A 57,671-nucleotide genomic window follows, 5' to 3' on the forward strand; every position below is an offset into this window, starting at 1 on the left:
TATGATGGCCGGCCTGAACCGGGAAACGTTTGGCGGCGTACTTTTCACCGGCTATCATGCCTGGAGCTCCTGCGGCGGTAATCCATTATCCCATACCATGACCACCGACTGCGCTCAGGTTCTGCTCAATGGAACTCCGGCCAGCGAGTTTCTCATCAATGCCTATATTGCAGGTTACTTCGGCGTACCCGTCTGTTTTCTGTCCGGGGACAAGGACCTGTGCGACAGCGCCCGGCAGCTCATCCCCGCCATTGTCACCGTCCCGGTGAATGAGGGTGTGGGGGGCGGTGTGCTGTCCATGCACCCCAGCGCCGCAGTGGAGGCCATTCGGAAAGGGGCGGAGGAGGCCGTGGGCCGGGCGGCGGACTGTACGGTGCCTATGCCGAAACACTTTGAGACTGCCGTTACCTTCCACGACCACAAACTGGCCTACCGCCGCAGCTTCTATCCCGGCGCTTGCCTGAAAGACAGCCGTACCGTCTCCTTTGCGGCAAAGGACTGGTACGAGATGCTGCGCTTTTACCACTTCGTACTGGCTTAAGGAGGACCGCCATGTCAGAACAGACCGACCTGCGTTTGGCGGTGCTCATTGACGCGGACAACGCCCCCCGCTCGGCCCTTGGGGACATTATGGCGGAGGTGGCAGTATACGGCACTCCCACCATCAAGCGAATCTACGGAGACTGGACCACCCCCAACCTGGCCTCCTGGAAGGGCCCTCTGCTGGAGAACGCCATCACCCCCATCCAGCAGTACAGCTATACCACCGGCAAGAATGCCACCGACTCGGCTATGATCATCGATGCCATGGACATCCTCTACACCGGCCAGGTGGACGGCTTCGTGCTGGTGAGCAGCGACAGCGATTTCACCCGTCTGGCCGTCCGGCTGCGGGAGGCTGGCAAAAAGGTCTACGGTATGGGAGAGCGGAAAACCCCCAACCCCTTTATTGTGGCCTGCGATAAATTTGTTTACATTGAGGTCATCCGGGCGGCAGCGGAACAGGCCAGGGCGGAGGAAGAAAAACCCAAGGCCCAGAAGCCCCAGAAAAAGAAGGAGGCTCCCGCACAGCCTCCGGAAGCAGAGCACAAGGTTCCCCAGGCGGTGGTCAAGCTCATTGCCGAGTCGGTGGATACCATTGCCGATGAGGACGGCTATGCCGCTCTGGGCGAGCTGGGCAATCTGCTGGTGAAAAAGCAGCCCGACTTCGACCCCCGGAACTTCGGTTTTTCCAAGCTGTCCAAGCTGGTCAAATCCCTCTCCCGCTTTGAGGTGGATGTGCGTCCCACCAGCCAGCCCAACGTGACCCACATCCTGGTACGGGATAAACAGAGCAAATAAAGAATGTCATCCATATTCTTCCACGGGAGGCTGCGAAATTCACTGCTTCCCGTGGCTTTTTTTGTGCATTTTTCAGAAAGACAGAAGCAGTCCCATAGGGTATAATATTCCGGACCCAATGCGCCGGGCAGTACGGATCTTTTTTCCGAATTCTGCGTCCGTTTTGTCTGACTCATTGGGATATTTCCCGCATAGCAGGGTAAATTATGATCAAAACATCCCTGTCACAGAGGCATTAAAGAAATGTCTTTGATTTTATGGCAGGTTATGTTATAATGTATACGTATTGGAGCGCTCTGCCGCAGGCAGGCGTTTGCAGATGCTTTATGGTGCCGGTCTGATCCGGCCTTGGATGCCGCCGGCGTGGGTGTGTTCCCCGGCGGAAGGAATAGAGGGTTGCATTTTGACAAAGTATGTGATTCACGGCGGGAAACCGCTTTTTGGAGAGATCGACATCAGCGGCGCAAAAAACGCCGCTGTTGCCATCATCCCCGCCGCCCTGCTGGTGGACGGGGTATGCCGCATTGAAAATCTGCCTCAGATCAGCGATGTGACGCTGCTGCTCAATATTTTGCAGGAACTGGGCGCCGACGTGCGTACGGTCAACCGCACCACCGTGGATGTGGACTGCTCCCACATCCGCAACGCCCGGGTACCTGAGGAACTGGCCCGCAAGATCCGGGCCTCCTACTACCTGATCGGCGCTCTGCTGGGCCGCTTTGGCTCCGCGGAGGTTCCCCCGCCCGGCGGCTGTGATTTCGGCGGTCGGCCCATCGACCAGCACATCAAGGGTTTTGTGGCCATGGGGGCCAACGTGGACGTCCGGGGCGGCTATATCCATGCCAAGGCCTCCAATGGCCGGATGAACGGCACCCAGATCTATCTGGATATCGTCTCCGTGGGCGCCACCATGAATATCATGCTGGCCGCCGTGCTGGCCGACGGCATGACCATCATTGAAAATGCCGCCAAGGAGCCCCACATTGTGGACCTGGCCAACTTCCTCAACTCCATGGGCGCCGAGATCATGGGCGCCGGCACCGACGTCATCAAGATCCGGGGCGTGGAGCGGCTGACCGGCGGCACCTACTCCATCATTCCCGATCAGATCGAGGCGGGCACCTATATGACCGCCGTGGCTGCCACCGGCGGCGAAGTGCTCATCAGGAACGTGATCCCCAAGCACCTGGAGTGCATCACCGCCAAGCTGCTGGAGATGGGCGTGGACGTGGAGGAGCGGGACGACGCCGTGCTGGTGCGCCGCACCGGCAAGCTGACCCGTACCAACATCAAGACCCTGCCTTACCCCGGCTTCCCCACCGATATGCAGCCCCAGATCGCCGCTGTCCTCTGTCTGGCTGAGGGCACCAGCGTCATCACCGAGGGCGTGTGGGACAACCGGTTCCGTTATGTGGACGAGTTCCGCCGCATGGGAGCTCAGATCCAGGTGGACGGCAAGATTGCCGTCATTGAGGGCGTGGAGAAGTTCACCGGCGCCCGCATCCAGGCCTGTGACCTGCGGGCAGGCGCGGCCATGGTCATTGCCGGACTGGCTGCCCAGGGCACCACGGAGATCGGCCACATCCACCACATTGAGCGCGGCTATGAAGACATTGTCCGCAAGCTGTCCGGCGTGGGCGCCGACATCCGTGTGGTGGTCACCCCCGACGAGGACAAACAGGCCCAGGTTGGATAATCAACATAAATCTTATGCAGGCGGGGGAACTCCCCCGCCTGTTTTTTCTGGAAAGGAGCGATTTTGTGCTTCAACTGTGTACCCTGGCCAGCGGCTCCAGCGGCAACAGCCTGCTGGTCAGTGACGGCGCCACCCATATCCTGGTGGACGCCGGCATCTCCTGCCGCCGGATCACCACCGCCCTGAAGGGGCTGGGCGTCGACCCCGCCAGCCTGTCCGCCGTGCTCATCACCCATGAGCACACCGACCATATCTCCGGTCTCACCACCCTGACCAAGCAGCGGAAAGTGCCGGTGTACGCCAGCCGGGGCACCGGGCGGCAGCTGTGCTACCGCATCGCCTTTCTGGAAGAGGTGCTTCACCCCTTCACGCCGGGGGAGTGCTTCTCCATCGGCTCCATTGACATTGAGACCTTCCCCACCCCTCACGACGCCGCCGAGAGCACCGGCTACGCCCTCTCCGCCGGCGGGCGGAAGGCGGCAGTGGTCACCGACCTGGGCCATGTGACAGAGGCGGTGGAGGCAGGCATCCGAGGCGCCAATCTGCTGGTAGCCGAGGCCAACCACGACGTGGAGTGGCTCCGCTCCGGCCCCTACCCCTACTTTCTCAAGGACCGCATCCTGGGCGACCGGGGCCACCTGTCCAACGAGGCTGGGGCTGCCCTGGTGTGCTCCGCTGTATCGGCAGGCGCCTCCGCCGTAGTGCTGGCCCACCTGTCCCACGAGAACAACACCCCGGAGCGGGCCCGGCAGGTGGTGGGGGATTCCCTCACACGCATGGGAGCCGTTCCCGGCCAGGACGTACTGCTGGATGTGGCTCCCCGCAGTGAGCCGGGACGGAGGTACACCGTATGAAAGGAAGTTCCATCCATATCATCTGCGTGGGCAAGCTAAAGGAAAAGTTCTACATAGACGGGGCGGCGGAATACGTCAAGCGGCTGGGGGGCTACTGCAAGCTCCAGCTCACCGAACTGCCCGAGGAGCGGCTGCCCCAGAACCCCTCCCGGGCCCAGATCGACGCCGCCCTGGAAAAGGAAGCGGCGGCGGTGACCGCCAAGCTGCCCAAGAGCGGGGCGGTGGTGGCCCTGTGCGTGGAGGGCCAGCTTCTCTCCAGCGAGAAACTGGCCGCCCGTCTGGAGGGGTGGACGGGCCAGGGCAAAAACACCCTGACCTTCCTCATCGGCTCCTCCTACGGGATGCACCCCTCCCTGAAAGAAAAGGCCGATCTGCGGCTGTCCATGTCCCCCATGACCTTCCCCCACCACCTGGCCCGGGTCATGCTGCTGGAGCAGATCTACCGCTGCTTCAAGATCGTGGAGGGCTCCGGGTACCACAAGTAAAGAGCAGGAAATTTTTTGCAGCTTACGGCGTAAACTCCCAAAAAACAGGGTAGATATACCGGTCAGTTTGTGCTATAATCACAAGCGCAGAGATGTGCTTTTGCTGAAATTGAGGTATTGGAGGTAATTCCCATGGCTTATCGTGATGTATATGAAAAGTGGCTGAACAGTCCCGCTCTCAGCGAGGCGGAGAAGGAGGAACTGCGTTCCATCTCCGGCGACGAGAAGGAGATCGAGAGCCGCTTTTTTGCTCCTCTGGAGTTTGGTACCGCCGGTCTGCGCGGCACTATGTGCGTGGGCCTGCATCAGATGAATATCCACGTCATCCGTCACGCCACCCAGGCTTTCGCCGAGGTCATCAAGGCTGAGGGCCCCGAGGCGGTGGAGCGGGGCGTAGCCGTGTGCTACGACTGCCGCAACAACTCCGAGACGTTCGCCCGTGAGACCGCCTGTGTTATGGCGGGCAACGGCATCAAGGTCCGTCTGTTCGACGCCATGCGTCCCACCCCCGAGGTGTCCTTTGCCGTCCGGGAGTACCACTGCATCGCCGGCGTCAACGTGACCGCCAGCCACAACCCCAAGGAATACAACGGCTACAAGGTCTACTGGCAGGACGGCGCTCAGCTGCCCCCCCACCACGCCTCCGCCATTGCCGCCAAGATGGAGGAGCTGGATCTGTTTGACTCCATCCAGCGTATGGACTATGACGAGGCTATGAAGGCCGGCCTCATCACCCTGATGGGCGAGGAGACCGACGAGAAGTTCCTGGCCAACGTGATGGGTCAGGTCAATGACAAGGCCGCTGTGGAGAAGGTGGCCGACACCTTCAAGATGGTATATACCCCCTTCCACGGCACCGGCTACAAGCTGATCCCCGAGGCTCTGAAGCGTCTGGGCATGAAGCACGTCATCTGTGTCCCTGAGCAAATGGTCATTGACGGCAACTTCCCCACCGTGGTCTCCCCCAACCCGGAGAATCCCGAGGGCTTCTATCTGGCTGTGGACCTGGCCAAGAAGGAAGGGGCCGACTTCATCCTGGGCTCCGACCCCGACGCCGACCGTGTGGGTATCATGGTCCGCAACGACCAGGGCGAGTACATCACCATCTCCGGCAACCAGACCGGCGTGCTCCTGCTGGACTACCTGATCGGCGCCAAGCAGCGCACCGGCAAGATGCCGGACAAGCCGGTGGCCCTCAAGACCATCGTCACCACCGAGATGGCCCGCAAGGTGGCCGAGACCAACGGTCTGGCCTGCTACGACACCTTCACCGGCTTCAAGTTCCTGGCCGAGAAGAAGGACAAGCTGGAGAACGCCGGCGAGGGCAAGGTGATCTTCGCCTACGAGGAGAGCTACGGCTATATGCTGGGCGACTACGTCCGGGACAAGGACGCCGTCACCGCCGCTCTGGCCCTCACCGAGATGGCCGCCTGGTACGCCGGTCAGGGCATGACCCTGTACGACGCCCTCCAGAAGTGCTATGAGAAGTACGGCTTCTACGGCGAAAAGACCCTGAACCTGGTGATGCCCGGTCTGGACGGTCTGAAGAAGATGGCCGACCTGATGGCCGGTCTGCGGGAGCACCCCCCGGTGGAGATCGCCGGCGTGGCGGTGACCCAGCAGAAGGACTACAAGGACGGCTCCGTGGTCACCGTGGCCGACGGCAGCAAGACCACCATGGAGCTCTCCGGCTCCAACGTGCTGCGCTACGAGATGGCCGACGGCACCAGCCTCATCGTCCGGCCCTCCGGCACCGAGCCCAAGGTCAAGGTGTATATCCTGGCCAACGGCGCCACCAAGGCGGAGGCCGACGAGAAGGTAGCCAAGTATGCTGCCTGGGCCGAGAGCCTGAAGGGCTGATTTGAAATGCAAAAAGCCGCCCCCGCTTCACGCGGGGGCGGCTTTTTCATGTTTACTGTACCACTACCATACGGACCTTGCCGCCCTCCTCCGGCGTGCGGTCGTAGTAGATGGTGATGTTGTCGGAGAAGGCCCGGGCCTGATTGAGGGCATCCATGGGGTCCTCCGCCGTAAACCACTGCTTGGTTGTCTTGTTGTAGCACACCACACTGTCCGAAATGGGCAGCACCATGTCGGTGGTGGTCACCGTCTTGGCCTTCATGTCAAAGGCGCTGCGGTGCACGCCGTCCAGCTCCTTCAGGAACACATAACCGGCAATTTTGTTTTTATCCTGAAGGGTATTCAGAGAGGCGACCACACCGCCTACCGCGTTGCGGGGCACTTCCACTCCGCCCACCAGTTCCAGCTTGGTCTCTCCATTCTTGTCCGAGGTGGTCACAATTACGGTAGAGTTCACAATCTCTCCCATGCTGGAGGGGGTAGTCATGGTACCCTTGCTCATGAAGCCATAGGTGTACAGATCGCCGGTCACATCGTTCAGTACCAGCACATTGTACCGGCCGGCATAATCCTTGCTGGCATACAGGATCTTGGAGGAAGGCACGCTGACGGCGGTGATCTGGCTGTACTTGACAGGCTGGAGCTTACTGCTGCCCACCTTCTCGTATACCGCCACGTTGTCGGCCAGGGCCACGCCGCCCAGAGTACGGGCAGCCACATCCAGCTTGCCGGTAACTCCACTGGAGGAGCCGCCGGTGAGCCGGGTCAAAGTGAGTTGGCCCTGCTTATTGGAGGAAACGGTGACCAGCTCACCCATCATCTTGGTGGCGCTGTCCTTCCGGTAGGAGGTTTTTCCCTTCACCTCGCCCAGCACGTTATCCAGCAGCTGTACAGTTGCTTCGCCGTCCTCGGTGTTAATTTCCTTCACATAGCCCACTGCGTTACCCTTGGCCGCAGCAGTGGTAACCACACCGGCTACCTTGCCGTCATTAGTAAGCAGTAGAGTCATCATATCTCCAATCTTGAAATTCTGGAGATCATTGGTGGCCTCAGGCAACACATCAAAGGCCCGACCCAGCACGGTAATGGAGACTGGTGCCTTAGGGCTGGGGGAGACATTTTCATAGATGCCCGTCAGCTTCAGGTCGGAGATATACAGGATCTTGGAAGCACTGTCATAAGTGGCTACGTCATACTGGCGGATATCTCCCACGGTGGCAGGCATCCCGTTTTTATAGATCTTATAGTTGCTGTCCCCGTTGGTCAGCTCCGTAAAGGGGTTACCGGAAGGCTGATTTCGGGCAACCATAGCCTTTCCAGTAAAGGAAGTGGAAGGCAGGAAGAGATAATCAATCTTTCCGTTGATATCATAATAGATAGTCATGGAATCGCCCGGATGACCGTCCTGGTATACATCCTTGTAGGTTTTCTCCTCACCACTCTGAAAGGTTCTGGTATCTGGCTGTATCTGAATCTGTTCACCGTCCAGCAGTCTGATCCAAGTAGCCTCCCACTCAGCCACGTTGACCGCCCGGCTGGTGATGTTCTCCTTGGGCTGGAAGGCCAGCAGCTTGTCGTTCTTGTCCAGAACCACGTCGCCCTGCATTCCTTCCAGGTTCTCGTCCAGCCCTGCCCGGTCTGTCTTGTAGGTGCCGGTGGTGGTCTTGACCGCAGTGTTGGAGCCAGCCAGGGTGGCATTCACATCCAGCAGGATGCCGCCGTCCTCCACCTTGCAGCCCAGGCCGGTGAGGTAGAGGCTGTCGCTGCCCTTGGTCTTGGCAAAGAGCAGGTTGTAGAACAGGACGGCAGCTTGGCCACGGGAGATGGTGGATGCTCCGGTCAGGTTCAGTTTATCCAGCAGTCCGGCGGAGCCGGCCAGCCCCATATAGCCGTCGTACCAGTTGAGGCCGCCGGCCACATCGCCGTCGCCGTACCCCAGCACCCGCATGAGGATGGTGACCGCCTCGCCGCAGGTAATGACCCGGTCAGGCTGGAAGGAACCGTCTCCCACGCCCATGATGAGGCGGGTACCCGCCGTGGAGCTCTCTCCATCGCCGCCGGAGGAGCCGCCCACGGTGATGGAGGCGGCCAGGTTGATATAGCCTCTGGCCCAGTGGGTAGAACTGACGTCGGTAAAGATGGTGCGGCTGCGCTGGGCAGGCTCCTCATCGCCCCGGCCCATGATCTCCACCGTCATCTTGCAGAATTCACCCCGGGTCAGGGTACCCTGGGGCCGGAAGGCACCGCCGCCGGTACCGTTCACCACGCCCAGCAGACGCAGCATCTCAGCGGCGTTGGCCTGGTCGGGGTCTGTAATATCTGTGAACGCTGTATTGCCGGCTGCGGAGGCGGAAGGCACCACCAGCATACTCACCAGCAGCGCCACCGCCAGCAGGGCGGAAAGCCAAGTTCTCTTTTTCATGATCTCACTCCTTTAGTCTGCCCGCAGAGCCTCCACCGGCTGGAGGCCGGAGGCCTTGATGGCAGGATAGAGGCCAAAGGCCACGCCCAGGGCAACGGAGATAAAGAAGGCGCCCACCGTTATCCCGGCGTTGGGTATCAATATGGTATGGAAGGATATTTTCCCCACGATCAATGTGCCGATATAACCCACGATGATGCCAAAGATGCCGCCGATGCCGCAGATCATACAGGCCTCAATGAGGAACTGGGCAATGATGCTCTTGCGCTCGGCGCCAATGGCCTTGCGGATGCCGATCTCCCGGGTACGCTCGGTGACAGTGACCAGCATGATGTTCATGATGCCGATACCGCCTACCGCCAGAGAAATGGCGGCGATACCGCCCAGGAAGCGCTGCTGCATCTGATCCTGCTCCTTACCCTCCTCCTGCATCTGGTTGGGGGTGGTGACGCTGTAATAACCGCTGTTAGGGTCGATGAGGCCCTGAAGGAAGCCCTTGAGCAGCGTGATGGCCCGGGTGGTGGACTCGGAGTCCTTGGCTTTGGCCACAAAGGTATCCATGCTGGTCTGGCCGTTAAGCACCCGGTTCATGGAGTAGGGCAGCACGATGTAGCGGTCCATACCGGTCATGTTGTTGGGGTCTTTTTCCTGATAGACTCCAATGACCTCAAAGGGGATGTTGTTGATGGTGATGGTCTGGCCCACCGGGTCCATGTAGTTGAAGATGGCATCCGCCATCTTGGAGCCCAGCACGCACACCTGGTTGTAGTTCTTCACATCCAGGTAGGCAATGTCTCTGCCCTTGGCCAATGTAAAATTGTTGCACAGGGAGAACTGCTGGTTGCCCATCACCACTTGGGGAGATTCCTCCCAGGGGGTATTGTAGTTGTCCAGGGTCTTGGCGCCGTACTTGATGACGGTCTGATTGTACATCTGCACCACCGGGGTGACGCCCAGTACATACTCGTCCAGCTCCATACAGTAGTCGTACAGCTCATCGGATACCTTCTCGCTGTTCCAGCTGCTGGCCTGGATGTTGATGATGTTGGTGCCCAGGCTCTCATAGAACGCCCGCATCTGCTGGTTCTGGCCCTGGGCATAGGACACCAGGATAATGACGGCGGCCAGGCCGATGATGACGCCCAGCATGGTAAGGACGGAGCGGGCCTTCTTGGCCGCAATGGACTTGACGGCAATCTTGAACGCCTGCGTCAGATTCACTGGAAGGCCCCCTCTCTGTCTCCATCGTAGATGATGTGTCCGTCGGAAATGCGCACCACCCGCTGGGCGGTGGAAGCGATGCCGTTGTCGTGGGTGATGAGGATGATGGTGGAGCCCTCCTCATGGAGCCCGTGGAGGATCTCCAGCACGTGCTTGCCGGTGCGGGAGTCCAGGGCGCCGGTGGGCTCGTCGGCCATGATGATGGGAGGCTGGGTGGCAATGGCCCGTGCAATGGCCACCCGCTGCTGCTGACCGCCTGACATCTCGGTGGGCTTGTGCTCCGCCCGGTCGGCCAATCCCACCCGCTCCAGAGCGGCTTCCACCCGGTCCCAACGCTTGGAGGCGGGTACCCCCTGATAGATCAGGGGGAGTTCCACGTTCTCCCAGGCGTTGAGGGCGGGAATCAGGTTGAATCCCTGAAAGATAAAGCCGATCTGCTTGTTGCGGATGTGGGCCAGCTGCTTATCGGTCAGCTCGGTCACGTCCACCCCGTCCAGATGGTAGTCCCCGTAGGTGGGGATATCCAGACAGCCCAGGATGTTCATCAGGGTGGACTTGCCGGAGCCGGACTGGCCGATGATGGCCACGAACTCCCCCCGGTCCACCGTGAGGCTCACCCCGTCCAGGGCCCGGACCTCGCTCTCCTCCCCTTCATGGTAGATCTTGAAGAGGTTTTTTACATCGATCAGCATATCAGCCACCCCAACTGTCGGCGTTCTGGGTAGCGTAGCCGATAAACACCTTGTCGCCTTCGTTCAGGCCCCGCTTGACCTCCGCGCGGCTAGTATCGTTGATGCCGATCTCCACCGGCACGGCCCAGAAGCCCTCAGGGCACTCCCAGGCGGGATCGGGCTCCAGAATGGCATTGGCGGGGGCCTCCTTGGACTTTACAAAGACGATGGTGCCGGTTTCCTCATCGGAGGAACCTCCGCCCATACCGCTGCTGGCGCCGCCGCCCGCGGAGATGCCCGGACCGGGCATGACGACCACACCCAGCTTACGGGCGGACACACCGCTGCCGGAATACCGCTGGGGCACTGCCACCCCTTCGTCGCTGTATGCCATATCGCCGTCCACAATGGCGCCGCTCTCGTCCATGCCGCCGCTCATCTCGCCGCCGTCGTCCGCTATCATGTCGCCGTCGCCGGGCAGGAATCCGTCGTCCATTTCGCCGCCGGTCTCTCCGCCGTCGCCGTCCCCGGCAGGGGGAGCGTCCAGGCTGTCGGGCAGCTTCACATTGTCAAAGGTGACGTATTTGACTGCGGCCACCGGCACGGTCAGGCAGTTGTCCGCCTGGCTGGCCACAAAGGAGTAGCTGATGTAGGTGCCCGGAATCATGGAGCCGTCAAAGTTGTCCACCTTGACCACCGCGGGGATGGAGGCCACGCCGTTCTCACCGGAGGCGGTGAGGGAGACGCTCTGCACCACGCCTGTATAGGGGGTGCCGTACTGGTCCAGGTTCACCATCATGCCCACCTTGACGTACTGGGCATTGCGCTCGTCCACGCTGATCTCCACCGTCATCTGGGAGGTATCGGCAATGCTGATGCCCTGGCCGCTCTGTACCTCCTCACCCTCCATGAGGCTGCAGGACAGAACCGTACCGGCGATGGGGGCCACGCCGTTATACTTGCTCAGCTCGTCATTGGCCTCCTTCAGCTTCTCCTGGGCAGCCTTCAGGGCCTCTTCCTTGGCGCTGATCTCCTCGTCGGAGTCCTTGGCGCCCAGCTGGACCAGTACCTGGCCCGCCTTCACGTCGGCGTAATTGAGCAGTCCAAAGCTCTCCACCGGACCGGAGGCCTTGGCCTTCACCACGGTAGTCTCATAGAACTCCAGCTTGCCGTTCTGATAGGGATAGATGGGGGTGCCGTCGGCGGCGGTGAGGGAGGCGGAGGCCTCCATCCCCTCGGTGAGGGTGCCGGGGTTGTCCAGCACAAAGACCACCTCAAAGTGGGTGGCACCCTCAGGAGAGACAAAGCGGACCTTGTTGATCTTCTCCACCGTACCGGTGCGGCTGCCCATGATGGAGGGGATGGTGATCTGGGCAGTCTGCCCCACCTTGATGCTGTCCTCATAGGCATAGCTGTAATAGAGGGAGATGCGTAGCTTGGTGTCGTTGACGATGGTGGCGATGGTGTCGCCCTCGTTCACCGTATCTCCCGCCTTCAGGTTAGCCACCTCCCGCAGGTTGCCGGCATGAGGGGCCTTGATGGTCAGCTCCCCGATCTTTTCATGGACCGCCTGGAGCTGCTTCTGGCAGTCGTCCACCGTCTCCTGGGCAGCCTTGACGGCCTCCCGGGCCGCGGTGTCGTCCATGCGGTAGAGGGGTTGGCCCTCGGTAACCTGGTCACCCTCCTTCACATAGAGCTCCAGAATGGTGCCGGTGCCCGGGGTGACCGTGGCCGATTTATTGGCCTTGGCCATGCCACTGCCCTCCACCTTCACCTGAATGGACCCCAGCTGAACGGTGTCGGTCATAGCCTCGCCCAGTCCCATTTCGTCTTCCCGGAATACAAAGTACCACAGGGCAAAGACAATTCCGGCGATCACCGCCGCGGTAATGAGCAGGCCCACGATCAGCTTGACCTTACTGCGGCGCTTTTTCTTTCTGGGGCCGGAAGGCGCCCCAGCCGGCGGCGTTTGGCCCGGAGCGGGCCGCTCGAGCACAGGCGTCTGTTGATCCGTCATATTGAACTCCTCCTTATGCACTTCCTTGTTCACTGCCATTCTAGCATACCGGGTAAGGTAAGCAATGACAAAGCAATGACAAATTCTTAACAAATCCTTAAGTTTCCCAGTCGACTTTAGGTTGGACATCCGCCAGCACCAGTGTATGCCCTTCCGCAGGAAATCTCCGCCGAAAACCGCCGCTCCTTTCTTTGGAATACGTTTCCTTTTCACAGACGTTTTTTGCCGGAAAAGGTTCCGCCTTGGAAGAAAAGCAGGCGGCGGAAGGTAATCCTTCCGCCGCCTGCTTTCGGTTAAAGTTCAATCAGATAGCGCTCATACCCGTTGATCACTCTGGTCTTGCCGTAGCGCTGTTCCCGCTGGATGCTCCGGCCGTAATTCAGGTGGGTGTGTCCATGGAGATGGAGGGCGGGCTGATACTTGTCCAGCATCCGGTTAAAAGCCCGGAAGCCGGTATGGGCCAGGTCGGTGCAGGGCACCATGTCCTTGCCCGGCGCATGGGTCAGCAGAATATCAAACCCCTTTTTAAAATACAGCTTTGGGGACAGCCGTATGGCCCGCAGATTCATCTCCCGGTCGGTGTACTGGTGGGGGCCCTTCTTATAGCGCATGGAGCCCCCCAGGCCTACGATACGCAGTCCCTGGTACTCATAGTACTGCCCGTCGATACAGGTGCAACCCAGAGGCGGGTCCTTTTCATAGTGCCCGTCGTGGTTCCCATGGACATAGAGCACCGGGCAGTGGGCAAAGGTAGCCAAAAAGGACAGGTAATGGGATTTCAGGTCCCCGCAGGAGAGGATCAGGTCCACCCCCTCCAGCTTATCCGGCGTAAAATAGTCCCAGAGGGCGGGGGACTCGTAGTCGGCCACAGCCAAAATCTTCACTTCAGTCCAGCCTCCTCAAAGCCCTGGACTCTCATCCACTCCCTGGCCTGATCGGTAAGCTCATCCGGTTTGGGAATGGACCCCTCCACATAGCTGGACAGCCAGTTCATGGACAGGATCTGTTGGGCGGGCAGCGGGCCGTCATCGCCGTACACCACATGGCCCTGCTGGTTCATCAGCACCCCGTAGAAGGGGTCCAGCCGCTCGGCCCGGATGGCGTCCCGCAGCACGCCGGCCAGACGCCGGGTGCCGGCGGGCAGGCGGCGGGAACAGAGCACATCCACGATTTTCTGGTTCAGGCCCCACCAGTAGCTGATGGCGCTACTGCCCCGGCTCTCCTTCTTCCAGCTGCCGTCCAGTACCCGCCGCACCAGGCTCTGATAAAATCTTCCCCAGTCGCAGTGGATCATGGCCAAATTGTGCAGCTCCCTTGACCGGGGCCCGGCGTTAGCGGCCAGCCGGTCCAGGTAGTCGATATACACGATGCCCTTGGCCCGAAGGCTGTCAATGCCCCCGCCCTCCTTCAGGCTGTTCCAGGACAGCAGCACCCGGGCATTGGCGTTGACCATTCTGGCCCCCTGGGCAAATGCGTTGATGCTGGCAATGGTGCCGAAGGTGGGGTAGTCAGCCACATAGCCGATCCATCCGCTGCGGGACAGGGTGCCGGCAATGGCGCCCTTGATAAACTTGGCCTCATACATCCGGGGATAGTAGGTCCGCACCGAGGGATAGGAGTTGTTGAGGGAGCAGTTGAAAAATTTCACCTCCGGATGGCGCACGGCCTGCTTCACGCTGGGCAGCAGCAGAGAGGGATCGGTAGTAAAGATCAAGTCCGCCCCCTTGGCCACCGCATCGTTGATGGCCGCCTCCGCCGCCTGCTCAGTGACGGCATTTTCATAGGAGAGGGTATAGAGCTGGTCATTCATGGTATCCTCCAGCAGGTAGCGGCCGCACTCATGCTCATAGACCCAGCGGGAGGTATCGCTGCTGCCGGCGTGGATGAAGGCGGCGCACAAACGCTCGCCGATGGGATGGAAGGGGAACAGGGGCTTTTTCACCGTGTCCTCCAGCATAAGGGTCACCCCGGCGTTTTCCAGCCGGTTGCGTACCTCCTGCCGGATCATGGGCAGTTCCCGGGCGATCTGGGTGGACAGCTTGCCCTGGGAAGCCTGATAGCCAAACAGCTTCACATATACCAGGAAAGCCAGGGAGATGTACTGCTGATCGGCATTCTCCCGCAGACAGGCATCCCGGAACATATAGTAAAAGGAGCGGAAATCGTGGATCTCCTCCGCGCTCCACGCTTCCCGGCTGGGCCGTCCCATGGCCTCCATCAGCTCCCGGTACTCTCCCGGCCGCCGGAACACCAGGAAATTCAGCCCTGTCATCTGGTAGAAGTTGAGGAACTCGTAGTAGGCGGTCACCTCCGGGTCGTCGGAAGGCCGGGGTAAAAGCCGGGTGACCACCGCCGGAATGGTGATGGCCCCAAAGTATTTCAGCACGCTCACCCGCTTGTGGCCTTCCACCACATAGAAGCGGTTGAGGTATTCCACCGCTTTGATGGGGTCCCGGATTCCTTCATTCAGGTGGGCCTGACAGAGGGACGCCCACTTGCCTGCAAACTCGCTGTCAGCCTCCAGGGCGGGATAAAAGCCGGGGGAAAAGCTGTTGCGCCGCAGCTTGTTGCAGGTACCCACGATGAGCTCGCTGGGCACCTCCACCACGCCCAGGCTCTCCCGCCGCATGGCCAGTTCCTCCGGATCGCCGGGCAGCACCTGCAGGCCGGTTTCCTCCCCCCGGGCTGCCGACGCCTTGATCTCCTTTTGTCCCAGGCGGAGCGCATTGTGGTATTCCTCCAATACGGGCATATCCGCCGTCCCCCTTTCCAGTTGGTTCTTTCTTCTCTCCCAACAAACTACCACGACCGAAACAAAAATACAATCCCTTTCTCCTTCCGGCTTCTGGTTTTTGGTGGTAATAACATACAAAAAAGGAGCGCTCCGGTTGAAGAATGGCCCAAGCCGTGCTATAGTATTACCTGTTGGGCAGACCCTGGGCGGTCTGCCGTTCACCCATCCGCCCTAATCTATCCGCACCGGCCCTGCCGGTGCGTACCATAAAGGAGATTTTCCTCATGAACGAACGCAATACTCACAAGGGCACTGTTCCCTGTCATACCTGGCGCATGACCCGTGCCCAGGAAGAGGACCTGTACTACAAGCGCCCCGCGGTTCCCGGCCGCCGTCCCGCCATCGTGATGCCCGAGTCCCTGTTGGTTTCCAAGGCTCCCGCAGAGCCTGCTGCCGCTCCCGTACCCCAGGCCGCCCCTGTGGCGGCGGAGCCCGTGCCCAGCATCTTTGACCTGCGCATGGAGCAGTATGGGGACGAGCTGGCCCGGCTGTACCGGGAGCAGTTCCACGGCGACCTGGCCGCCTGGGACCGCCTGACCACTCTGCTGCGCCAGAGCTGGGAGAACCGCCGGGAGGAGCTGTGCGCTCAGGACCAGCGCCGGACCGCCGACGCCGGCTGGTACTGCCGCCGGGATCTGCTGGCCATGGCCGTGGACGCCGCCGGCTTTGCCGGTTCCCTGGCCGGGGTGGCGGACCGCCTGCCCTACCTGAAGGAGTGCGGCGTCAACTTCCTGCGCCTCAACGGTAACGGCAGCCAGGAGGAGCTGGCCGCTCTGGCCGACGCCTGCCGGGCCCAGGAGATCCTGCTGGCCCTGCCTCTGAAGGCCGACGCTCCCCAGGACGCCGCCTCCTTCCACGCCTGGATCGAGCAGCTGCTCTGCCTGGCCGGTCTGGGTGCCGACGCCATCCGCCTGGGTGACCTGTCCCGCCTCCCCCACAGCGTGCTGCGGATGGCCCGCCTCATCTGCCAGCTGGTGTGCCCCGGCGTGCTGCTGATGGGCAAGGCCTCCACCCACGGCGAGGCCCCCTACTTTGGCAGCGAGGACAAGCCCGAGTGCCACCTGCTCTGCCGGAACAACGGCGCCCTGCTGTGGAACACCCTGGCCACCGGTGACGTGTCCCTCCTCCGCCACGAGGTGGAGGGTTCCCTGTCCTCCGCCGGTCTGTTCCTCAACCGGCTCCACGGGGATAGCGGTCTGGACTGGGCCCTGGACTACAACTGGCTGAAAGAGCACTGCGGCACCGACGAGAATGCCCATCACCAGTACCTCAACGACTGGGCCACCGGCAAGTTCCCCGGCAGCAACAGCCGGGGCGAGCTGTGCCGTGAGGGCAAGGTGTGCGGCACCACCGCCTCCCTGTGCGGCGTGGAAGCCGCCGACTATGAGCAGGACAGCGTCAAGCTGGAGCAGGCCGTGGCCTGCGACCTGCTGCTCCACGCCTTCCTGCTCACCCAGAGCGGTATGCCCCTGCTGACCTGCGGCGACGAGGTGGGCCAGCTCAACGACTACAGCTACCACGAGGACGCCGCCCGGGCCGATGACGCCCGCAACCTCCAGCACGGCCCCTTCCAGTGGGAGCTGGCCGCTATGCGTGACAATCAGGAGACCCGCCAGGGCAAGCAGTTCCAGGGTCTGCGCCGCCTGGAGCAGCTGCGCGGGGCGGAGCCCGCTTTTGACGCCCGGGCCAATGTGTGGACCTTCGACACCGGCAATCCCCATGTGCTGGGTCTGGGCCGCTGGTATGAGGGCCGCAAGCTGGTGGCACTGTTTAACTTCAGCGGCGACTTCGTCACCGCCGGTGCCCCCGAGGGCGGCGCCTTCGATGAGCTGATCTACGGCGGTCACTACGACGAGATCGGCCATGTGGAGCTCTATCCCTACGGCTTTGTCTGGCTGCTCCAGCAGGAAGCCTAAAAAACATACAAAACGGACCGGGAACTGAGTTCCCGGTCCGTTTTTTCTTTGGTCACCGTTCCGGCAGCGTCCGGACAGCCTTCTCCAACAGCTCCAGCAGCAGGGGCATCTGTTCCCGCTCGGGCAGCATCAGCCGCACCGCCCGGCAGTCCAGGCCCACATAGCTCTCGCAGCTAACTGTGAGCAGCCCCTCCCCTATCAGGTGGCGCTGCAAATGGAAGGTGGGGTCCTCTGTCTCCACATAGAGCATGAGGATGGGGGTACTCTCGCAGGTGGCCGCCGCCCGGAGATTGCGTCCATACCGCTTGTTGTACCTCTCTATAGCTGCCAGCAGTTCCCTCTTGCTCACAATCACCGGCTGAATGCCAAAGGGGTCCTCCGGCCGCTCGAACTTGGTCTCCAGCGCGGTCTGGGCCAGCACCCGGGCGATGCCGTTGCTGTTGAAGGGCAGCACCAGCTTCTCCAGCTGAGGCAGCAGACCGCTCTGGGTGGAGCTGACCCCGTAGCCCAGCCGCACCCCGGCCATACCCCACCCCTTGGAGAAGCTGCGGGTCACAATCAGGTTGGGATGGCTGGGGATCAGGTTGATGGCGCTGGCGGAAAAGGGCAGGTACTCGGCATAGGCCTCGTCCACCACCAGCAGCTTTCCCCACTCCTCCGCCCGCCGGGCGATGCGGGCGATGTCCTCCAGACTGACCGGCAGGCCGGTGGGGTTGATGGGATTCTCCACGATGAACAATCCATACTCCACCGACATCTTGGCCAGATAGTCGTCCACATGGAAGCGGTAGCCGTCGGAGCGGTCCAGGTAGCAGCACTCGTACACCGAGCCGGTGCAATTCACATGGTCCACATAGGCTGTGAACTGTGGGGCGTGGCCCAGCACTTTCTTGCCTCTGGTGAGGCACAGCAGATTCAGATTGCACAGGATGTCGTAGGAACCGTTGCCCAGGATGATGTGGTCGGCAGTGAGCCACCCCTCCCCCACCCCGTTGCCCCGGTACCAGTTGGCCAGAGCCTCCTTCAGGGTGCCGCCGTGGGGATAGTATTTGATCTCGGCAAAGTTGCCGCCGTGGGCCTCCGTCCGCTGCTCAAAGGCGTGGAGGCGCTGGAAGATACAGTTGCCCAGCAGATCGGCGTTGACCCCCAGGGAGCAATCCAGCTTGATATCCCCCTCCGGCAGGCTGCCTGCATAGTCCTTTGAAACGTAATCCCGCACATAGGGATTGATCTCCAGATGAAACATCCCGCTCCCCCCTGTTACAGCTTTTTCCTGTCTGTGCTTTCAGGATAACACCGATTCTTTTCAAAGGCAAGGTCCATCCTGACAGCGTCTTTGAGGATGACCCGCTGTTTCCACCCCGGTCCAGTGCTTCTGATACACTATGCAGCTGGCAGATTGTTTTCCCCGCTTAATGGGCCTAGAATGGGATTGCATAAAACCATTCTTAACGGAGGTGCCTATGATGAAAAAACGCTTGCTATCCCTTGTGCTTACCCTGTCCCTTTCCCTCTCTTTGTGCCTCACCCCTGCACTGGCAGCCGCCGGGCTCTCCAACTTTACCAAGAGCAAAACCTATACCCCCGGCCAGTTCACCGATGTGGCCTCCTCTACCTGGTACACCTCTGCCGTCCAGGCCGCCTATGAATACGGCCTGATGCAGGGCTCCAGCGACACCACCTTCAATGTGAACGGCAAGCTGACCATTGGCGAGACCGTCGCCATCGCCGCCCGTCTCCACGCCACCTATCAGGGCAATGGATACACCTTCACTGCCAGCGAGCCCTGGTATCAGACCTATGTGGATTACGCCCTGACAAACAGCATCTGTCAGGCCTATCCTGACTACACCGCCGTCATCAGCCGGGCCTCCTTCGCCATGATCCTGACCAATGCCCTTCCGCCCGAGGCGCTGACCGCCATCAATACGGTGGAGGAAAACGGTATTCCCGATGTGCCCAGCGACGCCAACTACCATGACGCCGTCTACCTGCTCTACCGGGCCGGCGTCCTCTCCGGCACCGATTCCACCGGCACCTTTGCCCCCTTCAACCAGATCACCCGTGGTGAGGTAGCCGTCATTCTGTCCAGCATGGTGGACCCCTCTCTGCGCAAGTCCTTCACCCTGAAGGCGGTGGTGAAACCCACCTCTCTCACCCTCAGCGCCCCCAATTTCGTGGTGGACGCCGGCGCCAAGCAGAGCCTGAAGGCCACTGTAGCCCCTGCCAACACCACGCTGCCGGTGACCTGGTCCTCCTCCAACACCAACGTGGCCACCGTGGCCTCTGACGGCACCGTCACCGGCGTCACTCCCGGCACCGCCACCATCACCGCCAAGTGCGGCTCCCTCACCGCCACCTCTGTGGTCACCGTGCAGAAGGTTCCCCCCATCGGCAAGCCCACAGGCTTCTTTTTTACCCGCAACAGCGTCAACGGCATTACCCTCTCCTTTGACGGAAGGAACAACTCCGGAAAGGCCATCAATTACTACACTGTCCATGTGACCTTCCTGGACCCCATCGGCAACCCCGCCTACGATGAGATCACCCACAAGGCTACCGCCTCGGTCCGCTACGTGGGACCCGTTTCCCCCGGCAGAAGCATCCTTGTTTACAAGCTGATGGGCTATGTGCCCGCCTGCGACGCCATCCGGATCGATACCATTGATCTGGAATATGCCGACGGGACAAAGGAGACCATCGTTTATAACCAGACGACCCATCGGGAGGAGCACTTCTGATCCCGCTTCCCTATTCCCTTCCCCCAAAAGAAAGCAGCCCCCTGCGCCAACTGGCGCAGGGGGCTGTTTTCTTGTTTTGCTTTGAGGGGTCTTAGCCTTCGATGGGGGTGGACAGGTTGGTCTTAAGGGCGGAGATCTGGTCGGCAGTGAGGCCGATGCCGGTCAGGTAGTCCTCCGCGGCTTTCTGCAGGTCCACCTTGGACAGATCGGCATCCTTCTTCAGGCCGGCCAGGTCCCGGAGCATACCCACGGCCACCTCAGAGATCAGCTTATACTGCTCGGAGTTCTTCTCCACATGGTAGTAGTTCTCATAGGACACCATGTAGTCGGCCACGATCTCCTTCTGGGAAGCACCCATCAGGGCCTCCAGCAGGATGGCGGTAAAGCCGGCCCGGTCCTTACCCTCGGTGCAGTGGAAGGCATAGGGGCCCTCGTGGGCGATCATGAACTGCAGACCGGTCTTGAGCTTGGCCTGGAAGTCGGCGGCCTTATAATCCACGCCCATGTTGAGGGCGATCACATTTCCCGCCTCATAGAGACCCTTGTAGTAGGGAGAATCAAAGCCCTCGGCGGCAAAATAGCCCTGGATGGCCTCGTCATCGTCGGCCAGGTTGACCACGGTCTTGACGCCAGCCTTTTCAATCAGGTCGTCGGCATAGGCAGCCCGGCCGATTTCGGGGTTCACGGGGCTGCTGGTGCGGTAGAGCACGCCCTCGGCAATGTCGCCCACGGTGATGGCGCGGAAGTTGGCAAACACCTCGTCGGAGGCGTAGTCGTCCCGCTCGTTGGTGCGCTCAAGCTGATGGGCCTGATACTGACCCAGGTAACCGGCCTTCTCAGCCAGCGTGAAGGCAACAATGTCGCCCTCCTCCACGCCGTAGGTGCCGGCAAAGTTGCCCATGTTGATGGCAACCACAAGGATGTCGCTCTCCTTATTGTCACGCACCACGCACTCGCCGGTGTTTACATCGCTGTAGGCGGTGCAGAAGGGGATCTCCAGGCTCTGGCCGTTCACAGTCACGTCCAGCACGTCACCCAGCTCCAGGCCCGCGGTATAGAGCACCTCAGGCTTGATATCCAGGTCCAGGTTGCCGTATTTCTCGATGGCGGCCACGCTGCCCACCACGGGCGCCCGGCTCACATCATAGGTGTTGGCGAAGATCGCGCCGTTGACCACCCACACGTCGGAGAAGTCGGGCTTGCCGTCCTTGTTGGGGCAGACCAGGTAATCGCCGTAACCGTGCTCAGAGACAGGATCGTTCACATGGAGCACATCGCCCCAGGCAGTGTTGACGGTGAGACGCACGTCCTTTGGAACAAAGCAGGCAAAGTTGGTGTCGGGTTCAGCCTTGGTCTTCAGATCAATGAAGGTGTCCTTGGAGCTGGTGAAATCCTCCGCCTTGAGGGCAGTACCGTCGGCCTTGGTATAGGTCTCCAGCACCTTGCTCAGCTTGGTGACCCACTGCTCGCCCACAGTACCCTTGAGGACCACGCTCTCCCCGTCATCGGTGGCGGTGTAGTCCACATTCTCCAGGTCGTTGTGGAAGGTGGTATCCTTGGAGACCATCATGCCCTGGATGGTATACTCCGCCTTGCCGGTGAGGAAGAAGTCCTCGGCATGGGCCTTGATGTAGTCCTCAGCGGGAGTCTCAAAGGTGAGTTGGCCAAAGTTCATCAGGATCTGGGCCAGCTCGGAGCGCTGGGCAGTCCCGGTGGGATTGAGTTTGTTCTGGCTGCCGGAGAGGATACCCAGCGCCACAGCCCGCTCCATACCGTCCTTGGCCCAGTCGGCCACGGAGGCGGCATCCGCATAAGTGCTCAGGTCGGCATTGTCGGCCTGAGCGCCCTGGGCGTCGGCGTAATCGGCAAAGACCTTGCCCAGCTCCTGCCGGGTCATGGCCCGTTCGCCGCCGAAGGCGCCCTGGCCCACGCCGGTGGTCAGGCCCTCATCTTCAGCCCAGGCGGCAGCGTCGGCGTACCACTGATCGGAGACATCGTTGAAGGAGGCAGCTTCGGCCACAGCAGGACGGCCCGCCATGTTGTACAGGGTCTGATAGACCATGCCCCGGGTCACGGTGAGAGAGGGGCCAAAGGCGTTATCGCCGGTGCCGTTCATGATTCCCTTTTCAGAGACATAGGAGACGGCAGGGGCATACCAGGCGTCAGAAGCCACGTCAGTAAAGACGGGGGCAGTTCCTTCCGCGGCCATGGCAGGGGCGGAGATGCCCAGCGTCAACGCGGCAGCCAGAGTCAGGGAGAGGAGTTTTTTGCGTTCCTTCATTTCAAACATTCCACCTTTCCACATTTGTATCCCACCACTGTTGGGATACTTCTTCCATGTGCCATAGTAGCAAAACCGACTTAACAATACAAGCACATTCTTGCGGTATCTTCCCTCTTCATTGATAAATACGTTCCATCAGCGTCTTTGGAGACGCTAACTGAAAAAATGACGACAAATATGAAGAACGTACAGTTGCGATGTCAGACTATCTATTTTACTCTAAAAGTGTAAGATAGAGAAAGAAAACTTGGCCAATTTGCACGAACAAACAGGAGTGGATATCGGTGGTGAAAAAAGAGATGGATGATTACAAACAAAAAGGAACCGTTTGGCTCAGAGAGTATAAAAATGAGATTGCAATCACAGTTCTAATCATTGTGATTCTGATCCTATCCCCTATGCTCTCACCGTTTTTTCTCTCCGGCAGCAACTTGCTGAACCTGCTGCGGCAGACCGCCTATACCGCAATTGCCGCCATTGGAATGTACTTCGTGATCCTCATCGGCGGGATCGATCTCTCCATTGGCGCCACCATTCAGATCATCGGTATGGTCTCCATCACTATGCTGATCAACGGTGTGCCGGTATGGCTGACCATCCTGACTGTACTGGGCATCGGTGTGGCAGTTGGGCTCGTGAACGGACTCTTCGTTACCTACGGCAGACTACAGCCCTTCGTGGTAACACTGGTGACCAAGCAGATTATGCAGGGCATCGTGCTATGCGTCACCGGTGGTGCCAGTGTATCCGGAACAGTGCCTGAGTCTTTTATGCGAATCGGAACAGGCTACATCTGGATTTTCCCGGTCCCCGTGGTGGTGCTCTTCCTCATCAGCGTGGCTTCAATTTTTGCAATGAGCCGCACCACCTATGGCCGGCGTCTGCGGGTGACCGGCTCCAACCAGGTTGCCGCCTATAATTCCGGCGTAAACGTGCGGATGGTGAAGCTTTCAGCTTATGTACTGTGTGCTGTGTTTGCCACCATTTCGGGGCTGCTTTCTGTGGCCCGCACTGGAGCCTTCCAGCCCACTACCACCCATGGCGGCGCCACCGGAATGGAACTGGATGCCATTGCTGCCGTTGTGGTAGGCGGCGCCGCCCTCACCGGCAGTAAGGGTACCGTAGCCGGTACCCTGCTGGGTGCTCTGCTATACGGCATTTTGTCCAACTTGTTCCCGCTGATCGGCATCAGTTCGTATATGCAGCAGCTGATCCAGGGTCTAATCATCCTGGTGGCGGTGCTCATTTCAGTAAAGGGAAGCATTGGTGTCAAGCCCAAACTGCGGCGGAACAGGAGTAGCTATGAGTACCATACTTGAATTGAAAGGCATTACCAAACGATTTGCCAATTCTACGGTTCTGGATCACATTGACCTGGCATTTGAGCAAGGCGAACTTCATGCACTGGTTGGCGAAAACGGCGCAGGCAAGTCCACCATGATCAAAATTATTTCCGGAGTCTATCAGGCCGACGACGGAGAACTCTGGCTTAACGGCAAGCGAGTCTCCTATTCCATGCCCAGCGAGGCCCAGTGGGCGGGAATCAGCACCCTCTTCCAGGAGATTCAGGAGATCCCAGAGATGACCGTGGCCGAGAATATCTTTCTGGGCCGCGAACCCCGATACGGTGGCATTCCCATAGTCAACCGCAAGCAGATGGTGCGGGCGGCAAAGGAACTGATCGACCGGCTGGGGCTCCACCTCAGCGCCACCGCCAAAATGCGGGATTTGCCGGTATCCTCTCGAAAAATGGTGGAGATCGCCCGGGCGGTCAACCAGAACGCATCTGTGGTTATCATGGACGAGCCCACAGCAAACCTGAACGTGGAAGAGATGGACGCGCTCTTCCGGATGATCGACGAGTTAAAAAAGCAGCACACCACCATTATCTACATCTCTCACCGCATGAACGAGGTATTCTCCCTCTCCGACCGCATCTCGGTCCTGCGGGACGGCAAGCTGATCGCCACTCTGGACAGCGCCGACTGCAACGAGAAAAACCTCATTCCTCTAATGATCGGGCGGGAGCTGACCGACCTCTATCCCCAGCGGGAACATCGCATCGGGGAGGTGGTGCTGGACGTCAAGGACTTTAGCCTGGGCAATCACTTCCAAAACGTATCCTTCCAGCTCCACGCCGGCGAGGTGCTGGGATTCGCCGGTCTGGATTCCTCCGGCGCAAACGCGGTCACCAAAACCCTCTTCGGACTGTGCGGGACACCCAGCGGCAGCGTACAGTGCGGCGGCGTGAAGTTGGAAAGTTTCAAGCCGGCCAAGAGCATCAAAAACAACATCGCCTTCCTGCCGGAAGACCGGAAAACTCAGGGGCTGTTTCTCAATCAGAATCTGGTCAGCAACATCACCATCAGCTCCCTGGGCCACCTGTTCAGCAGGCATTCCGTCCTGAAGCGGGGGGATGAAGTGGCTGCCAGCCGGAATGTTGTGGACCGTCTGCACGTCAAGGCAGCGGGACTGCATACCCGGCCGGAAGAGCTCAGCGGCGGCAATCAACAGAAGGTACTGCTGGGCCGGTGGATGATCGACGCCTATAAAGTGCTCATCATGGAGGAGCCCACCCGCGGCGTGGACGTGGGTGCCAAGTCCGAGATCTACGCCCAGATCAACCAGCTGGCTGAGAAAGGTCTGGCCGTGATCATGTACTCCACGGAGATGCCGGAGCTGTTGGGTATGTGCGACCGTATCCTGGTGTTTTCCGCCGGAGAGCTGACGGCCTGCCTCTCCCAGGAGGAGGCCACCCAGGAGCGTATCCTGGAGTATGCGTTAGTGAGGCGATGAGCATGAAAAAAATTGAAGTGTCCAAGCTGCTGCCCGTTATCATGCTGATCGTACTGATCGTCATCGGGTCACAGCTGTCTGAAAGCTTCTTTACCCTGAGCAACCTGTCCAACATCGTACAGTACGCGGTGGAATCGGCCTTCATCGGAATTGGCATGACCTTTGTATTGCTGATCGGCGGCATCGATCTGTCGGTGGGTTCCGTGCTGGCTTTTGCCAGCGTGGTCAGCGCCAAGATGGCGCTGGAGAGCATGAGCATTCCCCTGATCCTGATTGTGGTGATCCTGATCGGTCTGGGCTGCGGTGCGGTCAACGGTCTGCTGGTAACCCGCTTCCGGATTGAGCCCTTCATGGCCACACTTGCCATGATGATGATTATGCGGGCCTGTACCTTCCTCTTCACCGGCGGCGGTCCGCTCACCGGCTCGGTACAGGATTCCTTCAAACAGATTATTAAAGGCGACTTTTTAGGGGTGCAAAACGGCATCTGGTATGTACTGATCGCATTTGTGGCCGCTTTTCTCATTCTGGACCGGACGCGGTTTGGCCGGCATATCTACGCGGTGGGCGGCGGAGAGGAAACCGCCAAGCTCTTTGGCGTACAGACCGACCGGGTCAAGCTGTGCGCGTACATGATCAGCGGCCTGCTGGCCGCTCTGTCCGGCCTGTTTATCGCCGCCCGCATCGGCATCGGCGAGCCCAGGTCCGGCCAGTCCTACGAGATGACCGCCATTACCATCTGCGTGGTGGGCGGCATCAGTATGCTGGGCGGCAAGGGTAACATTCTGGGTACCTTTGTAGGCACCATGGTGGTGTGCATGATCAGCAATCTGATGAATCTGATGAACATCGACACCAACGCCCAACCCATCGTCACCGGCATCATCATTCTGGTCACCACCCTGATTGTCTCCAGAGAAGTGGGAAAATCCAGAAAGCACCTGGTCAAAGAGATTTAGACCGGAGTATCCGGTTTAAATAAATGCTCAATGCACATATGGAAAGGAGAAGTTATGAAAAAGATTGCTGCTCTCATTCTGGCACTGTCCCTGGCACTTGGTCTCGCCGCCTGCTCCAGCCCCGCCGGCAGCGGCGGTGAATCCAGTTCCCCCTCCGCCAACGACGGAGAAAAGACCACCTACAAGATTGGCTTTTCCCAGTGCGTCATGAACCATCCCTTCCGCATTGCCATGGTAGACTCGGTAAAAGAGGCTGCCAAGGCCTACGATGACATTGAGCTCATCGTGGTGGAGGGCGACGGCGATGTTCAGACCGAGATCACCAACATCGAGTCCCTGATCCAGCAGGGCTGCGACGCCATCATCGTCTCCTCCCTGTCCGGCACCTCCATCTACCCCGCCTACAAAGAGGTCCATGACGCCGGTATCCCGCTGGTCATCGCCGCCTCCGGCTGCGCTCAGGAGGATGAGGACGCATACAACTACTACGATACCTTTGTTTCCACCGACGAAGTGGAGATGGGTCGGGCTGCCGCCGATTACGCGAACGAGCTGCTCAACGGCGAAGGCAAGATCGTTATGATCCGCGGCGTGGTGGAGTCCACCAACTCCATGAACCGCTATGTGGGCTGGAACGAGCAGGTAGTCAACTATCCCGGCCTGGAAGTCATTGTGGAGCAGGCTGCCAACTGGCTGCGTCTGGACGCCAACCAAGTTATGACCAACATCCTCCAGGCCAACCCGGAGATTGATCTGGTCTACTGCGAGAACGACGAGATGGCCATGGGCTGCCTGGAGGCCATTCAGGACGCCGGCCGTGAGGACGAGATCATGATCATCTCCATGGACGGCCAGGAGGACGCCGCCCAGGAAGTCCAGAAGGGCGGGCCCTTCAAGCTGACCATCACCAACTGCTCCGATACCACCGAGGCGCTGGCCGCCGCCTGCAAGCTGGCCCAGGGCGAGAGCGTGGACAAGCGGATCGTCCTTCCCTATGAGATGGTAACCTCTGAAAACGTGGACACCTACCTGGCCGAAAGCTTCGGCAGCTGAATCAATCCATACTACCCGTAACAATCAGAAAGGAGTTTCATTATGGGCTACGAAGACATTCTCCAGAGCATTCCCGTCAGCGAGTATAAGGACCGCCTTGCACGCACCAAGCAGAGGATGGAGCAGGAGGGCCTGGAAGGCCTGCTGGTCTATTCCGATTCCGCCCGAATGAGCAACGTCAGATGGCTGGCCGACTATCGGGCCTTCGACGGCGTATTCCCCTACCCCGCCATGGTCTTTGTCCCCCTGATCGGCGACCCCATCCTGTTTGCCGAAGGCAGTCTGGTTGGTTATGCCTCCGACAAGACCTGGTTCGACGATACCCGGGGCATCCGTCAGGAGCTGGGCAACGTCGTACGGGATTTCGCCTCCAAGCATCCCGGCGCCAAGTTGGGCCTGAGCGGTGCAAAATACTGCGCCCTGGAATTCTATGAGCAGATCATGGACAACATTGGCACCGCCAAGCTGGAAAAGACCATGCTTATCGAAAGCCTGAAGTCCATCAAAAGTGAACGTGAGATCCGCAATATGAAGGTGGCCGGCGAGCTGGCCGACCGAGGCATTTGGAAGATCAAGGAACTGCTGGAGTCTGAAAGCGGCCTGACGGAGCGGGAAGTGGTGCGCCAGGCCATGGCTGAGATGTTCCGTCTGGGCGCCGATACCAAGTCCTTTGACATCATGGTGCAGTCCGGTGTCAATGCGGAGAAGTGGTTCCTGGCCTATCCCACCGATAAGGTCATCCAGAAGGGAGAGACCATCCTGATCGACATCGGGTGCCGCTTCAACGACTACTCTTCCGACATGGCGCGTGGCGTGGGCTACGGCGACATGAGCCCCGCCCAGGAGAAGCTGCTCAACACCTGCCTGAAGGCCTGGGAAGAGGGCATGGCCGCCCTGCGTCCCGGCATGACCGGCAAGGAGGCCGACGTAGCCGCCAACCGGGTTATGGCAGAGGCCGGATATGTCCACTTCGCCGGTGAAGGCCGGGGCTGCGCCCACTCTACCGGTATGGACCCCGAGGAAGAGATCCCCACCATCGGCCCCAACAGCGACGATGTGCTCCAGGAGAATCAGACCTTCTGCTTCGAGATTACTCTGATGGAGCCCGGCGTGGGCGGTACTCGAGTGGAGGACACGGTTGTCCTGCGCAAGGATGGTCCTGAGAGCCTGACCAATTTCCCCAGAATGAATCGCTGGTAAATCACACACAGGAAAAGCAAAGCCAATCGTCCCAGGCGTCCCCGCGCCTGGGCCTTGGCTTTCTTTTCCATGTGCAAGGGCATGGCCCATATGCTATAATGCGAAAAAGGGCCTGCAGTGCCTGTTCTGCAGAAAAAGGGGGAGTTGGATGAGGCGCGAAGTGCTCAGCGGAAGAAATCTTACCTTCCATAACCGCGCTGGATGTATCATCTCCAACGTATCCCTGCATCTCTATCAGGGTGAGATCTTGGGGATCGTCGGCATCAACGGCCCCGGAAAAACCATTTTGGCACAGCTTTTAGCCGGTATTCTTCAACCGGACAGCGGTAAAATCGTCCTGGGTGAGGTGGGGCAGGGGGAGCAAGCCTCTCCGGAATTGCTGCGGGCCCAGGTCGGCTATGTAGGGGAAGAGCCGGAACTGCTGGAGAACCTAACCGTGGCCGAAAACCTGATGATCGGCATTCAGGCTGAGCCCTGGCTCTACGCCAGCCGGAAGCGACTTTATCAAAAAACCAAAGCCCTGCTGGAAAAACACGGCTTTGAAGCAGACCCCAAGGCTCGGGTCTCCGCACTTACTTACACCCAGTGCAAAGAAGTACAGCTGGCCCGGCAGTTGGTCACCCGTCCCAACATTCTGGTATTGGACGACCTGGCTGAGTCCTTTTCCAGCACAGGACAGCGGCGATTGGCTGATATTCTGCGTACCCTCGCCCAGGCAGGCAGCGCTATCATCTACACCTCCCATCGCTATGAAGATCTTCTCCCCTTTGCAGACCGTCTTCTCATCCTCCGCGCAGGCCTTGTGGTAGCAGAATTACGGCGGGAACAATTTCATCCTGAGCGAATACGCCGGCTGCTGTACGGCGGCGATCCCCCCGCCTCATCTCTTCCAGCTGCCGACCCAGGAACTTCTCCCCAGACAGGCGAGGAGGTACTGCGGCTGTCTGCTGTCCAGACCGCCTCGTTAAAGCCAGTTTCTTTCTCTGTCCGCCGCGGAGAAATTTTAGGCATTGCCGGTCTGGTGGGAAGCGGAAAGTCCTTTCTGGTTCAATGTATCGGCGGGCACCGCCCCATTGAGAGGGGCAGTCTGTATATTCAGGGCCATCGCTGTATCCTGACCTCCCCCCGTGATGCGATTAAGCGCGGCATTGGTTTGTGCCTGGAGAGGCACAGCGATATGCTGCTGCAGGAAAATGCATCCATTATGTCCAATATATCTTTGAGCGTAATCAATCGAGTGGGTACTTTCGGCATACTCAGCCGAAAAAAAGAGCGTCTGCTGGCCGCAGAGTACTGTACACTGCTGGAGATCCCCCATAAGCCGGATGAACGCCTTGCTGTGCTGAGTGATTCAGACGCGGCGAAGGTGGCCCTTGCACGCTGCATGGCAGCTTCTCCCCTGGTTCTTGTCCTGGATGAGCCCAACCGGGAACTAGACCCCGGCGGTGTGCAGCGGTTGTGTGCCCTATTGCATCGTCTGCGAAACACCTGCGGAATTGTGGTTAGTTTTTCAAAAATGGACGATCTTGCTGCCTGCTGTGACCGAATCCTGATCCTGCACGAAGGAACCGTGATCGGTGAAACACGACGAAATGATCTGTCCTATGCTGATATGCTGCGTATGATCGAGAAGGGAGGTGAGCAGCCGGAATGATTGATGTAGTCATTATTGATGATGAGGTTTGGGTCGCAAAGATGATAACGCAGATTATTGACTGGGGCGCATACGGTTTTCGCATCGCCGGAATCTTTCACGATGGTGAAGAAGGTTTGGATGGCATTCGTCGCCTCCACCCCCGGCTGGTGCTGACAGATATTCGTATGCCCGGCTTAACTGGACTGGACCTGATTCAAACCCTGTCAGAAGAAAGTCCAGACATTATGTTTGTCATTATCAGCGGCTATAATGATTTTGAATATGCAAAAGCAGCCCTTACCTATGGTGCGATTGGCTACCTGCTAAAGCCCATTGATGAGACCGAGCTAAAAAAAGTGGTGCTGAAAGCAAAAAAGCAACTTGTTTCCGAAGAGTTGAAGCAGCGTTCGGAATTGCAGATGCGGGACACCATGGGCCATACGGTGGAAAAACTTCGGGAGCAGTTCTTTATCAATTTCATTTTGGGACTGGGTGATAGATCCATTGCGCTCAACCGTGTTAACGAAGATCTGAAACTTAATTTCCGTGTAGGCAGTTTTCAAGTCGTCAACCTCCTGCTGGAGCAAAAAAATTGCTCCAAAATCTGCATAGACCTGATTACCAAAGCCATCTGGGAGGTCGACCTACCGACAGAATGCTGTGAGATGGTCACTCTGAACCCTCGTGGCGACTCCATTCTGATCTTAAACTATACGCCGGAACAGAAAAATGCCATTCAGCAGATACTGGACCGTTTCTTTGCGGTCCTGTTGGAAAAAAGGCCTCCTTGTGGGATTACAATGGGTGTGGGCAGTGTATCTGGAAATTTTTCAGATATATGTGTATCGTATCAGTCTGCCCATGAGATTGCTATGTACCGGCTGCTCCGAGGCACCAATCGGGTATACAGTGCGCTCAAACTCCCCCATACTGTTTCTGAAAACACTCACACGCTTGATCTCAATCATGATATCAGCTTAAAGCAGGCCTTTCAGAGCGGCGATCTGGAAGCGGTGCAGAAATTAACAGCACAATGGATCCAGTGGTACTTTACCAAAGCCCAGCAAGCCCCCCAGATCCTGATCGGCGGTTTGAATCATTTGCTTTCGCTATATCAGGAAAACGCTCCTGCCGGTACCCGGGACTGGGAGGCCTACTTTCTGGAGCGGCGGGATGAGATTGGAGCGGCCTCCAGTTTGCAGGAAGTCAATCTTCTCCTTGCCAACGCCGCCAAAACCATTTTGGACAGCCGGGAACCTGACAGCGCGGCTTCCGGTCAGACAGCCGTACAGGAGGTGCTGCGCTATATTGATCACCACTATATGCAGGATCTAAGCCTGAGCGAGGTGGCCGACATGGTACGATTGAATCCCAACTATTTTTGCGAAATATTTAAGCGGGAAGCTGGTATCAATTTCAAGGAATATCTGGTGACCAAGCGGATCGAGCAGGCAAAGCTGCTTTTAAAAAGCCCCAGTTACAAGCTCAACGAGGTGGCGGAAATGGTCGGTTACCGTGACGGAAAACACTTTGGCAAAGCCTTTAAAAAGCTGGTGGGCATTACCCCCGGCGCATATCGAAAGCTGATGCTGGGCCATGAGTAAGGAGCGGCGAAAAAGCAGCGCCCGAAAAGGGATGCGGGGCCAGATGTATTTTCATGTACTAAGCATCCTCATTCTGGCCGGTATATGCCTCTATCTCTCTATATGCCTTCATGCGTGGGAAGATCTGCTGCGGTTTGGACGGCTATCCGCGGCGGTGGTGCTTGCAGCGGCGGCGGTTATGATCTGTCTGGTGGATATCTATATGTTCATCAGATCCGTGTTTAAAACCATGGCCGAACTGGAGCATACACTAAACGTGCTGGAGGAGAGCGCCAGAGAAGATGGAACCTGCTATGAGGAGTCCGACGGCCTTATGCGGCAAAAGACACCGACGGAGCTGCTCCAGCTCCTGCTTCAGCGAGAGGCGGCAGCCCAGATTATGACAAAAGAGGCTGAGATTAACGCCCTGCAAAGCCAAATCAATCCTCATTTTCTGTACAACACCTTGGAAACCATCCGGGGCCAGGCCCTGTGCTGCGGGGCCACTTCCATTGCCGATGCTACAAAAGCGCTGGCCGAGATTTTTCGATACAACATCAGTCAAAAAGGGGCCATGATCAGTCTGAAAGAGGAACTGGCCAACATTGACGCCTATATGAGGATACAGAGCATTCGCTTCAATGACCGCTTTACGCTCCACTCCGATGTGGCAGAGGATACCCTCTATATTCAAATTCCCAAACTTCTGGTGCAGCCCGTAATTGAAAATGCCCTGAAGCATGGTCTGGAAGTCAAGCGTGGAAAGGGAAATATCTGGATCTCTGCATTTCGCACAGCAAATCGTCTGGAAATTGCCGTAGAGGATGACGGCGTAGGGATTTCTCCCACCATTTTGAAAGCGCTGAATGAAAAACTGGCTCAAGGCCAAGCAGAACGGCTAGGCAGTTCCACCACCTCGAACATCGGCCTGGCTAATATCAATGAGCGGATCAAATTGATTTATGGCACAGATTACGGCGTCACTGTACTAAGCGCAGAGCAGCAGGGCACTCGGGTAATTCTATCGTTAGGTATTCTGTCCTGACATATATGGCAGGCGCAAGGTCAACCCGGGCCTCCGGCCCATATCTACCAGAATAGTTATCAAATATACTTTACTAAAGAAATGCGATATAAAAACAGCAAAACCGTAAGGGAAAACCTTATACAACAAAGCTCCCCAAAAATGAGAAGTCCGTTTTTCGATGAAATAGTTCGAAAAACGGACTTCATTCATGTTTTACTGTTCCAAAAAACGTTTCAGGATTGCGGCAGCTTCTGCTCTCGTTGTATCACCCCGGGGGTCAAGCAAGTTGTTTTCTTTGCCTGAAAGCAGACCATAACCGACGGCCCACGCTACACTTTCTCTTGCCCAACCGGAAACAGCGTCCGCATCAGCAAACACAGTCAGGTCGCCTTGGCTGGCCGTATGGATCCCCTTGTAGTCTGCATAGCGGCTCATGACTGCCGCTATTTCCTCGCGGGTCATATTTTGATCAGGCGCAAATTTCCCATCGGAGACTCCTGTAATGATGCCGTTTTCCGACGCCCAGCAGACAGCATCCGCATAATACGCATCTTCCGCAACATCATCAAACTTCAGCACACTGTTCGTTTGCGGCCGGCCGTCCGCCCTGTAAAGTATGGTAATGAACATTGCCCGCGTCAGGAGTTCATTGGGAGCAAACTCAGTGTCGGATACACCGAAAAACAATCTGTTCTGTTCGGCATAGCAGACGCTGTCAAAATACCAATCTGTCTTTTTCACATCGGAGAAGCAAGAAATTTCATCCTTGTCAAAAAGGCTTAAATGCTCAAAAAACAGGCTTGGATCAAAGATGCCGTATCCGCTTTCTTCATCATAGCCTTTTTCGCATATATCCTCACAGCTGGATCGCAAAAAATACCGTATCTGGTGGGGCAAAAGTTCCGGATAAGCTTCAAGGGCGGCAGCAGCATAGGAGGTAATCAGCGCGGCTGAATAGGATGTACCCGTCACCAGTTCGTAATCGTCTGCGTTTTTTATGGAGACAGCATTTACCTTTTCGCCGGAAAAGAGCAAATCCAGCCCGCTTCCGTGACAGGAGAAAGCAGAAGGCTCCAGCGTTTCGTTATGGCTTCCGACGCCGATCACCGTAGGATATGCGGCGGGATAATAGACACTTCCCCCGTCGTTTCCGCAGGCCGATACAATCAAAACGCCCTTCTCTTCCGCATAGTCAACCGCCTTTTTTAATGCTTCATTTTCCTTCGGTACACCGCTGCTGATATTGATGATCTTGCAGCCGTAGCTGTCAATGGCGTCATATATGGCGCTGCAAATGGCTTGGATGCCTCCGTTTATGGCGACGCCTGACGGGTACTGTGAATAATATACCAGCGGTACGATCTGGCTCTCACTGGACGGGGAGATGATTTCATTGTCCAGCGTGCCAAGAATTAAGCTTGCAACCCTTGTTCCGTGACCGACCTTATCCTCAGTGCCGCCGTATTCCGAAACATAGTTCTTTCCCTCCAGAATCCGGCTGCTGTCAAGAATATGCTCTTTTTGTGTGACGCCGGTATCAATCACACCAATTTTAACAGAGGCGGCAAATGCCGCCTCTGTTAAAATTACGATAAGTAATAAGAGTATCAGTATTTTTTTCATAGGCTTATCTGTTCTGAAGCAGGGTATAAATCAGTCTTGTCAGTATGGTTGCGGCTTCTACACGGGCAGCCAGGCCTTGCGGTCTGAAGCTTCCATCCTCGTATCCGATGACGAGTCCCAGATTTCTGGCCGCCACCACAGAATCGTATGCCCAGCTGCTGATCTGCCCATCATCCGTGAATTTACCGGCGGGTTCAGCCTCTATCTGATATCCTTCGTACTTCAAATAGCGGTCTATCATGGTACAAATCTGCTCGCGGGTAATCTTGTCGTTGGGACCGAAATGCTCCGCGTCATATCCCTCGATGATACCGTTGTACGCGGCCCAGGAGACATATTCCTCATACCACGAACCGGGTTCAACGTCGGTGAAGCTGTGGGCATCATAGGTACCCAAATTGCCGTGCATTCTGCCAAGCATCGTTACAAACATTGACCTTGTAAGGTCTCCTTCCGGGACAAACAGGTTGCCTCCCACACCAAGCACCACTTCTCTGGCCGATGCGAAATCCACATAATCGTAAGCCCAGTGGGTCTCCGGAACATCATCGAAGTTGATGCCATCCACAACGGTGATCCTGTAAGTCGCACGGACCGGCGCAATAAACCGGAACACTCCGTCTACAACGGCAGACTTGGCAACTGTGATATAGGTTCTTCCGCCGTCTGTGCTGTACTGTGCCACGACATGATTCTCGTTTTCAACCGGTTTTCGCAACGGATATGTAACAAGTTCGCCTTCCTCGGCAGTTACCGTTGCAATAATATCTGTGACCGAAGTGGTCGGGCGTCCGCTGCTTTTCGCTTTGAAATTGGCTTTTGCTTCTACGGACGTGTTCGGCATGGTAAAGCTGATTGTGGTCGCGCTGGGATCGGATACGGTCACACCCGTGAGGACCCAGCCATTGAAGACATATCCGTTGTCGGGGGTCGCGGTGAGCGTTACCAGATCACCAGGGGCGTATCTTCCGCCGCCCGTAACCTTTCCGCCGATGGTAGAGGTAATCGTTACGCTGCCCGCCTCCAGCGGTGCGCCAAAGGTTACGGCATCGGTCAGGTAGGCGCCCTTGGTAACTTCCAGTCCGCCCTCCACAAAGCCCTGGGAATTTCCGCTGATCTCCAGCAGTCCGTCGGCGTCAACATATGCGCTGCCTTCCACCGCGGTACAGTTCCATGTGACGTTGGGGCCGGTAAGTCTGAACGTGGTTCCGTCGGACGTCACGCCCGCAAGGGAGAGAACCACAGTCGTATCATCCGCCGCAGCCGGAATGTTTCCGTTGTCCACGACGTTGCCATTGATCAGCACCTTTACCCGCTGCAGATCCGCCAGGCCGCCGTGGGTGACGGTGGCATACTCCGTCAAGGAGTTCCCCGCCGCGTCAGAAGCAGTGATGCAGAGTTCTCTCTGGGAGGCGTCATTGGGTGCGTAAACGGTAACGTCAAAGCTGAACAGGCCGTCCTGATCGATGGTCCCGCCCAATTGCGAAACGGTCATTCCCGAGCACACTTCGACTCCGTCCGATGTGATGGTGAATCGTGCGTCGCTGTCCGTCACGCCGCTTACGGTAAGCGTTCCGTCCTTGGCAAAGGTGCTGCCGTTGAGCGGGGAGGAGAGCATGAGCCTGGGCGGCGTCGTATCAACCACAAAGGAATAGCTGTACTGGAATCCGTCGCCCTGGCCGTCTTTCCCCTTGATGGTAAGGGTATGCCCGCCCTCGCTCAGCTCCGTAAGCGGAATGGAGATGCTTGCGGTATCCGTAAAGATGCCGTACGCTCCGCTTCTGTATCCGTCGCTGTCCGGGGTGAGAGCTCCGTCAACGCCCCATTCTCCCGTTACGCTTTCCGTTACGGCCGCCGTAAAGCAGATGTCGCTTGCGGTGTAGGTCTCCCTGACAACGGATACTTCCTGTGCAGGCGTATCCGGATCGTTATCATGGTCTGCCATTACCAGTTCCGAAATCTCCTGCTTCTGCACGTCCGCCTGAATCGTCACTTCCGGTGTGGTCATCTCCGGCACGGTGATGGAACTTGTCAACACCTCTTTGCCGTAGACCACCGCGTCGTACGCGCCGTTGCCGTCCGAATCCACCAGGCAGTAGGGCGTGACACCCACCTGGTAGCTCTGTCCGGCGACAAGGCCTTTTTTCTCCTCAACGCCGTTTTCGTCCACACCGGTGTAGCTTCCGCCGATGGTAATGACTGTTGCGCCTGTCTCGTTTTTGGTATATGCAAGTCCGTCAACATCCGTGGAAGTCCCGTCCGCATAATACACCGTCGCCATATATCCCATGGTTTTTCCGTCGACGGGCTGGGCCACATCCACTTCGATTTCCAGGTTGCCGGCGGGATAAACGTCCGAAATCACAGCCGGCGCCGGCATATTGGCGTTGGTATAGGATACCGGGGAGGTGCTGTAAACCGCGCTGTTGACCTCCTCATCTTTGGAATATACCGCACGAAGGTAATAGGTTCCCGAGGGCAGATCCACAGGCAGAGCCAGCGAGGCCGTTGCGCCAGAAAGGGTAGAGACATCATCAATGCTGCCAAGGAATCTGACGCCGCTTTCCGCCGCGGGATCCGTATCCTCGGTCAGATAGAAGCTGATCTTGTCCAGCTCCGCCGTCTTCGTTCCGGTCCACGTCACATCCAGCTGATTGCCGCTGATGCTTGCGCTGACTTCCGTCAGCTCGGGGAGGGGATCCACGTTGTAAACCACGACGCTGGCCTTCGTCGTGCCGGTGGAGATGAACCAGTCCTTGTCGTAGTCCGCCAGATCGGTCACGGTGAAGGCGTAAGATGCCTTGCCTGTCTCGGCGGTATAGGTGACGTTTGCGTTTGCGGCATCCGTGTTGGTACCGTCATATACAACGATGGGATACGGGGTTCCGGCCATAGACATTTCGGAATTTACTTTGAATTGCTTTGCGATCTCCCGGGCCTGCTCCAGACTCTCGGCATCGTAATCGATCCGCACGATGGCGGCCGCGCCTTCTGTGTACGCCCCGAGATTGAATTTGTGCAGCAGCAGATCGCCGCTGGACTTGAGTGTCGCGTCAAACAGCTGCGGCAGCTCCGACGTGTCCACAATCTCCGCCGCTTCCATACCGGAAATGTTGGTGCCGATCCGTGCATAGAGGGTCTGGCCCCGTTCCTCATCATAGTATACGGGAATATCCTCGTGTCCCAGCAGTTCCGGGAAGCTGGGCTTGGCAAGGGAATCGCCCGTACCGAAATCCACCGAGTTATCGCCCCAGTAATAGGCGATTCCCACGCGGACAGAAAGGATCTCCACATTGCCCCAGATCTTTTCGGTGCTGATGCCCAGATCTGCTCCGGCCACCGTTGTACCGCCGAAAACCGGCACCGACTCCGGAATGTTCACCGACGCATGGGCAAACATCTCAAAAAACCAGTCCGTGTAGTTCTCTCCGATCAGGACGATGTAGCCTCCGCCCTTGATCACGCCCTGGAACAGATTGACCGAGATGGACGCCTCCAGATCGATCCCGGGATACCACTCCAGCCCCAGGCTGATCTTCTCGATGGCGTCGATGGTACCGAAAATCTTGAGATTCTCCGCCTTCAGGCTGATGCCGGTGGCGCCGACGGTCAGTGTGGCCTTGCCATCCAGAACCTGCACGATGCTGAAGCTGGCCGTTACGATCAGCTTGAGCGGCGGCACCGAGTCCGTCATAAAGATGGTGTCGTAAATATCGGAGATTCCGCCGCCGCCGCCCTTGAGCCAGACGACGCCGCAGCCATCGATGTTGAGGCCCGGATTGAACCCACCGATGTAGAAATAGATGTCGTCGGGTACCGGGACGTCGTCGTGGCTCTTGAAGGAGAGCTTCGCCTCCAGTGAAAAGTTGGCAAGCTTCATGCTGCCCTTAAATCCGAACGACCAGTCGTTGATGGTGTTGACCTCCAGGGTACCGGTGACCTTGGGCAGGGCGGAAATATAGTTTTGAATGCCGATATCCACCTTAAAGTTAACGCCGATCAGGCCCTCGCCGCACCCGTAGAGAATATCACGGACCATCACGGAGGCGGAAATCTCCTTATTGTCGTCTCCGCTCTCGTCGATGTTCGACCAATCGTATGTCCGGTACAGCGCGTCGTTGTTGGTGTAGATGTAGCTGTCAACGCTCTGCGCCTCTTTGTAGTTGCGCCAGAAATCCTTGATCTTCTGCCAGTAGGTGGTCTTGAGGGACTGATCCGGATTTTCGGCAAGGCTCTGGCCGGTGGGTTCCGGGCTCTTGGTAAAGCTCAGATCCAGGCTTGCCGAGAAGGAGATAACCCGGCCAAGTTCCTTCCCGTTGTCTTTCATGACGCCCAGTTCGCCGTATGCCATCTGGAACACCATACCGGCAATGGTCTGCCCCGGGCTGTAGGTTGTGGGCCACAGGAGCATAATGGTGTTGTCGTTGAAATTCGGGTCCCGGACGCCGTTTTTGTCATAGGGGATCAGAGAAAAGCTCTTTCCCTGTTCCAGCCGTGTGAGTCCCGATTTGCCATTCCAGATGGTGGTGCGGGCATTGCTGGTCAAAAGCTCGCCGTCAAATTCCACCACCACATCGGTGAGAGGCTGTCCCTCCGGCACATCCTTGTCATAATACACAGACATGGTGCCGTTTTCGAAGTCCATGGCGCCGTTGATGTTGACGCAGTTGTCGACTTCGTACTCTCTGGTCTCCTGATTGACACGCTTGGTGCTGGTTGCGCTGTAATACGTTCTCTTGGAGCTGTCCTCCAGCGTGTAGGTGGACTTTGAAAATTCACCCCGGAAGATCAGAAGGATCTCGGAATATCCGCCGGCGTCCTGGAAGTCCTGGAAGGCTTCCTCGTCCCGGAAGGAGTCGATTCGATAGGTAAAGTTGCCGCCGCTCTGATATTTGGTTACCGTCAGGATGCCGTAGCTGTCGTTTTTGTACTTCACATCCTCCGACACGGTAAAGTTGAGGCAGGATGCCGTCTGATGCTGGTATTCTTTCTGGATTACGTCCTCCGAGACGGCCGCATCGGTCCACTCCAGCTGCAAGTACCAGCTTCCGGGCGCCAGCTTGACCGAGTCGTCGATGGCCACATCCATCACGCCGTCCTTGATGCTGATAAACTCGTGGTCGATGGTATGCGACGTTTTTTCATCCACGCTGCGGGCAACCAGATTCCAGTTGCCGCGGTTATCCAGAAGCGCCGGGTTTTTGACCGTTACATACAGATGCCTTGTCCCGGAGGAATAGATGACCTTGGGCGTCATCTCGGTAAAGCTCACCTTGGGAATGCTTCCGTCGGCGCCCGGCAGGAGGATGTAGGCCACTTGCTCTCCCAGTTTCTTCTCTTCCACGATGGCGCCCTGGGTCTCCGACGTGTCATAGATGCCGATGGTGATCCGCTCATAGGCCGCCGTATCGGTTACTTGGGCCTGGAAATACAGGGTTTTGGAGTTGATATCCCCCACCTTCACATTGGCGTAGGTGACGATGAACGGATCGGTGGAGCCGAACCGGGAATTGTTCTCCGCGCCCATGTCTCCCAGCGAGCGCAGATTCTCGGTGGTTCTGACCACCAGAGAAATGTTCTCATAATTCTGGGCGGTGTCGGAGGCGTAGTTTTCAAAGGTGACGCCGGCTGCAAAATCCGCAATGCCCTGGTCCGTCTGCCGGACATAATCGTCTCCCGCGTCATTCAGCGTAAGGCGCAGCGGAGCGGACACGTCGACGGTCATTTTTTCTGCCGCGGAGACGTCCTTGTGGGAATACACGCCGTAATAGGTCACCATGCTGACGGGCGTGCTGCCCACGCTGCCCAGGTCATAATAGAGAGCGTATGCGCTGTCCGCCGTCAGATAATCGTTCTGGGTCTTGGTGAAGTCCATGGAACTGTCCGGCACAAAATCAAATAGGGACGCGGCCAGATTGTTCCAGTGGCCAAAGGCCGCCTGATAGGGCATGGCCTGGGGACTGTTGACCGAATAGGCGGTAATTGCCGGGTCAAAAACATTGTCGAGACAATAGAAGTTTTGCGGAATCGGGTAGTCCGTACCATCCAAAATCTGCTCGGTGGAGATGGCGTGGGTGACCGACTCCTCGTCTACCGCCTGATAGGTTCCGAAGTCGTAGCCGCCCAAGGCGGTGTCCCAAAGGACACGCGCCTTGATATTGGCGTTGCTACCGCTGCTGTTGGTGGCACTCAGGGAGATCGAAACCATGCCGTGCTCGTTGGAGCTATCATTGGCCAGGGAGATGGTCTGGGTAAAGGTGTAGCTTCCCACAGACCAGACGGCAACAATGTCGCTGTTTTCCGTGGCCTGGGTCACGGAAACGCCCTGGTGACTGGGGTCGCTGCTGTCCCCGTACTTGCCGCCGAAAATATAGTCGGAGACTGTCCCGTCCGCTTCTGTGACACGGAACGAAACAAAGGAGGTGTCATACTCGCCCGTGTGATAGAGCAGATCTTTGTTGTTATCTGACTTCTTCAGCGAGTCACCGTTGACCGTATTGACAACAAACCCGCCGTTTTCCTTGGAGACCTGCACCCGGATATATCCGTTATCCAGGGAGTAGGCCTCATGTTCTGCTGCCAGCGCGGCGACTCCCTCCAGAGGCACGATCCCCAAAAGCAGAACCACACAAAGCAAACACGATAGGATCCTTTTCATATTTTCGCCCCCTTACGCTTCCACATAGAGAATTGCGCGGAATGTCATTCTGCTCTGCGTAATGACAGATACCGTATAGAACCCCGGGGTAATGGTGAAATTGCCGTCGTCATCGATCTGAACGTCTGCACGCTTGTTCTTGATCTGACCGATGGTCAAAATACCCTTGCTGATTTTCACCGTATACGGTTCCAGGACACCGGGCGCGATGTTCTGGATATGGGAGACCTGGATGTTATGGGTCCCTGCCTTGAGTACGGTCGTGCCTTCCGGCTCGATCAGTGTGCCGTTGAGATAAATTCCGGGGTTGTTCTTGTCGTAGACCGAGACATATCTGATTGCGGTCGCTTCATTCCCCGCCTGGTCCCGTGCCGTGTACGTCACGCTGTAGATGCCGACCTCCGTGAGGTTGACAGCGCTTGCGTTGTAAGTCCAGGTTTCCACCATGGCCTGGCTTTCGGGCTCCCAGGCCGTGACGCCTGCGTCGAGGGCGGCCGTAAGCTCCGCCGGAGCGCTGTCCTGGCGGATGCGGATGGTGCTGCCTGCAAAGCTGATGGCCGGGGGCGTGCGGTCGATGTTCCCCACGGGGATGTTGGTCACGCTCTCGTTGCCGGCCAGATCCGTGGCGATGACGGAGTATACGCCGTTCTGGCTGAAGGAGAGCTCCTGGGAACCGCCCGCCGTCAGCGGGTACGTCTGCCCGTTCACGGCCAGGGTGCAGGCCTCGTCCACGGTCACCGTGAGCTTCTGGTCCGTACTGGTGACGGGCAGCTCCGCCGGATCGGGGGTAAAGGTCAGCTTGGGCGCCGTCCGGTCGATGTTGTTTACGGTGACCGTCGCCACCGCCCGGTTGCCCGCCTCGTCCACAAACAGATACTCGAAGGTGCCGTTCTGGGTGATGGTAACCTCCAGCGGCGTCTCGGCGTCATATACGGCACCCGCCTTGCCGGCAGTGGAGCAGAGGACGCTCTTGTCCGGCGTCATGGTCACGGCCACCGCATAGGGGACGTTATACCCGCTCCGTTTCAGCTCCGTGGCCTTCACCTTCACGTTGGGAACCACCTTGTCGATGGTCTCCTCCGGCAGATAGACTTCGGCTTCCGCACTCTTGCCGTTGGGGGACTGAACCCGGAACTTGAGGCCGATCCCGCCCTGCTCGAAGCACACCGTCAGACCGTTGGAGGTGACCGTATAGCTGGCGTGGCAGTTCTCGATATCCTTGATGTTTCCGGTGGGAAGCTCGGTCCAATCCGATCCGTTGTAGGAATAGTGGGTCAGCTTGACTTTTTCCACGTCAAGGACCTTGTTGGATGTGATATGCGCGTAGACCGAGGTATTGACCGGCGTTTGGGTGTACCAGCTGGAGTCCACCTGGCCGTCGTTTGAAAGATACGGCGGCGTCCATGTGGTGGTAAGCGTCGGCGGGTCGGAGTCAATGCCGGTGATCTCCACCTTTTCACTGTCGCCCATGTTGCCCACATGGTCCTGGAAGAGCAGTTCCTCCGTGGCGTTCTCCTTGAATACCTTCTTGTACCAGCCCGCGTATTCTCCCGTGGTCTCCCGCTCCATGCTGCCGTTCATGAGCGTCACAGAAGCGTTCTGGAGATTCGTACCATTGTCGATCTCCGTGCCGTCATTGGCCGTGTCGGTGAATTTCACATAGACGGTCTGCTCATAGAGGCCGCTGTGCACAATCTTCTGCTCCGCCACGGGCTTGGTGGTGTCAAACCAGTGTTTCAGATCCACTGCCCGGATCGTGATGCAGGAGAAGTTGTCGGCTGTGGCCGCAGTTTCCCCGGACGCATTGTCCACCACCGCGATGGTGAAGTCGGTGGCCAGGTCCGCGGAAACGGTGATCGTGTTTCCGGAGATGCTCACCCCGGCCACGGTATCGCTGACCGCCCCGCTGTATGTAAGGGAGGTGGGCGGGGTCTTCAGCACCACGATCTTGTAGCTGGAATAGTCTGTGGCGCCGACCTTCAGGCTGTATCCCTGTACGTAACCGATGCTTGTAAACTCGTTTGCAACATCGTTTGCCGCCGTATCCTTGGAGAAGGCGCCCGCGGCGGTGTAGTTGTTGAAGCGCTTGGCGTAGACGTCCACCACCACGGTGGGCACGGTCTCGTCGGCATAGGGCGCCGGCGGCGCGGCAAAGGTGATGCCGTAATCCGCAAGGTTGACCGAAAGGCTGCCTTCGTTGCCAAAGGCATCCACATACTCAAACTGGTACGAGGTGTCGGTATCCGGGTAGGCAAACCGGATCTTCTCGCCCGTATCGCCGGTGGGCGTGACATAGCGGCTGGTTTTGTAGGATACCTCCACATAGCTTGTGGTCTCGATGCCGTCGGGGAATTCTTCCAGCAGTTCCTCGGCCGTATACTCCTGGCCGAACTGGTCGAAGTAGAACCTGGGCTCCGCCTCCGGCGCACCGTCAATCATGTTGTCAATGTGGATGGTCAGTACATCCGCCCGCTGATAGTAGCCCTGGTTATACAGCTCATCCCGGGAATAGGCTCTATCATAAACGAACACCATGATGGTTCCGTTTTCCTGGCGGGTGATGGTCCGTTCCTTGGTGGGCAGGGACTCCCAGTTGGCATCGGAGATGGCCTGGATTTGTCCGTTGCCAAGATCCTTCCAGAACATGAAGGCCCGCTCGGTGTCCTCCACGCTCATGCGCGCCGTAACGGAAATGACCTCCTTGGTATAGGTCTCCGGCGAAATGATCAGCTCCACGCCGTAATCGCCGAATACATCTTCCAGCACCAGCTCCTGGGTATAAAGGGTGCCGAAAATATCATAGAAGGAGATCTCGGTGGTGCCGTCCTGGGTCACGGGGAAGCCGTCGATCCACTCCGTCTGATAGCCGGTGGGCTCGGGCAGAATCCAGGATTTTTCGGGCTGCACCGGCACATTGAAGGGCAGCATCAGCGCATAGTCATAGCCGGTGCCGATCTGCTGATATTCCGGCTGTACGCTGCCGCTGTCTACAACATGGGGCTTGGTATTGGTGGCGGTGACATCTTTGATCTCGGTGGTGCCGGTATGGCCGAACTTGTCGGTGGCCTCCACCGTCACGTCAAACTTGATCTCCGCGTCATCGCTCTCTTCCAGAAGGTATTTGGCGGCGCCGTAAATCGTGACGTCCAGATAACCGTCTGAGGTTACTTTTGGCATGACCGCCTCCACCCGGTAGATGCCCGTGCTGCTGACATTCTCCGCTTCCCAGAGGAACTCCATGTCATCCTCCGGGGTGATCTCACCCCAGTAGTCGTCGAATTCGTCGATGGCCAGTTCAAAGGTTGCCTGCTGTCCTTCTGCGTCTCCACTCACATCCGGTTGTTCCACTCCCAGCCGCTGGGAATAGGCCTCGTCGAAGATGAGCTTCAGATCAATGGTGCCGTCCATCAGATAGGTGGTCAGCGACAGGTCCGTGATCCGGAGCTTGATCTGATACGTTCCGTCAGACTCCGTGCTGCCCTGGGACGTAATCACCGGAGCGTCCTCGTCCCGATAGACATTGAAATATTCCTCAAAATAATAGATGCTTCCATAGGTATTGAGCGCGTAGAAATAATACCACTTATGTCCGGGGGCTGCATCGCAGCGATAGGTGCCGTCGGCCTGGGGGAGCAGTTCCAGTTTGTTGGTCCCGTCGCTTGTAAAAATCCGCACTCCCTCCATGGACTGGCCCTCATCCGGAGTAAAGACCAGCGTATTGTCGTCGGAAATCGTCACCTGCGTGTCCGCATCCTTCTGGGTCGAGAGCGTACCGGACACATCCAGCCAGGAAGGATAGATGGTGTAATACTTGATTTCCGACTTTTTCCCGTTGGAGAGTACAGTCCGCACCGCGATCACGTTGTTGGTATTCCGGATCAGGCACAGGGGTGCATCGCCTTCGGCTCCCGGATCTGCGGGGTCGATACCGGCCACATATTCCGCGGCGCCTTCTTCATCGAGGATCGTGAGGTCCAGGCCCCGCGTCGAGCCGCTCCTGTAAATGGCGGCAGTGTCTTCCGTCTGTCCTGCCGTGACATTCCAGATCAGCTGATCCGTGTACAGGTACATGGTTCCGCTCGTTTGAATATTCTCTGTTGTCAGATAGATCTTGTGCTTGTCGTATGGTCCTCCCCAATATCGGTCTGTTTCATTGGAGACCGGCAGATAAATCACATCTCCGCCAGGCTCAACCTCCTGCTCCTGAATACCTGTGGAATATGCCATATCATGATTGACGGAATCGCACTCCATCTTCAGAGAGGTGATGCCGAACTCCGACGGATCGGGGGCGGTCCGCCCGTCAAGATACTTCGTCTCACTGGCGCGATAGAGGTACAAACCGTTTTGCCCGCTGTTTTTTGCCTGAAGATTCACCTGGAGATAGAAGGACCCCGTTGTCGTGTACTCTCCCGCCGGCAGGGTGATGGTCTGTTTTGCCTGGGGCTTCAACGGAATATACAACGTTTCAAAATCAGCACTGATTCCCCATACCATCACATAGGATTTATCAAAATTGATGAGATCATAGCCCCATTCCGGCATACCATCACCCAGGTCGATCTCATAGGTCAGGCCCTCCAGAGTGGAGAGCATCGGCTCCGAGGTATAGTAGTAATAGGAATTGTCGGTGGGATCAGGAATGTCGCTCACGGGAGTGATGCTGATATCGGGGAAGAAGTTTTGTCCTTCTTTGAACGGCGTGACCGCGCGGATGGTGTAGCTTTCCTCGCTGACCTCATAGGAAACATTTCCTGCCTGGGTCACACATTCGTTTTCATCAAAAGCAAACGCACCCTTTACGCCGGCAATGATGTAGAACTGATAATCGCCGGTGCGGTATCCGAAGGTTTGAGAATACGGCTCGCTTCCGTCATTGAGCAGGTAATTGTTCAAATATTCGATGTCCGTATCCGTTTTCTCCAGAACAATAAAGTTCCTTCTGTCATCCGACTGTACTTTATACCATTTTTCGTCATCATACGTCATTCCGCCCTCGGTGCAGGCGTAGTACTCATTGTCCTTACCCGGCACCGGATGCAGGCCCAGCAGGAAGCCGCCGGAGCCCTCTTGGGGTTGGTAATAGATATAAAAATCGGTGGCGTAGTCTTTATTTGTGCTGACGCTGTACGCGATCTCTTTCAGATTGTACCGATGCGCGCCCAGACCGTATACCACTTCATTGCCGTTTTTGTCCGAGACCTTGACCCAGAGATATTTGTTGAAATCCTCGCCGGTTTTCACGTTTTCGGTGATGGTAATCGTGGCGGAGGTCTGGTCGAGAATATCCTCCGCCGGCACCTGGTCGATGTCCTCGGCAGCCGGCTCTTGGTCGCTGTCCGTCCACAGATAACGGGCCTCATTCAGGGCGGTGGCTTCCTTGAGGTTGACCTTTACGGTCAATTCGCCGCCTGTATCGGTAAGTTCTCTGGTCACCTCGCCCAATTCGGCCGTGGGATAGGTGTTGTCCCAGAGGGCGTCGATGGCAAAGGTGGCTGTGCTCTCGTTGCCGGCATAATCCATCACCTGGAAGTCCAGCTCTGTATCCAGCACCTCATAGGTGACATCGTCCACCTGCTTGATATGCAGGTATTGGGTTCCCTCCACCTGGGTAAATTTGCAGTAGCCGTTATTCATGAGGGCTCTTGTCCACTCTTCCGGCTCATCGGTAGAAGAGGTGACTGCGTAGTCGAAGGCCATGAAGGAATAGGTGTCCGTTCCCTTGCGCCATCTGAAGTAGCCGTTCAGTCCGTTGGTCCCGGACCCATCGTCCTCGATGGTAAACGGGACGTAGAAGCCGCTGCCGTCCTCATAGGGTACGACAAGATATACGTCATCCGATTGCGTCATCTCGGCGGTGATCTTCGGCTTGGTCACGTCCAGATAGAGCGTCGCTGTATTTTTGTTGCTCACATCGTCAGCGGAAACCGACAGCGTATTCCCGGCCAAATCAGAGACCGTTTCGTTGAATTGGATGCCCGTGATGCGGATGACGCCGTCCGGGTCCTCGCAGGTCATGCCCTCTTCCATGGTGAGTTTCTCCAGGCTGATATAGGTCACGTTTCCCTTGGACGGGCCCTGGCCCTCCCCGCCCTGGCCAACGGCGGTCTTGAGCAACTCTGTGCTGGTCAGCGTGACGGTGTCCCCGTCCTGAGTCTGCAGGTTCGTGGTGGCCGTGAGACCGGTGTACTCTCCCTCGGCAAGATCCAGAACCTCGCTGAAGCTCAGGCCGAAGTCCACGCTGTCGCCCACGCCCAGGTGGGTGTCGCTGTTATCGGCATCGTTGGAACCGGTCATCGCTTTGATGTTTGCGTTGTTGGCGGTGACGGTGGCGCTGATCTTGGAAAGGGCCGGAGCCTTGGTATCAATGTAGCTTTCCGTCACGTTATAGGTTCTGTCCGACTCCCGCATACCGTTGCCGGCGATGTCGGTGATATACGATGTGGCCCTGGTATAGCCGATGTCGTTGGAGAGGCTGAGCCCATCGGTGGAGAGGGTGAAGCTCTTGTCCTCGAAAACCACCTTGAGGTCACATTCCTTCATCAGCGGGCTGAAGTCCACGCTGGTGATCGTCTTTTCCGTGGCCTCGCTGTTGGTGGGAACCGTGTAGGAAAAATACAGGGTGTCGTTTTCCAGCTTGGTCAGCATGGCCTTGGGATAGTTGTCGGAGCTGAGCCCTTCGATGGCAAGGCCCACATACAGATCGTCATGGGCAGCGCTGTCATCGGCAAAGCGGATGGGCTCGTCAAATTTGACTTCCAGATTCACCACATCGCCGGCTTTCAAAATCCGGTTGTCAATGCCGGTTACCGAAACGATGGACGGCGCGTTGTTGTCCATATAGGTGATGACCGGCTTGGTCAACGACGCGTCGCCTTGGCACTTGCAGCTTTTATTGCCGCCGTCGTAATAGGTGCCCTGCAAGCTGACGGCAAAGTATACCTTGGGAGAAACTTCGTCGCTATTGTAAGCGACCGTGCTGTAGCCAGTGGAAAGGCGTTCCGTGTCTTTTGCCATGTCCCGGCTGTTGATGAAGAGGGAGGGATTGTACCGAGTGCCCCTAACCCAGTATCGATAGGACAGCATGACAGCCGTGGTAACATTGGCCGTATTGTTTTTCAGATTAAACAGTCCCGACTTCCAGGAATGCTGATGCTTGTAATTGTGAAAGGAAGCCGAGATGGAGGTTTGCAGGTTGCTGCCCTTCATCCGCAGTTGGCCGATGTCCACGTTATCCATATTGATCTGCGCGCTTGCATTGACCAGATTGTTTTCAAAGGACAAGTTGAACAGGCTGCGTTTGGTGGCCGCGTTGAACTTGCTGTCTGCGCTGATTTCCCGGTTATACAGCTTTTCGTCGATGCCGGTCTGTGCGTTATAAATGGCCACCTCCGGCTGGAGGCGCGTATATGCCACATCTCCTGCCGCCAGGACGGGGATCGACACCGTCGGCAGGAGCAGAATCAGCTGTACAACCGCAAGCAGCGCCGCCAGAATCCGCTTGGGCCGTACTCGTCCTCTTTTTCCCATCGTGTTCCTCATCATCACACCCTCCTTTTCATGCTTTTCTGTTCTTCTCATGTCCGCACACGCCAAGCAAAGTGTTCGAAAACGGTCTGTAAAAACGGCAGGAGCCGCAGTCGATCAGACCCTCGCCTGCGTCCCTGTGTTCGCCGAAGGGACAGGCATCTTCCAGCGTCAGCATGATTGGATGCCCCTCCGGCGTATAGATGGGATGTTCCAGAAAGTCGGGGTATACTTCCATGTATTTTCCAGATTTTTCGTCATACTGAAGCGGAATCGTGAGTGTTGCGCCTTCGACCTGATATGTTTTTGCCTTTTCCACACGCCAACTCTCCTTTCCTGTTTCGTATGGTTTTATCATACCATGAATCCATATTTTTGAAACCACCCGTTTGAGGGTGAAAAATGGGTAGGTACCGAAAAAAGGACCCGGCCAAATGGCCGGGTCCTTTCTCTCATAACAGCATATATTTTTTCAATTCCTGTCTGTTTTTGACGCTGAGTTTCTGCATGGCATTGGTAATATGATACTTTACCGTATTCACGGAAATATGCATGTGGTCTGCGATCTCCTGATTCGTCCAGCCGCGGGCAGCCAGCATGGATGTAGCAAACTCCGTTGTGGTCAGATTGTCCGCCACGTCATGCCCGGTATCGGGATTATGGATCTTGCGCCACCCTGCGGAAAACCGGTAGGTGATGGCGATGATCCGCTTGAAGTCCTCCGGATATTCCGGCTTGATCACCGCTTCCAGCATCCCGCCCAACAAGCCGTGGTGTTCGCCAAAGCCCTGGATAAAATCGTCCGGTTTGGCAAGCTCCCACGCCGCAAGCAGATGCCGCTTTGCCTTGTCCACCTGTTTTAGACTCATATAGTCCATGACTGCGGCCAAATGCAGATAAATGCTGGGGATCGGATATTCTTCCGTCTGCATACTCAGCGTGGCCTCTATAATGCCCAGGCTTCTCTGGTAGTCCTTTTGCAGATAGACACCGTGGGCGATGATATATAACGCAAACATCCGGATGCCCATTGGGAGCCTGGGAAGGAACTCCTGCGTGGGAGGCAGTTCTTTGGGCAAAGGAAGGTGTAACAGTACTGCCGCAGCAGAAGAAATAAAGGACAGACCCGCCCGCTTTTCCGGGTGCTTTTCCGTATCCGAGGCAAGCGTTTCCTGCACTGCTGTCAGCGCATATCTGGCCCGCTGTATCTCACCCACAGAAAGATTGGCATACAGATAGATCAGACAGGCGGAAAGCTGTATGTTCTTATCCGACTCACGGAGAAGCAGTTCGGTTTGTTCGATGGCTTTTTCCGGCTGTCCGCTGAAATAATAATATTCCGCAAATGCAACCTGTTTCTCCGGGCCGTCCGCCATGCTGTCAATGAATTCCAGGCATTTTCCCGGCTCAAACGCGGTGTTCATCAGCGGCATAAGCCCCGGATAAGAAAGGCTCTGGCCTCTCTTCCCCTGCGTTTCCGGAGCCGACTGTTCCCTGCGTTGGTCTTTGGGCTTTTCGGCTCCCACTGGGATTCTCCAGGATGACCCAAACTTCTCTGCGCCCGCAATGCGCCCTGATGCGCAGTATTTCTGCACCAGGCGCTCAGATGTGTTCCATTTCTGCGCCGCATCGTACACAGTCATGTATTCCATAAAGTGCCCCCGCCCCAGACCGTTTGATACCGCCGCAAATAAGTTGCAATGCAGTATCATCTTTCAAAAATTGAGACTAAACAACTTCTTCAGTTTTACTATATGTTAATTATTATATAATGCTGTCAAAGGAATTTCAACCGGCCATTTGGGATGGTCCAAATAGCATTTTGCAGAAGGTCCGTCGTTCGGGCAAGCTATCCCAATCGGTTTCCCGTTACACTCAAACCCAGCCACGCAGAGAGAACACGAAGCCACAGCAACTTCCACCAGAGAGAAAAATGAGATAGACTTTTGGGGTTTGGCCTTTCCCAAAATTATTCAAAAAAAGCACAAATCCGAACCCGGCACCAAGCGGTGCAGGGTTCGGATTTGCTACTTGTGGTGGAGCGTCCGCAACCAACGATGAACACCCTTCGCAGTTGGTCAGGTCACCCTCAAGCCCCTCCTCGATCTCGTCCAGCAGAATGTCATCAATTGTGATCGGGGTGTCGCTACCGTTCAAAACCAAGGTGAACCGGTCATCATACAAATATACCGCCCGGAGGAAGATATTGATGATCCCACGCTTAATGTTCTCGTCGTTCTTGTCTCCTTGCCTGAGCGAGTAGAGATAGGCTCTAACCTGGGGTGCTGTCAAAGTCACCTGCTTCGCCATCTCGACAGCCAGTTGTGCTTGCAACTCCTCTTTTTCGTGCTGGCGTTTTTCAATCCGCTCAGTAATCATGTCGGCCGCCTGTCCCCGCTCCAACGCCTTCCAGAGATTTTCAATGGCGGTGTCTGCTTCCTGGATGGCAGCTCTGATGCGTTTGATGGATGCTGTGTCCCGGTTGGATTCACAGGCCTCAGATACCGAGGCCGCAATCCGCTCAATGTTACTGTCTGTCAGCAACTTGCGGCACTCCAACACCACACGATCCTCAATTCTCTCTTTACCGATGACCTTCTTTTTGCATTTGCGCCGTTTGAAATTATTGCAGGCGTAGTAGTGATAGGTCTTGCCGGATTTTCCTGTACCGCCGTAACCGGTCATCATCTCCCGGCAGTAGCCACAGAACAGCTTTGTGGTGAGCAGATACTCTTCCCGCCCTCTAGCTCGGGCAGGTGCTTTTTTGTTGCGATCAAGGATATAGTGGACACGCTCAAACAGCTCATCTTCGATGATACGAGGCATACCGCCCGGCGTTTCCTGTCCTTTGTAGAGGTAATATCCGATGTAACGCCGGTTGTTCAAAATGCGGTGGACGCTGTTTTTATTAAAGGGTTTGCCAAGAGAAGTCGTGAGCTTTCTGCGGTTCAAATCACGGATAATGTCTGCAACTGTTTCTCCGCTGGCATATCGTTCAAAAATCTCCCGGACAGTCTTTGCTTCTTCCTCATCCACATAGTACCGACGTTCGGAATCCACCTTATAGCCCAAACCAGGATTGCTGCCATTGGCCAAACACTTTTGCGCATTGATCTCCATGCCCCGGCGAATCTTTTGGGAAAGCTCCGCTGAGTAGTATTCAGCCATACTTTCCAGAACACCTTCCACCAGAATGCCGCTGGCATCATCGCTGATGTTTTCCCGCGCGGAGATCACTCGCACACCGTTCTTTTTCAGTTTTGCCTTGTTGATGGCACTGTCATATCGGTTGCGGGCAAAACGGTCAAGCTGGTAAACCAGAACGCCCTCAAAGGTATGCTTGTCACTGTCGGCAATCATCCGCTGGAACTCGGCGCGGCTGTCGGTGGTTCCGCTCTGAGCGCGGTCGATGTACTCCCCAACAACAAGATAGCCGTTGTTTTTTGCATACTCATAGCAGGTATGGAGCTGTCCCTCAATAGATTGCTCGGTCTGGCTATGACTGGAGTAGCGGGCGTAGATAACAACATTCATTGTTTCGCCTCCCCAAGCATTTGCAGTAGCGTTTCCTTGAGCCGCGCATTCATAGGAGATGTGGGGTCAAAGCACATTTCAACAAACTTCTGCATCTGGGGGTCGTTCTGCTGAATTTTAGGCTTGTACTCATACAGCTTGCCCTGAGGATTGTCCGTGCGTCCAAAGATATAGTCCATAGATACATCAAAGTAATCCGCATATCGGGTAAGTGTTTCAAATGTCGGTGAAGCCTGATTGAGCTCATAGCGGTTCAGGCTGGATTGCTTGACACCGACGATCTCGGCCATTTTAACCTGGGACAGCTTAACACTTTCCCGCAGAGACCGCAATCTTTCTGCCACTTCTTTCAAGAGATACACCCCCATTCGTCAATATCATTTTATCAGATGTAGGAATAAACCTCAACCCTATATCAACATAATCACAATGATAAAATGCTGTTAGCGCATAGTTTTCAAGTACCACGTTTTTAAGGGAAGCATATTGACGCAAGCAATGCTTGTGGCTATCCACAGCCACAAACTGCTTGTTGAGGGCAGCGCCCCCAAACCCCTTTGAGCGCAGAATTTTACTCTGCGGCTGCGCGTTCTGCGAACGCTTTTTCTTGAGAACTCGGTTACAAAATTGTGGATTATCCAGCCCCTTGAGTAATGTTGTCTTTTGCGGATGCATCATACCATTGTTGAGTTAATTCAGAGTGCAAAAAAGCATCGTTCATCAATTTAAGAAACGCAATTTTAGATTTCTGGGTGCTCAACCTGATCTGAGTTCCATCTTCACTATATTTGAACTTTCCTGCAAGCTCTGGCGTGTTTTTTGTAAATTCCACAATTGCTTCTTTTGATATCCCTAGCTTAAAAATAGGTGATGCTTTTTTTACTTTAGAAAGCTTCCGCGCAAATGATGGAACTTCAAGTGTATCCCGCAACACCTCAATATCATCCAAAATGTCCAGCTCTTCGATTGCGCTAACAGTTTCCGTTGCCGCTTGTTGGATGAGAGCCGAAAAGCCCATATTACGTTCCAGCATTTTTAAATTGAGCACAAATATAGTGTCGCCTACTCGCAAAAGCTGCGCATCATTATTCAATCGTATAATATCTTCTCCGGGCAGTTTCTCAAAACGTTCACTGCTTCTAATTGCTCCCAGTAAGAAACTTTCTCGTTTTATCAAAGAGATTGGATAATGTTTTTTGAAGAGGACAATACCACTTTCCATGCTTCCAATATAAACTATGTATCCAAACAAATGATTAAGATCATCCGTGTTAAAATTAAAATGATCTATGTTTATCGCTTCTTCAATATTGAATTTTTTAAATAAATTCAGTTCTTCCGGATAACTATCATAATCATATTCATAAACTGCATTTGGTGATTCATCTGCAACAGAAAGATTGCGGACAATCATATCTTCATTAGCGACAATGGTAGTCTCCAAAAATTCTTCAAACATGTGTTGAATTTCCGGTGCTGTGCTCTCATCTTCTATGTCTGCCAATCTCAAAACGAGTTCATCGTTAACTTTGAGGACCAAATACAGTTGTGCAGAGTGCTGCTGCCCCAATATGGTTGACACTGTACCTTTTAATTCATCCGACGTCATTCTTTATCTCCTTTGCTATCCAGACATATTTATCGATGGGAATCCATTTAATAGCTGATCTTTTGGATAAACGGTCTTTTGATATCAACACAATTCCATCGGGAGCATCCACGCCTTTAATCTCTGCGCGATACAATCTGTATCCCATAAGTGCCAAGGTAGGATTCCCACAATATAAATCCATTCTGATAAAGATAAACCCGATTAGCACCAATAGAACGGCCAGCACGAACACATATCGAATCTTGGTTAAATCGATGCAAATCAGCGGGATTATATAGGTAGTAAGAAATGTTAAATATTCATAATTCTCGTTTTTGATGAACTCAATTTTATACGGCGGATTCGTTACTCCTGCCCATCGTTGTTTCTCTCGAGACGCAACAAGCCATCCCAGAATTGCAAAGAGTAAAGAGATAAACGCAAGCCAATTTCTTTTCAACAACGGTCCAAAACCTATAAAGTGCGCATCTTTAGAAAAACAAATTGGGATATCAACGGTTAATAGAAAAATCAAAACGAACAATAGCCATAATGACATAAAATAGAAGCGAAGCTTTATAGCTGTGTCTTGCTCATGTTTTTGTCGCCTGTTTCCCATATCGCCGCCTCCTTTGTTTAGGCTATGTCAAATCCGCCCTCAAGGATAAATTTTCTCAAGATCCGATCCACCTTCATGTTGATCTGAAAAGGCTTGATGGCAGCTCCCTCAAGGGTTTCCAAGAACACTTTTGCGCTGTCCCTGTTGACCGTCGCTTTCAGCTTATCAAATCGGCCAAACTCGTTAATGTTTGCTTCTGTAACCCTCAACTGCATGAAATCCCGCAGCATTGTCTCATCTGCTCCAAGAGCCTCGGCAAAACGGTGAATCTGGTCATTCTTCGCACTGGTCATATACTCTGTGATGTAATCGCGCAACGTTTTCCCTTCATCAACTACGACATCGCCATTCTGCACATCGTGCAGGAAGATATTTGCATACTTCTGCTCTTCCTGGGTAAGAGTTGCAAAGGACTTATGCAGTTCATCCAGCACCGCCGCTGTTTCAGTTCCATCCTGCAGCGCCTTGAGGTATTTGCTGAATCTGGAGTTCATGTAATTGGCATCAATAACGCCGGTGTTGATCTCGGTCAGGTAAGAATCAATCTCATAAGGAACATCATCACCACCCAAGCCTGTTCCCTCGCCGGAAAACAGCTCCTTATAGCGAAGTGCAAGAATCAGGTAAGTAGTCTCATCCAGATGAAGCTCAACAGTGGTTTTACCCGTTTCTGTTTTTATTTCATAGGACAGTTTATTCCAAGTAAACCCCTGAATTTTAGCTGCTTCCAGGTAGTTATTAAAACGCTTGAAAAGCTTGGCAAACTGTCCGCGCTCTGTGTGATCTTCCGGCAATTTTTCAAAATTTCCCACTCCTGCCGAGCGGAAAATCGCTTCGATTTCATCATACAGCTCATTCAGCTTGCCCAGGTTATACTCCAGCTTGTCCGCAAATAGGCCAAGAGGTTTGTCACCAGAGTACAGTTTGAACGCTTCGTCGATATTCCGACGCATCGTATAAGGTTTCCGGTAATAACGAATCGTGCCAAAGGGTTTCTCTGGTCCAAAAAGGCGGTTGGTGCGGGAGAATGCCTGAATCAGTTTTTCATAGACCAAAACCTTATCCAGATAGAGGGTGTTGATCCATTTGGAGTCAAATCCCGTCAGCATCTGATCCACAACAATCAGCAAATCAATCTGTTGATCCGGGGTCCTCTCCACAGACTTATACTGCTCCTTGTGTGCCAGGCGGTAGGAAACATCTTTTTTGAACGTTGCATAGGTAGCCAGCTTAAACTTCATATCGTAACGAGCATTGTAATCTTCCAGAATCTCGATCAACGATTCTTCCTTGAAGATCGCCCCACCATTGTTATCAATGCTTGGGTCAAACAGTGCCGTCACTTTCAAACTGCTCATTTCCTTGAACAGCCTGTAATATTGGATCGCCTCCGGGATACTGCTGGTTGCAAAAATCGCATGGAACTTACTTCCGTGGCTGAGCGTAACCCAGTTGTCCAGAATATCGGTTACTACCGCACGCTGATGTTCTTCCCGCTCATATTGGGAGTTGGGCAAATAATCTTCAATGCCCTTCAGGTAGGTTCCGTCTGCTTGAACGACACCAGCCATAGGCACGCTTGTATGGTCCATATAGTGCAGATAGGCTTTTTTCTTTTTTAGGTCGCTCATGGCTGCGGCTTCAGTAGGCGCTTTGGCTTTTTCCAAAGCAACAGCCTTGCGTAAATCACGGTCCTTATAGGTAGGCACCATATAGGGGTCAAAACCCAGAACATTTTTGTCCCGGATTCCGTCTGCAATGCTGTACCGGTGAAGTTCGTTTCCAAACACATCCGAGGTAGTGCTCATTTTCTTCTGGTTCTCTTCATGAATTGGTGTTCCCGTAAACCCGAAGAACATGGCATTGGGGAAGGTTTCTTTGATTGTACGCAGCATTTCTCCGAATACGTCCCGGTGTGCTTCATCAATGATGAAAACAATCCGCTTATCCCGAATCAGTTCAATATCGTGGGCATTATAGCTGCTGTTTTCCTCAATGCGGCTCATCTTCTGAATGGAAGTGACGATCAACGTATTGGCCGGATCGTCACTTTTCAGTTTTGAAACCAAAACATTTGTATCTTCTGTGTCCTGTACAGAACCCGCATCGTCGGCAAAACCACGGTAATCCATCAGTGACTGGGTTCCCAGCTCCACACGGTCCATCAGGAACACCACCTTATCGGCATCCCTTGATCCGGCAATCAGCTGAGCGGATTTAAAGCTGGTCAAGGTTTTACCGGAACCGGTCGTGTGCCAGATATATCCGCCATACTGATCCTTATCCGCCCAACGCCGCATGGCAACACGACCGGTAATGCGGGAAGCCGCATAGTATTGGTAGCTGCGCATGACTTTCAAAATACCATCGGTATCATCGGCAACTGTATAAAAACCAATCAACTGGTGCGCCATAGGGATGGAGAGCAGATATTGCGCAATGTCCTTCCAGTTGTTCAGCGGCTCATTGTTAGCATCAGCCCAATGGAAGTAGAAATCCTTGTTAAACATTCCGTCTGGGCCGGGATTAGCAAAATAAACTGTCTCATCCGGCTGCATGGCAATGAAAATCTGCACCAGGGAGAAAAGCCCGGAGAACACACCTTCATGGGCATATTTTTCGATCTGATTATATGCCTGACTCACATCCACGCCGCTGCGCTTGAGCTCGCAGTGGATCAAAGGCATACCGTTAATCAGCAGCATAAAATCGCCCCGGCGATTGGGCAAAACCGCACTTCTCGCCTTGAACACAGGCTGCTGGGCAATCTGGTAGCGACTCTGTCCGGCGGCAATCTCCCGCTGGTCATAAATTTTTAGGCTGACCTCTTTGCCAAAATGCAGCTTGTCGGCAGGGTTATCCCGCTTAATGGCCACGGTTTTACCATTGATAAAGCCATTCAGCTTCAGCGGTGTACGCAGCCGAGTGATCTGGTCCAGAATCTGCTGCATTTCGCCATCGGTCAGCGGGACATCATTCAAACGGTCGATATCCCGGTTGTTCTCAAAGAGAATCTGCTTCCAGTTCTGGATCAGCTCTTCTTCGGTTTTGTAGCGCAGGATTTCCGGCTCCCAGCCATATTTTTCAGTTAGTAAATTGATTAACGCTGCTTCAAAGGCAGCTTCATTTTCAAATGCCATAGCAGCCTCCTATGTCAGACAAACATTTTTTCCAGCAGGGCTTTTTTGATGGATTGGAGTTTGCCGAGTTCTTGCAGATTTAAATTTATATTCTCATTTAAAGTTTGCAATGCTTGACCAATTTTATGCTGTTCTTCCATACTCGGAATTGGAATAGGCATCTTGAAAAACAAATCACTTTTAATAGAAAACCTATCAGATCTTGCTCCAGAATCTCCATTAAATCTCATATAGGCATACCAATGAGAACTTTTAAAGTACCATTCCAAAAATAATGTGTCTATATCGTGAGTTCTGAAAACCGTATAGAGAGGGGACATTACACCCGTTCTACCAAGTCTATTACAGTTTATAGGACCGCAAGGCGCTGTGACAGAAACACGCGGATTGTATACAAAATCATTATCTTCCACGATATAATAT

General features: G+C 55.9%; 37 protein-coding genes (2 of these 37 cut by a window edge). 16 read left to right on the plus strand and 21 right to left on the minus strand.

The features are described from left to right. The 6 genes from B5G40_RS03330 to B5G40_RS03355 form a co-directional block, all read left to right on the plus strand. Positions 1 to 541 carry the 3' portion of a M55 family metallopeptidase gene (locus B5G40_RS03330; protein ID WP_087398760.1) on the plus strand. 263 nt of this gene lie to the left of the window's left edge, so the window shows 541 of its 804 coding nt (coding positions 264-804); its start codon lies off the left edge, out of view; the stop codon is at positions 539 to 541. An 11-nt stretch (positions 542 to 552) separates the two neighbouring features. After that, on the plus strand, positions 553 to 1,341 hold the full coding sequence (locus tag B5G40_RS03335; RefSeq protein WP_087188840.1) for an NYN domain-containing protein: 789 nt from the start codon (positions 553 to 555) through the stop codon (positions 1,339 to 1,341). Positions 1,342 to 1,744: 403 nt separating this feature from the next. Continuing rightward, the gene (locus B5G40_RS03340; protein ID WP_087398761.1) at positions 1,745 to 3,037 is read left to right on the plus strand and encodes a UDP-N-acetylglucosamine 1-carboxyvinyltransferase; all 1,293 of its coding nucleotides are present in this window, start codon (positions 1,745 to 1,747) and stop codon (positions 3,035 to 3,037) included. 65 nt (positions 3,038 to 3,102) lie between these two features. Then, positions 3,103 to 3,891 carry an MBL fold metallo-hydrolase gene (locus B5G40_RS03345; RefSeq protein ID WP_087398843.1) on the plus strand — a complete coding sequence of 263 codons (789 nt, stop codon included), beginning with the start codon at positions 3,103 to 3,105 and terminating at the stop codon, positions 3,889 to 3,891. Then, positions 3,888 to 4,376, plus strand: a complete 489-nt coding sequence (gene rlmH / locus B5G40_RS03350) for a 23S rRNA (pseudouridine(1915)-N(3))-methyltransferase RlmH (RefSeq protein WP_087398762.1) — start codon at positions 3,888 to 3,890, stop codon at positions 4,374 to 4,376. The genes B5G40_RS03345 and rlmH overlap by 4 nt, the downstream gene beginning before the upstream one ends. 132 nt (positions 4,377 to 4,508) lie before the next feature. After that, on the plus strand, positions 4,509 to 6,236 hold the full coding sequence (locus B5G40_RS03355) for a phospho-sugar mutase (RefSeq protein ID WP_087388719.1): 1,728 nt from the start codon (positions 4,509 to 4,511) through the stop codon (positions 6,234 to 6,236). Positions 6,237 to 6,288: 52 nt separating this feature from the next. On the opposite strand, the gene B5G40_RS03360 is transcribed toward B5G40_RS03355, so the two are convergent. From B5G40_RS03360 to B5G40_RS03385, 7 genes are all read right to left on the minus strand, one after another. After that, positions 6,289 to 8,658, minus strand: coding sequence for an S-layer homology domain-containing protein (locus B5G40_RS03360; RefSeq protein WP_087398763.1), 2,370 nt, complete (start codon positions 8,656 to 8,658; stop codon positions 6,289 to 6,291). A 12-nt stretch (positions 8,659 to 8,670) separates the two neighbouring features. Next, positions 8,671 to 9,879, minus strand: coding sequence for an ABC transporter permease (locus tag B5G40_RS03365; protein WP_087398764.1), 1,209 nt, complete (start codon positions 9,877 to 9,879; stop codon positions 8,671 to 8,673). Then, positions 9,876 to 10,571, minus strand: a complete 696-nt coding sequence (locus B5G40_RS03370) for an ABC transporter ATP-binding protein (protein WP_087388716.1) — start codon at positions 10,569 to 10,571, stop codon at positions 9,876 to 9,878. The genes B5G40_RS03365 and B5G40_RS03370 overlap by 4 nt, the downstream gene beginning before the upstream one ends. Position 10,572: 1 nt before the next feature. Next, complete coding sequence (locus B5G40_RS03375) at positions 10,573 to 12,567, minus strand: efflux RND transporter periplasmic adaptor subunit (RefSeq protein ID WP_087398765.1); 1,995 nt, start codon at positions 12,565 to 12,567, stop codon at positions 10,573 to 10,575. A 97-nt stretch (positions 12,568 to 12,664) separates the two neighbouring features. Continuing rightward, the gene (locus B5G40_RS16585) at positions 12,665 to 12,871 is read right to left on the minus strand and encodes a hypothetical protein (protein WP_143383360.1); all 207 of its coding nucleotides are present in this window, start codon (positions 12,869 to 12,871) and stop codon (positions 12,665 to 12,667) included. Beyond that, the gene (locus B5G40_RS03380) at positions 12,861 to 13,451 is read right to left on the minus strand and encodes a metallophosphoesterase family protein (RefSeq protein ID WP_087188832.1); all 591 of its coding nucleotides are present in this window, start codon (positions 13,449 to 13,451) and stop codon (positions 12,861 to 12,863) included. Before B5G40_RS03380 ends, B5G40_RS16585 begins: the two co-directional genes overlap by 11 nt. Next, positions 13,448 to 15,319: a BMP family ABC transporter substrate-binding protein gene (locus B5G40_RS03385; RefSeq protein WP_087398766.1), complete on the minus strand. Its 1,872-nt coding sequence runs from the start codon at positions 15,317 to 15,319 to the stop codon at positions 13,448 to 13,450. The genes B5G40_RS03380 and B5G40_RS03385 overlap by 4 nt, the downstream gene beginning before the upstream one ends. Before the next feature lie 266 nt (positions 15,320 to 15,585). Between B5G40_RS03385 and B5G40_RS03390 the strand changes: the two genes are divergently transcribed. Beyond that, complete coding sequence (locus B5G40_RS03390; RefSeq protein WP_087398767.1) at positions 15,586 to 17,277, plus strand: hypothetical protein; 1,692 nt, start codon at positions 15,586 to 15,588, stop codon at positions 17,275 to 17,277. Positions 17,278 to 17,329: 52 nt separating this feature from the next. On the opposite strand, the gene B5G40_RS03395 is transcribed toward B5G40_RS03390, so the two are convergent. Next, positions 17,330 to 18,523: an aminotransferase class I/II-fold pyridoxal phosphate-dependent enzyme gene (locus tag B5G40_RS03395; RefSeq protein ID WP_087398768.1), complete on the minus strand. Its 1,194-nt coding sequence runs from the start codon at positions 18,521 to 18,523 to the stop codon at positions 17,330 to 17,332. 220 nt (positions 18,524 to 18,743) lie between these two features. On the opposite strand from B5G40_RS03395, the gene B5G40_RS03400 reads away from it, so the two are divergent. Next, the gene (locus B5G40_RS03400) at positions 18,744 to 20,018 is read left to right on the plus strand and encodes an S-layer homology domain-containing protein (RefSeq protein WP_158099473.1); all 1,275 of its coding nucleotides are present in this window, start codon (positions 18,744 to 18,746) and stop codon (positions 20,016 to 20,018) included. A 91-nt stretch (positions 20,019 to 20,109) separates the two neighbouring features. Here the strand turns inward: B5G40_RS03400 and B5G40_RS03405 are convergent, their stop codons facing one another. Continuing rightward, a complete protein-coding gene (locus tag B5G40_RS03405) occupies positions 20,110 to 22,299 on the minus strand; it encodes an S-layer homology domain-containing protein (protein WP_158099474.1) in 2,190 nt (729 codons plus the stop codon). A gap of 380 nt (positions 22,300 to 22,679) precedes the next feature. Between B5G40_RS03405 and B5G40_RS03410 the strand changes: the two genes are divergently transcribed. The 8 genes from B5G40_RS03410 to B5G40_RS03445 all read left to right on the plus strand — a co-directional run bounded on the left by B5G40_RS03410 (position 22,680) and on the right by B5G40_RS03445 (position 32,574). Then, positions 22,680 to 23,621, plus strand: a complete 942-nt coding sequence (locus tag B5G40_RS03410; protein ID WP_158099475.1) for an ABC transporter permease — start codon at positions 22,680 to 22,682, stop codon at positions 23,619 to 23,621. Next, the gene (locus B5G40_RS03415) at positions 23,605 to 25,098 is read left to right on the plus strand and encodes a sugar ABC transporter ATP-binding protein (RefSeq protein WP_087398771.1); all 1,494 of its coding nucleotides are present in this window, start codon (positions 23,605 to 23,607) and stop codon (positions 25,096 to 25,098) included. The genes B5G40_RS03410 and B5G40_RS03415 overlap by 17 nt, the downstream gene beginning before the upstream one ends. Before the next feature lie 2 nt (positions 25,099 to 25,100). After that, positions 25,101 to 26,057 (plus strand): ABC transporter permease, encoded by a 957-nt coding sequence (locus B5G40_RS03420; RefSeq protein WP_158099476.1) that lies wholly within the window; start codon positions 25,101 to 25,103, stop codon positions 26,055 to 26,057. A 54-nt stretch (positions 26,058 to 26,111) separates the two neighbouring features. Continuing rightward, positions 26,112 to 27,110 carry a substrate-binding domain-containing protein gene (locus B5G40_RS03425; RefSeq protein WP_158099477.1) on the plus strand — a complete coding sequence of 333 codons (999 nt, stop codon included), beginning with the start codon at positions 26,112 to 26,114 and terminating at the stop codon, positions 27,108 to 27,110. Between the two features lie 42 nt (positions 27,111 to 27,152). Next, positions 27,153 to 28,310 carry a M24 family metallopeptidase gene (locus B5G40_RS03430; protein ID WP_087398774.1) on the plus strand — a complete coding sequence of 386 codons (1,158 nt, stop codon included), beginning with the start codon at positions 27,153 to 27,155 and terminating at the stop codon, positions 28,308 to 28,310. A 148-nt stretch (positions 28,311 to 28,458) separates the two neighbouring features. Continuing rightward, positions 28,459 to 29,964 carry an ATP-binding cassette domain-containing protein gene (locus B5G40_RS03435; protein WP_087398775.1) on the plus strand — a complete coding sequence of 502 codons (1,506 nt, stop codon included), beginning with the start codon at positions 28,459 to 28,461 and terminating at the stop codon, positions 29,962 to 29,964. Then, complete coding sequence (locus tag B5G40_RS03440; RefSeq protein WP_087398776.1) at positions 29,961 to 31,550, plus strand: response regulator; 1,590 nt, start codon at positions 29,961 to 29,963, stop codon at positions 31,548 to 31,550. The genes B5G40_RS03435 and B5G40_RS03440 overlap by 4 nt, the downstream gene beginning before the upstream one ends. Continuing rightward, positions 31,543 to 32,574 (plus strand): sensor histidine kinase, encoded by a 1,032-nt coding sequence (locus B5G40_RS03445; protein ID WP_087398777.1) that lies wholly within the window; start codon positions 31,543 to 31,545, stop codon positions 32,572 to 32,574. Before B5G40_RS03440 ends, B5G40_RS03445 begins: the two co-directional genes overlap by 8 nt. 195 nt (positions 32,575 to 32,769) lie before the next feature. Here the strand turns inward: B5G40_RS03445 and B5G40_RS03450 are convergent, their stop codons facing one another. The 12 genes from B5G40_RS03450 to B5G40_RS17150 all read right to left on the minus strand — a co-directional run. Continuing rightward, the gene (locus B5G40_RS03450; RefSeq protein ID WP_087398778.1) at positions 32,770 to 34,179 is read right to left on the minus strand and encodes a S8 family peptidase; all 1,410 of its coding nucleotides are present in this window, start codon (positions 34,177 to 34,179) and stop codon (positions 32,770 to 32,772) included. A 4-nt stretch (positions 34,180 to 34,183) separates the two neighbouring features. After that, positions 34,184 to 40,807, minus strand: coding sequence for an S-layer homology domain-containing protein (locus tag B5G40_RS03455; protein ID WP_206407205.1), 6,624 nt, complete (start codon positions 40,805 to 40,807; stop codon positions 34,184 to 34,186). 42 nt (positions 40,808 to 40,849) lie between these two features. Then, positions 40,850 to 48,379, minus strand: a complete 7,530-nt coding sequence (locus B5G40_RS03460) for a DUF5011 domain-containing protein (protein WP_143383362.1) — start codon at positions 48,377 to 48,379, stop codon at positions 40,850 to 40,852. A gap of 16 nt (positions 48,380 to 48,395) precedes the next feature. Continuing rightward, entirely contained in the window at positions 48,396 to 48,683 is a 288-nt protein-coding gene (locus tag B5G40_RS03465; protein WP_087328489.1) for a hypothetical protein, read from the minus strand. Between the two features lie 133 nt (positions 48,684 to 48,816). After that, entirely contained in the window at positions 48,817 to 50,016 is a 1,200-nt protein-coding gene (locus tag B5G40_RS17530) for a LuxR C-terminal-related transcriptional regulator (RefSeq protein ID WP_087398781.1), read from the minus strand. A gap of 223 nt (positions 50,017 to 50,239) precedes the next feature. Beyond that, positions 50,240 to 51,898, minus strand: coding sequence for a recombinase family protein (locus tag B5G40_RS03475; RefSeq protein ID WP_087398782.1), 1,659 nt, complete (start codon positions 51,896 to 51,898; stop codon positions 50,240 to 50,242). Further along, a complete protein-coding gene (locus B5G40_RS03480) occupies positions 51,895 to 52,188 on the minus strand; it encodes a helix-turn-helix domain-containing protein (RefSeq protein WP_343286721.1) in 294 nt (97 codons plus the stop codon). The genes B5G40_RS03475 and B5G40_RS03480 overlap by 4 nt, the downstream gene beginning before the upstream one ends. A gap of 16 nt (positions 52,189 to 52,204) precedes the next feature. Further along, positions 52,205 to 52,576, minus strand: a complete 372-nt coding sequence (locus B5G40_RS17035) for a hypothetical protein (RefSeq protein WP_162614483.1) — start codon at positions 52,574 to 52,576, stop codon at positions 52,205 to 52,207. Next, on the minus strand, positions 52,533 to 53,507 hold the full coding sequence (gene kwaB, locus B5G40_RS03485) for an anti-phage protein KwaB (protein WP_087398783.1): 975 nt from the start codon (positions 53,505 to 53,507) through the stop codon (positions 52,533 to 52,535). The genes B5G40_RS17035 and kwaB overlap by 44 nt, the downstream gene beginning before the upstream one ends. After that, the gene (gene kwaA / locus B5G40_RS03490) at positions 53,494 to 54,108 is read right to left on the minus strand and encodes an anti-phage protein KwaA (protein ID WP_087398784.1); all 615 of its coding nucleotides are present in this window, start codon (positions 54,106 to 54,108) and stop codon (positions 53,494 to 53,496) included. The genes kwaB and kwaA overlap by 14 nt, the downstream gene beginning before the upstream one ends. A gap of 17 nt (positions 54,109 to 54,125) precedes the next feature. Next, entirely contained in the window at positions 54,126 to 57,248 is a 3,123-nt protein-coding gene (locus tag B5G40_RS03495) for a type I restriction endonuclease subunit R (RefSeq protein WP_087398785.1), read from the minus strand. Positions 57,249 to 57,262: 14 nt separating this feature from the next. Then, positions 57,263 to 57,671: the 3' end of a restriction endonuclease subunit S gene (locus B5G40_RS17150; protein WP_242959200.1), read on the minus strand. 830 nt of this gene lie beyond the right edge of the window; the window shows 409 of its 1,239 coding nt (coding positions 831-1,239); the start codon falls outside the window, past its right edge — the gene reads right to left on this strand; it ends in the stop codon at positions 57,263 to 57,265.

Origin of the sequence: Flavonifractor sp. An9, assembly GCF_002161245.1 — a bacterium.
GTDB classification, from domain to species: Bacteria; Bacillota; Clostridia; order Oscillospirales; family Oscillospiraceae; genus Flavonifractor; species Flavonifractor avicola.

Excerpts from the sequence above, each read along its gene's own strand:
- B5G40_RS03335 (WP_087188840.1), top strand. The coding sequence starts at position 553 with ATGTCAGAACAGACCGACCTGCGTTTGGCGGTGCTCATTGACGCGGAC.
- rlmH (WP_087398762.1), top strand. The coding sequence starts at position 3,888 with ATGAAAGGAAGTTCCATCCATATCATCTGCGTGGGCAAGCTAAAGGAA.
- B5G40_RS03355 (WP_087388719.1), top strand. The coding sequence starts at position 4,509 with ATGGCTTATCGTGATGTATATGAAAAGTGGCTGAACAGTCCCGCTCTC.
- B5G40_RS03360 (WP_087398763.1), bottom strand. The coding sequence starts at position 8,658 with ATGAAAAAGAGAACTTGGCTTTCCGCCCTGCTGGCGGTGGCGCTGCTG.
- B5G40_RS03370 (WP_087388716.1), bottom strand. The coding sequence starts at position 10,571 with ATGCTGATCGATGTAAAAAACCTCTTCAAGATCTACCATGAAGGGGAG.
- B5G40_RS03375 (WP_087398765.1), bottom strand. The coding sequence starts at position 12,567 with ATGACGGATCAACAGACGCCTGTGCTCGAGCGGCCCGCTCCGGGCCAA.
- B5G40_RS03385 (WP_087398766.1), bottom strand. The coding sequence starts at position 15,319 with ATGCCCGTATTGGAGGAATACCACAATGCGCTCCGCCTGGGACAAAAG.
- B5G40_RS03390 (WP_087398767.1), top strand. The coding sequence starts at position 15,586 with ATGAACGAACGCAATACTCACAAGGGCACTGTTCCCTGTCATACCTGG.
- B5G40_RS03395 (WP_087398768.1), bottom strand. The coding sequence starts at position 18,523 with ATGTTTCATCTGGAGATCAATCCCTATGTGCGGGATTACGTTTCAAAG.
- B5G40_RS03400 (WP_158099473.1), top strand. The coding sequence starts at position 18,744 with ATGAAAAAACGCTTGCTATCCCTTGTGCTTACCCTGTCCCTTTCCCTC.
- B5G40_RS03405 (WP_158099474.1), bottom strand. The coding sequence starts at position 22,299 with ATGAAGGAACGCAAAAAACTCCTCTCCCTGACTCTGGCTGCCGCGTTG.
- B5G40_RS03415 (WP_087398771.1), top strand. The coding sequence starts at position 23,605 with ATGAGTACCATACTTGAATTGAAAGGCATTACCAAACGATTTGCCAAT.
- B5G40_RS03420 (WP_158099476.1), top strand. The coding sequence starts at position 25,101 with ATGAAAAAAATTGAAGTGTCCAAGCTGCTGCCCGTTATCATGCTGATC.
- B5G40_RS03425 (WP_158099477.1), top strand. The coding sequence starts at position 26,112 with ATGAAAAAGATTGCTGCTCTCATTCTGGCACTGTCCCTGGCACTTGGT.
- B5G40_RS03430 (WP_087398774.1), top strand. The coding sequence starts at position 27,153 with ATGGGCTACGAAGACATTCTCCAGAGCATTCCCGTCAGCGAGTATAAG.
- B5G40_RS03435 (WP_087398775.1), top strand. The coding sequence starts at position 28,459 with ATGAGGCGCGAAGTGCTCAGCGGAAGAAATCTTACCTTCCATAACCGC.
- B5G40_RS03440 (WP_087398776.1), top strand. The coding sequence starts at position 29,961 with ATGATTGATGTAGTCATTATTGATGATGAGGTTTGGGTCGCAAAGATG.
- B5G40_RS03445 (WP_087398777.1), top strand. The coding sequence starts at position 31,543 with ATGAGTAAGGAGCGGCGAAAAAGCAGCGCCCGAAAAGGGATGCGGGGC.
- B5G40_RS03450 (WP_087398778.1), bottom strand. The coding sequence starts at position 34,179 with ATGAAAAAAATACTGATACTCTTATTACTTATCGTAATTTTAACAGAG.
- B5G40_RS03460 (WP_143383362.1), bottom strand. The coding sequence starts at position 48,379 with ATGAGGAACACGATGGGAAAAAGAGGACGAGTACGGCCCAAGCGGATT.
- B5G40_RS17530 (WP_087398781.1), bottom strand. The coding sequence starts at position 50,016 with ATGGAATACATGACTGTGTACGATGCGGCGCAGAAATGGAACACATCT.
- B5G40_RS03475 (WP_087398782.1), bottom strand. The coding sequence starts at position 51,898 with ATGAATGTTGTTATCTACGCCCGCTACTCCAGTCATAGCCAGACCGAG.
- B5G40_RS03480 (WP_343286721.1), bottom strand. The coding sequence starts at position 52,188 with ATGGCCGAGATCGTCGGTGTCAAGCAATCCAGCCTGAACCGCTATGAG.
- B5G40_RS17035 (WP_162614483.1), bottom strand. The coding sequence starts at position 52,576 with ATGATGCATCCGCAAAAGACAACATTACTCAAGGGGCTGGATAATCCA.
- kwaB (WP_087398783.1), bottom strand. The coding sequence starts at position 53,507 with ATGACGTCGGATGAATTAAAAGGTACAGTGTCAACCATATTGGGGCAG.
- kwaA (WP_087398784.1), bottom strand. The coding sequence starts at position 54,108 with ATGGGAAACAGGCGACAAAAACATGAGCAAGACACAGCTATAAAGCTT.
- B5G40_RS03495 (WP_087398785.1), bottom strand. The coding sequence starts at position 57,248 with ATGGCATTTGAAAATGAAGCTGCCTTTGAAGCAGCGTTAATCAATTTA.